The organism is Cyclobacterium salsum (assembly GCF_010119245.1).
GTDB classification, from domain to species: Bacteria; Bacteroidota; Bacteroidia; order Cytophagales; family Cyclobacteriaceae; genus Cyclobacterium; species Cyclobacterium salsum.
On the sequence record NZ_WNKG01000003.1, the window covers coordinates 288,357 to 346,027 of the forward strand.

At 43.0% G+C, this 57,671-nt stretch carries 40 protein-coding genes (2 of these 40 cut by a window edge); 31 read left to right on the forward strand and 9 right to left on the reverse strand.

The window, feature by feature from the left end:
• From GJS45_RS06660 to GJS45_RS06670, 3 genes are all read right to left on the reverse strand, one after another.
• Window positions 1-959, reverse strand: the 5' portion of a protein-coding gene (locus GJS45_RS06660) for a rubredoxin (protein WP_162340693.1). The gene continues 481 nt to the left of window position 1, outside the view; 959 of the gene's 1,440 nt are visible here — the first part of the coding sequence; the start codon lies at window positions 957-959; the stop codon falls past the left edge of the window.
• 162 nt (window positions 960-1,121) lie between these two features.
• Window positions 1,122-4,643 carry a nitrate reductase gene (locus GJS45_RS06665; RefSeq protein ID WP_162340694.1) on the reverse strand — a complete coding sequence of 1,174 codons (3,522 nt, stop codon included), beginning with the start codon at window positions 4,641-4,643 and terminating at the stop codon, window positions 1,122-1,124.
• A 26-nt stretch (window positions 4,644-4,669) separates the two neighbouring features.
• The gene (locus tag GJS45_RS06670) at window positions 4,670-6,028 is read right to left on the reverse strand and encodes a NarK family nitrate/nitrite MFS transporter (RefSeq protein WP_202928043.1); all 1,359 of its coding nucleotides are present in this window, start codon (window positions 6,026-6,028) and stop codon (window positions 4,670-4,672) included.
• Between the two features lie 533 nt (window positions 6,029-6,561).
• On the opposite strand from GJS45_RS06670, the gene GJS45_RS06675 reads away from it, so the two are divergent.
• From GJS45_RS06675 to GJS45_RS06710, 8 genes are all read left to right on the forward strand, one after another.
• A complete protein-coding gene (locus GJS45_RS06675) occupies window positions 6,562-7,323 on the forward strand; it encodes a DUF6503 family protein (protein ID WP_235954651.1) in 762 nt (253 codons plus the stop codon).
• 15 nt (window positions 7,324-7,338) lie between these two features.
• Window positions 7,339-8,262 (forward strand): patatin-like phospholipase family protein, encoded by a 924-nt coding sequence (locus GJS45_RS06680; RefSeq protein ID WP_162340695.1) that lies wholly within the window; start codon window positions 7,339-7,341, stop codon window positions 8,260-8,262.
• Between the two features lie 5 nt (window positions 8,263-8,267).
• Window positions 8,268-8,963, forward strand: coding sequence for an SGNH/GDSL hydrolase family protein (locus GJS45_RS06685; RefSeq protein WP_162340696.1), 696 nt, complete (start codon window positions 8,268-8,270; stop codon window positions 8,961-8,963).
• A 160-nt stretch (window positions 8,964-9,123) separates the two neighbouring features.
• The gene (locus GJS45_RS06690) at window positions 9,124-10,329 is read left to right on the forward strand and encodes a GAF domain-containing sensor histidine kinase (RefSeq protein ID WP_162340697.1); all 1,206 of its coding nucleotides are present in this window, start codon (window positions 9,124-9,126) and stop codon (window positions 10,327-10,329) included.
• Between the two features lie 69 nt (window positions 10,330-10,398).
• Entirely contained in the window at window positions 10,399-11,391 is a 993-nt protein-coding gene (locus GJS45_RS06695) for an aldo/keto reductase (protein ID WP_162340698.1), read from the forward strand.
• A gap of 172 nt (window positions 11,392-11,563) precedes the next feature.
• Window positions 11,564-11,962 (forward strand): thioredoxin domain-containing protein, encoded by a 399-nt coding sequence (locus tag GJS45_RS06700; protein ID WP_162340699.1) that lies wholly within the window; start codon window positions 11,564-11,566, stop codon window positions 11,960-11,962.
• A gap of 181 nt (window positions 11,963-12,143) precedes the next feature.
• The gene (locus GJS45_RS06705) at window positions 12,144-13,586 is read left to right on the forward strand and encodes a sulfatase (protein ID WP_162340700.1); all 1,443 of its coding nucleotides are present in this window, start codon (window positions 12,144-12,146) and stop codon (window positions 13,584-13,586) included.
• Window positions 13,587-13,736: 150 nt separating this feature from the next.
• On the forward strand, window positions 13,737-14,687 hold the full coding sequence (locus GJS45_RS06710; RefSeq protein ID WP_394366578.1) for a ThuA domain-containing protein: 951 nt from the start codon (window positions 13,737-13,739) through the stop codon (window positions 14,685-14,687).
• A gap of 21 nt (window positions 14,688-14,708) precedes the next feature.
• Here GJS45_RS06710 and GJS45_RS06715 read toward each other — a convergent pair whose 3' ends face one another.
• The 3 genes from GJS45_RS06715 to GJS45_RS06725 are packed head-to-tail and all read right to left on the reverse strand — an operon-like array spanning window position 14,709 to window position 15,815.
• Entirely contained in the window at window positions 14,709-15,173 is a 465-nt protein-coding gene (locus tag GJS45_RS06715; protein WP_162340702.1) for an aldo-keto reductase family protein, read from the reverse strand.
• Entirely contained in the window at window positions 15,122-15,298 is a 177-nt protein-coding gene (locus tag GJS45_RS06720) for a hypothetical protein (RefSeq protein WP_162340703.1), read from the reverse strand. Before GJS45_RS06720 ends, GJS45_RS06715 begins: the two co-directional genes overlap by 52 nt.
• Entirely contained in the window at window positions 15,267-15,815 is a 549-nt protein-coding gene (locus GJS45_RS06725; protein ID WP_162340704.1) for an aldo/keto reductase, read from the reverse strand. Before GJS45_RS06725 ends, GJS45_RS06720 begins: the two co-directional genes overlap by 32 nt.
• 306 nt (window positions 15,816-16,121) lie before the next feature.
• Here GJS45_RS06725 and GJS45_RS06730 point away from each other — a divergent pair, with 306 nt between their 5' ends.
• The 3 genes from GJS45_RS06730 (at window position 16,122) to GJS45_RS06740 (ending at window position 21,182) form a co-directional block, all read left to right on the forward strand.
• Window positions 16,122-18,119, forward strand: a complete 1,998-nt coding sequence (locus tag GJS45_RS06730; RefSeq protein WP_162340705.1) for a DUF5060 domain-containing protein — start codon at window positions 16,122-16,124, stop codon at window positions 18,117-18,119.
• Between the two features lie 69 nt (window positions 18,120-18,188).
• A complete protein-coding gene (locus GJS45_RS06735; protein ID WP_162340706.1) occupies window positions 18,189-19,754 on the forward strand; it encodes an arylsulfatase in 1,566 nt (521 codons plus the stop codon).
• 294 nt (window positions 19,755-20,048) lie between these two features.
• Window positions 20,049-21,182 carry a DEAD/DEAH box helicase gene (locus GJS45_RS06740; RefSeq protein ID WP_162340707.1) on the forward strand — a complete coding sequence of 378 codons (1,134 nt, stop codon included), beginning with the start codon at window positions 20,049-20,051 and terminating at the stop codon, window positions 21,180-21,182.
• A gap of 966 nt (window positions 21,183-22,148) precedes the next feature.
• Here GJS45_RS06740 and GJS45_RS06745 read toward each other — a convergent pair.
• A complete protein-coding gene (locus GJS45_RS06745) occupies window positions 22,149-23,468 on the reverse strand; it encodes a Gfo/Idh/MocA family protein (protein ID WP_162340817.1) in 1,320 nt (439 codons plus the stop codon).
• Between the two features lie 36 nt (window positions 23,469-23,504).
• Window positions 23,505-24,659, reverse strand: coding sequence for an amidohydrolase family protein (locus GJS45_RS06750; RefSeq protein ID WP_235954652.1), 1,155 nt, complete (start codon window positions 24,657-24,659; stop codon window positions 23,505-23,507).
• 395 nt (window positions 24,660-25,054) lie between these two features.
• Between GJS45_RS06750 and GJS45_RS06755 the strand changes: the two genes are divergently transcribed.
• The 10 genes from GJS45_RS06755 (at window position 25,055) to GJS45_RS06800 (ending at window position 43,195) form a co-directional block, all read left to right on the forward strand.
• Window positions 25,055-25,654 carry an RNA polymerase sigma factor gene (locus GJS45_RS06755; RefSeq protein ID WP_162340708.1) on the forward strand — a complete coding sequence of 200 codons (600 nt, stop codon included), beginning with the start codon at window positions 25,055-25,057 and terminating at the stop codon, window positions 25,652-25,654.
• Between the two features lie 586 nt (window positions 25,655-26,240).
• Entirely contained in the window at window positions 26,241-27,335 is a 1,095-nt protein-coding gene (locus tag GJS45_RS06760; RefSeq protein ID WP_162340709.1) for a FecR family protein, read from the forward strand.
• A gap of 122 nt (window positions 27,336-27,457) precedes the next feature.
• On the forward strand, window positions 27,458-30,901 hold the full coding sequence (locus tag GJS45_RS06765) for a SusC/RagA family TonB-linked outer membrane protein (RefSeq protein WP_162340710.1): 3,444 nt from the start codon (window positions 27,458-27,460) through the stop codon (window positions 30,899-30,901).
• 26 nt (window positions 30,902-30,927) lie between these two features.
• Window positions 30,928-32,454, forward strand: a complete 1,527-nt coding sequence (locus GJS45_RS06770; RefSeq protein ID WP_162340711.1) for a RagB/SusD family nutrient uptake outer membrane protein — start codon at window positions 30,928-30,930, stop codon at window positions 32,452-32,454.
• A gap of 238 nt (window positions 32,455-32,692) precedes the next feature.
• Entirely contained in the window at window positions 32,693-34,144 is a 1,452-nt protein-coding gene (locus GJS45_RS06775; protein WP_162340712.1) for a sulfatase family protein, read from the forward strand.
• A gap of 237 nt (window positions 34,145-34,381) precedes the next feature.
• Window positions 34,382-35,773 (forward strand): sulfatase family protein, encoded by a 1,392-nt coding sequence (locus GJS45_RS06780; protein ID WP_162340713.1) that lies wholly within the window; start codon window positions 34,382-34,384, stop codon window positions 35,771-35,773.
• A gap of 315 nt (window positions 35,774-36,088) precedes the next feature.
• Window positions 36,089-36,397, forward strand: a complete 309-nt coding sequence (locus tag GJS45_RS06785) for a hypothetical protein (RefSeq protein ID WP_162340714.1) — start codon at window positions 36,089-36,091, stop codon at window positions 36,395-36,397.
• Window positions 36,398-36,673: 276 nt separating this feature from the next.
• Window positions 36,674-39,856 (forward strand): SusC/RagA family TonB-linked outer membrane protein, encoded by a 3,183-nt coding sequence (locus GJS45_RS06790; RefSeq protein WP_162340715.1) that lies wholly within the window; start codon window positions 36,674-36,676, stop codon window positions 39,854-39,856.
• Window positions 39,857-39,979: 123 nt separating this feature from the next.
• Window positions 39,980-41,425, forward strand: coding sequence for a RagB/SusD family nutrient uptake outer membrane protein (locus tag GJS45_RS06795; RefSeq protein WP_162340716.1), 1,446 nt, complete (start codon window positions 39,980-39,982; stop codon window positions 41,423-41,425).
• Window positions 41,426-41,569: 144 nt separating this feature from the next.
• Window positions 41,570-43,195 (forward strand): sulfatase family protein, encoded by a 1,626-nt coding sequence (locus tag GJS45_RS06800; protein ID WP_162340717.1) that lies wholly within the window; start codon window positions 41,570-41,572, stop codon window positions 43,193-43,195.
• A gap of 354 nt (window positions 43,196-43,549) precedes the next feature.
• On the opposite strand, the gene GJS45_RS06805 is transcribed toward GJS45_RS06800, so the two are convergent.
• Window positions 43,550-43,867, reverse strand: coding sequence for a hypothetical protein (locus GJS45_RS06805; protein WP_162340718.1), 318 nt, complete (start codon window positions 43,865-43,867; stop codon window positions 43,550-43,552).
• A 266-nt stretch (window positions 43,868-44,133) separates the two neighbouring features.
• Here GJS45_RS06805 and GJS45_RS23985 point away from each other — a divergent pair, with 266 nt between their 5' ends.
• From GJS45_RS23985 to GJS45_RS06845, 10 genes are all read left to right on the forward strand, one after another.
• Window positions 44,134-44,259, forward strand: coding sequence for a hypothetical protein (locus GJS45_RS23985; protein ID WP_317165092.1), 126 nt, complete (start codon window positions 44,134-44,136; stop codon window positions 44,257-44,259).
• 60 nt (window positions 44,260-44,319) lie between these two features.
• Entirely contained in the window at window positions 44,320-44,538 is a 219-nt protein-coding gene (locus tag GJS45_RS23990; RefSeq protein WP_317165093.1) for a Uma2 family endonuclease, read from the forward strand.
• Entirely contained in the window at window positions 44,538-44,729 is a 192-nt protein-coding gene (locus tag GJS45_RS23995) for a hypothetical protein (protein ID WP_317165094.1), read from the forward strand. Before GJS45_RS23990 ends, GJS45_RS23995 begins: the two co-directional genes overlap by 1 nt.
• A gap of 442 nt (window positions 44,730-45,171) precedes the next feature.
• Window positions 45,172-48,327, forward strand: a complete 3,156-nt coding sequence (locus GJS45_RS06815; protein ID WP_162340719.1) for a SusC/RagA family TonB-linked outer membrane protein — start codon at window positions 45,172-45,174, stop codon at window positions 48,325-48,327.
• Between the two features lie 18 nt (window positions 48,328-48,345).
• Window positions 48,346-49,980 carry a RagB/SusD family nutrient uptake outer membrane protein gene (locus GJS45_RS06820; RefSeq protein ID WP_162340720.1) on the forward strand — a complete coding sequence of 545 codons (1,635 nt, stop codon included), beginning with the start codon at window positions 48,346-48,348 and terminating at the stop codon, window positions 49,978-49,980.
• Window positions 49,981-50,300: 320 nt separating this feature from the next.
• Window positions 50,301-51,653 carry a Gfo/Idh/MocA family protein gene (locus GJS45_RS06825; protein WP_162340721.1) on the forward strand — a complete coding sequence of 451 codons (1,353 nt, stop codon included), beginning with the start codon at window positions 50,301-50,303 and terminating at the stop codon, window positions 51,651-51,653.
• 676 nt (window positions 51,654-52,329) lie between these two features.
• Complete coding sequence (locus GJS45_RS06830; protein ID WP_235954653.1) at window positions 52,330-53,697, forward strand: sulfatase; 1,368 nt, start codon at window positions 52,330-52,332, stop codon at window positions 53,695-53,697.
• A gap of 412 nt (window positions 53,698-54,109) precedes the next feature.
• On the forward strand, window positions 54,110-54,742 hold the full coding sequence (locus GJS45_RS06835; RefSeq protein WP_162340723.1) for an RNA polymerase sigma factor: 633 nt from the start codon (window positions 54,110-54,112) through the stop codon (window positions 54,740-54,742).
• A 35-nt stretch (window positions 54,743-54,777) separates the two neighbouring features.
• Window positions 54,778-55,803: a FecR family protein gene (locus tag GJS45_RS06840; protein ID WP_162340724.1), complete on the forward strand. Its 1,026-nt coding sequence runs from the start codon at window positions 54,778-54,780 to the stop codon at window positions 55,801-55,803.
• 147 nt (window positions 55,804-55,950) lie between these two features.
• Window positions 55,951-57,671: the 5' portion of a SusC/RagA family TonB-linked outer membrane protein gene (locus GJS45_RS06845; protein WP_235954655.1), read on the forward strand. 1,594 nt of this gene lie beyond the right edge of the window; only the first 1,721 of its 3,315 coding nucleotides appear in the window; it begins with the start codon at window positions 55,951-55,953; the stop codon falls past the right edge of the window.

The window sequence follows — 57,671 nt, forward strand, 5'->3', positions numbered from 1 at the left end:
AGTGCCCGCACGAGGTAGTTCTTTATTTCAAGGGCTTCCTCATCCAGTACCGGCAGGTGCCAGTTCAGTTCAAGTGAACTGTGCCGAATATTGATGCCAAATTTTCCAAGTAATTTTTCCCAGCTAAGCCGGTCCTTTTCCGCAATCCCTTTTACAATAATGGATTTCCAGGGACTGAGACATATTTTTCCGATGGAGGTGTCCAGGCATAGCTGACAAAGTGCTTTTAAAAAGTTGATGGTAAATTTATTATTGCGCCAGTAGAGGCCCAGCCAATATTTCCCGCCTACAATGCGGTTCATGCCTTCATAATAGGGAGTGGTGGCTTCCGGATAGTCCAGTTCCTGTATTACTTTTTGATGGTTCGGTGAAAGCGCTTCCTTCACTTCCTGGTAGAGTTCTTCGTACTTCCTTTTATTTTTAACGGGATGGATGTCTTCGATGGCTTTGGCGATTTTGGCAAGGTCATAGCCATAAATAAGGTCAGGAGCACACCAGGGCTTTGGATCAATTTCTGAAAACCGTAAATACAGGTACCAGTAGTTATCACTGGAAGAGGCAACAAAATTTATATTGCCCGTAAATAGCGGTACAAGGTTTTGAACCGGATCGGTGATGTTGATTTTAAGTTTGGGTCGGTAGTCAAAGGTATCCAGGATGTAATGATAGGTATGCGAGGCCAGCCAATGGGTGGTGGGCATTACGTCCAGGGCAGGGTAGGAGGAAACTATGTTTTGAAACTCCTCCCCATCCGTATCGTATTCCGTATCGATGGCCTGAAAGGTATTGGCCAAGGTATCCAGGTTTTTGTCTTTTAGGGGGAATAATACATCCTGCCGGGAACCCAGGTGAATGTAACTGGCACCCAATTCGTTGGCCGTTTGTATCATTTTCAGAAAATCACCGGGTGAAATGATTCCTCCTTTAACGAATACCCTGACTAAATCGGCTTTCTGCATGATCTTTTTGAGTTAGAGCGATAGTTTTGAGAAAATAGCCTTGGATAAATGACCCGTTGCGATATCAGCTCTGAATGAGTAAATGTATTTGGTTTTTTGGTGATAATAAAGCTTTCCGGGTTTTAGCAGTAGAAACGGATCATTCTCATCCGGATCCTGTGCTTACACCCCAGCCGACACCTTGGACAAAAGTTCCTCCTCCAGTATCCCCTTCACTTCAGGTTTGCAGCTCCCACAGCCCAGGCCCGCACCGGTTTGTTGACAGAGTTGGCGGAATTCACAGCATCCTGATCGGATGGCTTTGGTAAGATTCCCTTTACCGACGTTTCCGCAGGTACAAACCAGTTCTCCGATCAATTCTTCTGCGGAAGCTTTGCCTCTAAGTAATTCCTGTCGCTTGCTGGAGAGTTCGGTCCGTTCCTCAATGAGGGTTTTAAATTCGGCAAACTCTGACTTGTCTCCCATTAGAATGGCTCCCACCAATCGGTCCTGGTAAACGATGCATTTTTTATAGTAGGTCTGGGCGGTGTCGATCAGTAAAATCTCCTCGTATCCCTCTGCATTCGCAGGCACTTCCGGAAGGCCTATGGAGCAGAGGTCCAGGTCCGCAAATTTCAATATATTCATCGGTACATTCCCTTGGTAAAGGCTGAGCAAATCGCCGGCAATAAACCGGGCGGCGCAATCTGCCTGATTTTCGGCTGCAGCCGTGATCCCATTGAGTTTTCCCTGGAATTCGGCGATTTCACCCATTGCAAAAATGTCCAGGTCACTCGTCTGAAGGTAGTTGTTGACCTTGATTCCCAGGCCACAGGTCAAACCGGCAGATTTGCCCAATTCGATGTTGGGACGGGTGCCGATAGCGTAAACGACCGCATTGCAAGGGATGGTTTGACCACTTTTTAAACTGGCAATAATGTGTTTTTCCTCTCCGAAGGATTGCAGATGGGCCAATTGATTATTCATAAATAGCTGAACCCCCATGTCCTCTAGCCGGTCGCGCAGCAGGGAGCTGGCCATCGGATCCAGTTGCCTTTCCATCAAACGGGAGCCTAGCTGAACAATGGTGACCTTCAGGTCGATTTCCCGCAGAGCGGCGGCCAGCTCCAGCCCCAGCAATCCTCCCCCGACGATCAACACATGTCCCTTCTTTTCGAGATATTGTTTCAAATCATCTGCATTTTCCCGGTTTCTCATGGTAAATACGCCGGGCAAATGCATGGGCGCATCTCCGGGAACAAAGGCTCTACTTCCCGTGGCGAGAATAAGGGTGTTATAATAGTGCACCCGACCCTTTTCATCGGTTACCGTTTTGTTGGAGCGGTCGATCGATTCGATGCCATTTTCCACATGCAGACTGACGTTCAAATTGTCCAAATCGGAATCTGACTTGAACTTTAGTAAGTCCTCCCAGACCTTATGCTGGTTTACATAATCCGGAAGCAAGACCCGGTTGTAAAAGGGGTGTTTTTCTTTAGAGAAGACATGTATTTCATCCTCCTGATTACATTCCCGGTAAGAATTAATAAACCGGTAGGCAGCCGCACCCGCCCCTACAATCACGATTTTTTGCTTCGGCTTTTGATAGAGGCTTACCTGTACGACCGAATATTTGAAATCCGGTTGTTTGGAAACCGGGTCAAGGGCATTACCTGTGAGGTTATTGGCTCGGGCAAAGTCATTCTGTAAGATTTTTCCCCAATGCATGGGCAGGAAAACCACGCCTTTTTTAATGGTATCAGTGATCCTGGCGTACACCCGTACTTCTCCCCTGACTCCTATAACCTGTACGGTACTCCCCTCGGTTATTCCCCGTTCCATGGCATCTTCCGGATTGATTTCCAAAAAGGGCCTGGGAAGGTGTTTCTTAAGCTTGTTCACTTTCCCGGTGCGGGTCATGGTATGCCATTGATCCCGTATCCGCCCGGTCGTCAGAATAAGCGGAAATTCAACCGAGGGTATTTCATAATCGTTTTTTGGGCCGGAAAGTTGAATTTGCGCGCGACCGTTTGGGGTAGGAAACTTCCTGTCCGTAAAAAGACGTTTGGTTCCTCCCTGAGTCTTGCTCCGAAACGGCCACTGTACCGAACCTTGATTTTTTAAATAATCATAATCCAAACCGGAAATATCGATGTTTGAGCCTTTGGTCATTCGACAATATTCCGAATACACTTCTTCCATATGGCCGAAGTCGAATCCCGAGAACCCCATTTTTCGGGCAAAGCGAATGAGTATTTCGGCATCCGGAAGGGCCTCTCCTGGGGCATCCGTGAATTTGCTAAGGTGGCTGATACGCCGTTCCGAATTGGTCATCGTCCCTTCTTTTTCCCCCCAGCCCGCCGCTGGCAAAACCAGATCGGCATAGGGAATGGCTTCGGATTTGCTGGAAATGTCCTGTACCACCACAAACCTGGCTTTTTTCAGTGCGGCCTCTACCTTTCGGGCATCCGGCATGCTCACCATCGGATTGGTGCAGATGATCCATAGGGCTTTTATGGAGCCATCTTCAATCCCTTCAAATACCTGGGTAGCCGTTTTTCCAGGTGTTGCTGAAAGGTTATCCACCCCCCAGAAATGAGCCACTTCCTCCCGGTGTTCGGGTAGGGCGAGATTGCGATGACAGGCAAGTAAGGTAGCCATGCCTCCGACTTCACGTCCTCCCATGGCATTGGGTTGTCCGGTCAGGCTAAATGGACCGGAACCAGGTTTGCCTATGTGTCCGGTTATCAGGTTCAGGTCAATGAGGGCCAGGTTTTTATTCACCCCGTCGGCACTTTGATTGAGGCCCATGGTCCAGAGGGAAAGAAAGCCCCTGGCGTTACCAATGTGGCAAGCAGTGGATTTGATTTCCGCTTCAGTGATCCCGCAAATGCTGGCCGCTTCTCTAAGGGGCGTTTTCATCACCATTGCCTTATAGGCTTCAAACCCGTCCGTATGATTGGAAATGAATTCCAAATCCACGTCGCCCTGCTCAATCAGACACCTTCCCAGGGCATGAAACAGCACCTCATCCGTCCCGGGGTTTAGTTGCAGGTGCACGTCGGCAATGGCGCAACTTTGGGTAACCCGGGGATCCATAACAATAATTTTTACATGGGGATTTTCTTCCTTATGTTTTTCGATTCTTCTCCAAAGAATGGGATGGCACCAGGCCGGGTTGGCCCCTGCCACTAAAAAGCAGTCTGCGAGTTCGATGTCCTCGTAGGCTATGGGCACGCTGTCTTCACCCAGCGTTTTGATGTAGCCCATCACGGCCGAACTCATGCACAGTCGGGAGTTGGTATCTACATTGTTGGTCTTCAGGTATCCTTTGGTCAGCTTATTGACCAGGTAATATTCTTCTGTCAGGCATTGGCCGGAAACATAGAAGGCAACCGAATCCGGTCCGTTTTTTTCAATAATAGCCGAAAATACCGCTGCAGCTCGTTCCAGGGCTGTATCCCAATCTACCTTTTCCAAGGGGTGGGATTTGCCCCAGCGCATTTGAGGGTGAAGTAGCCGGTCCGATTGGTCTTCCACCACGTAATGAAGGTTCATGCCTTTGGAGCACAGCATCCCCTTATTTACCGGATTGTCAGGATCTCCCTGTAAGGTAATTTTTCCTTTCGTATCTTTTTCAGCAAGGATGCCACATCCTACCCCACAATAAGAGCAAGTGCTCTTGTAACGTTCTGCCTTTACCATATCCTTTGTGAATTCAAATGAGAAATTTAACTATTGACCATTTCCGGCTGAAGGATAGCCTCTTGGGTCAATGATTCTTCCAGTTCCTCTTGGGCCACTTTTTCATCATACCTGGAAAAGCGGATTAACAAAGAGGAAATGCTGATAACAGAGACGGTAATTCCCAGAAAGAACAAGGCATCCGCATAGCTAAGGCCTTCTACTTTTAAAAGGAATCCAGCCAAAACGGCTCCCACATTTCCGCCTGCTCCCACGATACCTGAAATCATCCCGATGGCTTTTTTATTCACAAAGGGTACCACAGAGAAAGTAGCTCCTTCTGCCATTTGCACAAAGAGACTAAAAAGAATCATGGTACCGATGGCTAATGGCAGCAGGGTCATTTGAGAGAACAGCATCAGGGCAATCCCTTCGATGAGTACCACTGCTCCCAAAAAGCTAACCCTTCCTTTCAGCCCCCATTTGAGTCCTGCTTTGTCTCCGAAAAAGCCTCCAAGAGACCGGGCAAACAAGTTCATCAGTCCGAACAGACCTGCTATTAGGCCGGCTGTCTTTAGGTCCAACTGGAAATTATCATGGTAATAGATAGCTGCAATATTATTAATGGTAAGTTCTATACCGAAACAGGCAGCGTAAATCAGAAACAAGGCCCATACCCGGCGGTCGGACAAGGCTGCTTTCAGTGCCCCTTTGCCATCGGCTTTTTTCTTTCGTTTGTACTCCAGATCTTTTTTGTTGAGGTCTTTGATATTTCCTTCCGGAAAATCCGTGGTCCATTTGTAGTAGGCAATGGCAGTGAGCAGCATGGCAATCCCAGGTACCATCATGGCGTATCGCCAGGCATTGGAATCCAGAAACCCAAGAGAAACAAACAGCGCAAAAATGGCTGGCATGACCATTTGCGTGACACCGCCACCCATATTGCCCCAACCGGCCGAAGTAGCATTGGCGGTGCCCACCACATTGGGAGCAAACATCACCGAGGTGTGGTATTGGGTGATCACAAAGGATGCGCCGATCACTCCGATCGCCAACCTGAATAAAAGAAAACTTTCGTAACTATCGCTAAGGCCGATGAGAATGACGGGTACAGCTCCCAGGGCAAGCAGGTAGGTATACGTAATTCGCGGACCAATACGATCTACCAACCAGCCAATAAATAACCTTGCCAGCACCGTTACCGATACCGAGGCAATAATAATATTGCCAATTTGTGACTTGGTTAGATCTAATTCTTCCCGTACGATGGCCATCAAGGGCGCTATTCCAAACCACCCGAAAAAACAAAGAAAGAAGGCAAACCAGGAAAGGTGAAATGCACGCATCTGCGGGGATTTGAAATCCAACAGGTTAATGGCGGTGGCTTTTTTGGCTGAAAATTTCATTGATTATCTCGTTTAATATGCGAAAATAGGTTCGGTATCGATCAGGCTTATTGAAGGCTATTATTACGTATATATACGGGTGACTATCCCAATCCTCTGATAAAGCGAATTCCTCAATGTTTATTTCGGGTTCCTGTTTTTTGCTCATGAACCACTATAAAACCACGAATTTCATTCGTTATCCCCTATCAGTGAGCTTTGTTTTTTCTGATTGCTAATATACGGGATGTTTTATTAAATAAGTAAAAATACGTAAAAAAAATTACGTAAAATTTGAAATTTACGTAGTGATTAAGGAAGAAGGGGCATTTTGTAGGCTTCCCGGTTTTGAAAATAATCCAGCATGTATAAAATTGCCTCTAATTTTGGATGGTTTTTCTTATCTTTCCAAAAATGAGTGCTGTTGGCTTTAAACGGCAAGTATAGGATTGATTAGGGACATTATGCTCTTGGTTTTTCAGAACAGATTTGTTGATTGAAAACAATAATGATACCCCCTTAAAGATGAAATCGAATTTTAAGTGTAGGTCTATATGAGAAAGTTTTCGGTAGTTTTATTAAAAAACATGGGTTGCGCCTTGATTTTCCTGAGCGCATCCGTTGCTTGTTCGCTAGAGAGTGAAGCTGATAAAATCATTGATCAATCCATCGCAACCCATGGAGGCGAACGCTTTCAATCGGCCGAAATAAGCTTTGATTTCCGGGACAGGCAGTATGAAATATTCAAATCTCCGGAACGGTTTCGATATGTAAGGGCTTTTTCCGGCGAGGCTGGTCGGATAGTAGATGTACTTGACAACGAAGGATTTACCCGTAAAATAGACGGGGAGGAGGTGGATTTGCCCGATAAAGACAAAGATGCTTATGCTAATTCTGTAAATTCAGTGGCTTATTTTGCTTTTTTACCCTACGGTCTCAATGATCCGGCAGTGATCAAAACCCATCTGGGAGAAATCCAGCTAGATGGAAAAACGTACGAACTTATTAAAGTAACTTTTGAAAAAGAAGGGGGAGGGGAAGATTACGACGACGAATTCCTGTATTGGATCAATAAGGAAAATTTCCGGATGGATTTTATGGCCTATACCTACCACACCGATGGAGGAGGGGTCCGGTTTCGGAAGGCTAAAAATCAGCGAGAGGTTTCCGGAATTCTTTTTCAGGACTATGATAATTATAAGCCAGAAGATGAAACAGTATCCGTGGAGGAAATGCAACCGCTGTACGAGGAGGGAAAGCTGGAACTGCTGTCCGAAATACTTTTAGAAAATATTCAAGTGGAATTGATTCAATAAAAAACGGCAGCTACCATGCATGAGAAAAGAGGACTGGTCATTTCCGGAGGGGGAAGTAAAGGAGCATTTGGAGGTGGAATAGCCGAATACCTGATCCGCGATTGCGGTTTCAACTATGAAATATTTGTGGGAACTTCTACAGGAAGCCTGTTGGTGCCACTCCTATCCATAAACGAAATCGAAAAAATCAAGGCAATCTATACATCGGTTACCCAGGATTGCATTTTTAGCACCAATCCGTTCGTTATTTCCAAAATTAACGGAGTGTATAAAACCCGCATCAATCATTTTAGTACGATCAAAATGTTTTTGAAGGGCAAGAAGACTTTTGGCGAAAGCAAAAACCTGTTCAAACTCATCAAAGAAATCATCACTCCTGCAGATTTTGATCGGATGAAAGCCAATACGGCGGAAATTTACATCACCGTTTCCAATTTGAGTACGAATAATGTGGAATACAAACGGCTAAAGGATTGCGAGTACCACGATTTTTGTGAGTGGATTTGGGCGTCTTCCAATCTGGTCCCCTTTATGAGTTTGATGGAGAAGGATGGCTATGAGTACGCAGATGGGGGGTTTGCAGACTTGGTTCCGATTTCCGAAGCCATTTACAAAGGGGCAACCGAAATAGATGTGATCGTATTGAAGGCAAGGGCAGGGAGGGAGATGAAGCGACCGGTACGTAATGCCTTGGAACTAACGACAAGGGCCTTTGATTTTATGTTGGACCAGATTTCCAGCGATGACATTAAGATCGGCGAATTGCTTGGAAAAAGGCGCAGGGTGAACCTCAATTTTTATTACCCACCGGCAGTATTAACGGAAAATTCACTTATTTTTGATCCTTACCAAATGAAAAAATGGTGGCGGCAGGGAAAGCGATTTGCGAAGGAGCAAAATCCGGTTTGTAAGTGTATCGAAATAGGAGTTGACAAATAAATCATATGCGACCTTCTTGGAAAAAATTCATTTATCTTCCGGCTGTTTTTCTCACCATACTGTTGCTAACCGCTATGGACCGGCAGCCCTTGCCAGGGTTATTTGTCATTGGCGATAGCATTTCCATGCAGTACGGCCCTTTCCTTGAACAATACGTTCAGGGGAAGTGGATCTATGATCGCAAGAGGGACGATGGATCTAGTTCAGCTAATCTGGATCATCCTGCCGGGGCCAATGGAGGCGACTCGGGTATGGTGTTGACCTACCTTCAGAAAAAGGTACAAGATCCATCCTTCCGTCCGGATTTGATGCTGATCAATTGCGGCCTGCACGATATCAAAACCGACGTAAAAACAGGAAAGAAGCAGGTTTCCCTGGACGACTATCGCTCCCATCTGGAGCAAATGTATACCCTTTTGCAGGAAAAAGGAATCCGAATGGTCTGGATCCGAACCACCCCGGTAGACGATGAGACCCACAATTCAAATCAACAATCCTTTTACCGGTATGCGGCAGATCTGGAAATTTACAATGCGGTGGCGGATGTAGTTTTCGAGTCCAGAGGCGTTCCTGTGATTGATCTCCATGGTTTTACTGAGAACTTGGGTGCTGATTTGTTTATCGACCACGTTCATTTTGGCGAGGAAACACGCGCCAGGCAAGCCGCTTTTATTGCTGGGTTTTTGGATTACTATTTTTAGTAAGTTCTGGCCCCGGGAATAACCTCTTAGGGATGTTACAGCCCTACTACGATTTCGGGATTTTTTTTGCTCGATCGTCAGTCAGCGTTTTGTATTCATCAATTTTTAGGACAGGGTTTTATTACAGTTTACCTTTGCCGAAACACAATAACCTATTTTTATGGACCGGCCCATCCCCGAGAACGAATTTGACAGGCTTTTGCAATTATCTGATTATGACCTGGACCATATCAAACTGGAAGATCATGTGAAAGACCTTGCCAAACTGGCAGCAAAAGTGGCCGGAACCAATATTTCCCTGGTCAATTTGATTGATGCCTATACACAGTGGACAGTGGCGGGGGAGGGGATTCCTGCCATGCAGATGCCTAGAGAGGATTCAGTCTGCCAATATACCATCATGGGTGATAAACCTTTTGAAATCAAGGATCTTACCAAAGACGAGCGCTTTAATAAAAAATTGTATGTGACAGATGATCCCAACCTGAAATATTACTGGGGGGTACCCTTGAAAAGTGAATCGGGTTTAAATCTGGGAGCTTTGTGTGTGGTGGACACGGAATCCAAGTACATCAGCCCGGAGAAAGTGGCCTTATTGGAGATCATTGCCAATGAGATTGTCAATCGCTTGAAATTGATGAAAACCGTAACCTTTTTACAATCTGAAGTTCAAAATGCCAGAGAAAAACAAGAGCAGGTAGCCCATGATATCAGAGGACCTATTGGAGGAATCATTGGCCTGGCGCAAATCATCAAAGAAAAAGGGGATAAAAATCAGTTGGAGGATGTGTTGGAGTTTATTGAGGTAATTCAAAATAGCAGCAAATCTTTATTAGAGTTAGCCGATGAAATACTTTCATCCAAGGAGGACGAAGGGAAAAAGAAGCCTGCACTAAACCCGGATAGTGAATACAACTTATTGACCTTAAAGGAAAAATTAAAAGACCTTTACGAGGTGCAAGGAGAGCAGAAAAAAGTAGAACTAAGCGTAGAGGTGAAAGGTGAAAATCAAGAAAATCCCTTTCCCAAAACGAAACTCCTTCAAATATTGGGAAACCTGATTTCCAACGCCATCAAATTTACACCATCGGGAGGTAGCGTAACCGTAAGCTTGGCACTTGCTGAAACCGCTGGCAAAAAGGAATTATTGGTAGAAGTGAAAGACACCGGGGCTGGAATGACGGAGGAACAAATCGAAGCTATTCTGAACGGTAAAGGGAATACGACAAAAGGAACCTCCGGGGAAAAAGGATATGGTTTTGGTCTTCCCCTGGTAAAGCATCTGATCGATGGTATGGGCGGTACCCTAAAAATTGATTCCCGGCCAGGTGCCTATTCCCGGTTTGAAGTAGCGCTCCCGGTTTAATTTTCTGCCTGTTTTGGTTTGATTTGGAGTCCGAAATCGTTTTTTTTGATAAACCTTTATTTGTTTAGCATGGAAAAATACGCACTTCCTAATTCTGATTTAGAGATTTCAAGATTAATTTTTGGTTGCTGGGCCATCGTAGGTGGTTTTAACTGGGGGCCACAGGATGAAAGGGATTCCCTGGCAGCTATCAAAATGGCCTACGATCAGGGAATTACCACTTTTGATACCGCAGAAGCCTACGGCGGGGGGGCTTCGGAGAATTTGTTAGCCAAAGCCCTGGGAGAAAAACGCAAAGACATCATTATTGCTTCCAAAGCGGGTCCGGCCGATTTTGCAGCGGAGGATATTAGAAAAGCGTGCGAAAGAGGGCTGAAAAATTTGAAAACCGATTACATCGACCTATACCAGTTGCACTGGCCCAATCCGGAAATTCCGTTGGAGGAAACCTTGGGTGCGCTTCAGGAACTTCGCGAGGAGGGTAAAATCCGGGCCTTCGGCGTGTCCAATTTCGGGAACGAAAGCCTGGCTACCTGCAAAAACTCCGGATTCAAGATCAGTAGCAATCAAATGGCCTATAATTTACTTTTTCGGGCCATTGAGTATTCGATCCTTCCCCAATGTGTTTCGGATGAGGTACCGGTACTTTGCTATTCTCCCATTATGCAGGGCTTGCTGACAGGGAAGTTTTCCTCGGAAGCGGAGGTACCCGATGACCGGGCGAGAACCCGGCATTTCACAAAGGAACGGTCTCAATCCCGGCATCAGGAGGAGGGCTGTGAAGAACTGACTTTTCAAACCATTAGTCAGATCCGGGAACTTTCCAAAGAAGCGAATATTCCCATGGGAAATTTAAGTTTGGCATGGTTGCTTTACCAAAAGGGCGTAGCGGCAGCCATCGTCGGCGGAAGAAATGCGGCGCAGGTTAGAAAAAATGCAGCGAGCGCTCAGGTGACACTGACCCCCTCCCTGGTATCCAGCCTTAATGAAATTACCCGTCCGCTCAAAGAGGCCTTGGGCCCCAACGCGGACCTATGGCAAACGGACGGTAGGGTGGTATGATTTTTTAGGGGACGGAGGTCTTTCCCATTCTTTTATGAAAAAATATATTTGAGCGATATGGGGATAAATGATTTGACAACCACCTAAAAGATGACCATAAATACTGGCATCATTTATGGTAGAATTTGGTGTAATTGATTCCATTTTTTAGATTTCTAAAAATATTAAAATCATGTTTGAATTGGAGAAAAACGAAATCAAATTTCTTTATAACGGTAAAAAGTTGGAAGACAGGGAAGCCTATGCCTATGTTTTGACGCTACATAAGCATGTAATCAATGAGTTGGATGTATCGAAAAATGAAATGACCCCAACCCAGGTTTTAGAGTTGGCAAAAAAACTAAACAAAAGTGTAATCGATCTCTTCGACGAGAAATCTGATTATTTCAAAGCAAACATTCAAGGAAAAGAGATCGACGAAACCGATCTCTTGACCTTATTGATTAAGGAGAAATCTGCTTTGAAAACGCCTCTTTTGATTTCAGCTAATGGGGCAACGGTTTTAGAATATCCAAGGGATACCATTAAGATAGATATGGTATTCAATGAAATAAGCGGAAACGATTCATAAACGCTATATTCCAGGTAGTCTAGCGTAGAAACTAATCTTTCCCATCCTGTAATTCTCCTGTAATTCTGGTTTTTTTAAGTAAAATGAAATTTAATTTCTTCGTAAAAGGGAATTTTTCTTTGTTTTATAACTTTTGGATGAAATTTTTTTCTATTTTTTGCATTCATTTGACGAGTAAGAAATGAAAGCCCAAATTACCGGCATTGTAGCAGTAGTAGCTCTATTCTTGATTTTGTTGTCCCCAGGTGAGGCAACGGGTCAATTTGTTGGAGGAAAAAGTACACCGCCAAACATCGTACTCATCCTTGCCGACGACCTTGGCTGGATGGATGTGGGGTATAATGGGGCTGAGTTTTATGAAACGCCCAATATCGACCAACTCGCTTCAGAAGGAATGGTCTTCACCCGGTTTTACCCCTCGGCTGCCAACTGTGCCCCCACGCGGGCGAGTTTGTTAACCGGGATGTATTCGCCACGACATCAGGTGTATGTTCCGCAAGGGTTGTCAAGGGGTGGCGATGTTTCCAAAATGCGGTTCAAAGTACCCACTCAGGGCCAAAATTCCACTTTCAATACATTTCCAGTGAGCATCAATACGGTTTCACCGGAATTTGAATCACTTGCCGAAATGCTGAAAAAGTCGGACTATGTATCTGCCAGGCTTGGGAAATGGCATATAGGCGACGATAATCAGGGTTTCGATGTGTTATCCGCAGCCGGTGAGATTGGGAAAATCACCAATTATTGCGGAGAGGAGAAGCGGTACTATAACGATGATCATGTGGCGGAAAGGCTGACTGATGCAGCGATCCATTTTATTGAGGCAAATAAAGAGCACCCGTTTTTTCTTTATCTCAGTCATTGGGAGGTACACACTCCCCTGGCCGCAAGGGACAAAAGGATCGAATATTACAAAAGCAAGCTTAAAAACCGGCCCGGAAAAAATTACGATCCGGTGTATGCAGCCGAAGTGGAACAGGTCGATAGTAGTGTTGGCAGGGTTCTAGCCAAATTAAATGAACTGGGTTTGGAAGATAACACGGTTGTGATTGTTACCTCGGATAACGGCGGGCTTTCGTCCGTTACCGATAATGCTCCGTTAAGGGCTGGTAAAGGCACTTTTTACGAAGGGGGACTCCGGGTACCGTTTTGTATTAAATGGCCTGGCATAACCCAAGCCGGTTCGAAATCCGACATTCCGGTAACTGGTGTTGATTTTATGCCCACCTTTGCAGAAATCGCCTCGGCGGAGTTGCCGCAAAACCAGCCGGTGGACGGTGATTCCTTTGTACCAATTCTTAAAGGAGAGCCATTCGACCGGGATCGTTCGCTTTTTTTCCATTTCCCGCTTTACCTGGGGGGTAGCGTGGAGGTATTGCCATCTTTCGATGGAACGGAAAATTACTGGCGTGCGGTACCCTCTTCGGTAATCATGGCCGGGGATTGGAAATTGATTTATTATTATGAATACGATCGTTATGAACTGTTTAATTTGCGAACCGATATTTCAGAGCAAGACGACCTTTCTGGCAGCGAAACCGGAATAGCAATAAAACTGTTGGAAAAACTTAGAAATTGGGTATTAGAGGTAAATGCTCCTGTGCCCAGTGTTTTAAATAGATAACATTGACCCGATAAACACCCAAGTGGAAACGCTTTAATTAAGATTTCATTATTCCAAAAATTCAACATTTATCATATGAAATTCCTCCTGTATCTTGTATTATACTTGCTTTCATTAGATTTAAGTGCCCATTCCGGCAGGCTGGATAAGATGGACACGAGCAAGCATCATCATGAACCGAAACGAAAAGCCCCTTTGAAAGCGTTAATCGTTGACGGACAAAACAACCATGCGGTATGGCCGAAGGCGACCCTAATGATGAAGCAGTACCTGGAAGAAACGGGGCTTTTTCAGGTAGCTATTTACAGAACCAGGTTTACCTGGGGCGCAGAAAGGGAAAAGGAGTACTTGCCCTTAGCGGGAGTGGGTGCCACCACCGATCTGGAAAACCCGCAACATGATCCGGATTTCGCCCCCATGTTCAAGAATTATGATGTCGTGATTTCCAACTTTGGCTGGAAAGCAGCGGATTGGCCGGAGGACACCCAAAAAGCATTCGAAGAATACATGTCCTCCGGCGGAGGCTTTGTCTCCTTTCACGCTGCAAACAATTCTTTTCCAGACTGGCTGGAATACAATAAAATGATTGGCCTGGGAGGCTGGGGTGACCGTACTGAAAAAGATGGACCTTATGTGTATTATACTAATGAAGGCGAGCTGGTACGAGATCCTTCACCGGGGAAAGGCGGTGCCCATGGACCTAGCCATATTTTTCCCATCACCATTCGTGAGAAAGATCATCCCATCACCAGGGGAATGCCGAAAGTATGGCTAACCACCAAGGATGAATGCTATTCTCAATTGCGTGGACCGGCCGAGAACATGACCGTACTGGCTACCGGTAAGGATGTTTCAGGCAAAGCTCCTACTGACCGGCACGAACCCATGCTGATGGTGTTGGACTACGGCAAAGGGCGGGTATTTCATACCACGCTGGGGCACGATGATTTTTCAATTGAAAGCGTTGGTTTTATCACTTCATTTTTAAGAGGAGCGGAATGGGCGGCAACAGGAAAGGTTACTCAACCCATACCAGATGATTTTCCTACGGCAGAAAATTCCACCAGCCGGGATTTTAAGTGGAAAATTGATGGCCAATAAAATCAATAGAGTTGGATACGATCAACCCGGTTGCAATCGCAATTTTTTACCTGCTACCGAAAGGTTATCGTTCAGATTTTGTTCATCCCAAAGATTGGAAATCACCGCTGATAGGTTTGGGTTCTGCAAGGCCCATAGGTAGGCTTTAACTGGAGCTTTCATATTCCCCGGTAATTCTTTGCATTTTTTGGATGCGCCACTTTCTTTGGCCAGCTCAATTTCTCTTTCCATGTATCCACCATTGATAACGTTAAAAGCTACCATGGCTACCTCATAATGGCCGGTTTCTCTGGCAGCCCTTAAAACGCCGGCCGGGTCATTGTGGGAAGACACGCCAAGAAAACGGACTTTCCCGGCCTTTTTTAGCTGTTCAAAGGTGGTAAACGTTTCTTTTAATTGTACTTCTTCGGAGAAACCTGCTCCGTGGGGACACATCAGAATATCAAAGAAAACGATGTATTCCCTGAACTTTGGACTTCCTTCCACTTGTGGGCATAATTAGCGGCCATGGCATTGCTCAGGTAGGTGCCTTCAAAGGAGCCTTGCTGTCCGGGCCAGTAGGTGATAAAATAGCCGGGCTTACCCACATTGTGGGCAGAACGCATTTCCATGGCTTTTTTTTTGGTAATGTTCCTGTTTGTTACCATGCAGGCCGTCATAAAATTCCCGGTACAGGTTATTTCTTAGATCGGTATATCCACTTACCTTTGTGGTCATAAACATTTTTTCCCGTTTGGCGCTGTTGTCGATGATCTTGGCATAACATTCTTCACATTCGCCATTACCGTAGGAAGGTACCCTATCCAGGTAGTTCAATCCACGTTCCATGGCAATTTCGGTCATCCGCAGGTTACCTAGACGGGCGGGATCACCGCCATTGACCACTTCAGAGATCACTATGCCGGTATTTCCCAACCGGCGATAGGCCATACCTGTTTTTTTGTTGCGCCATTCCGGTTTGATACCAGGTTGCAGGTTAGTAAGAGCCGAGGGTCTAGTTGCTTTGGCTTTTCCCAGCAAAGGAATGCCCAAACCTAATTTAGCAGGTATCAGTACAACAAAGCCGGTGATGAGCAATGAAGCTGCGCTGGATTTTGAGGGATTTATTCCTACTGGGAAATATGACATGACCGCCATTTTACGGGATGACGAAGAGCGGATGAATCCTTCCTATTATGTTTACATTGAAAAAATCAATGACCAAGAGTTGAAATGAATGGTATTCGTATCGATAGCAGCAAGCTTCTTTCCCAAACCAGTTGTCTTTCAGAGGGATTACGTGGATGTAAACCGGAACCGGTTTTGGTTTTATTTATATGGTTTTTATCTAAATCTTTGATATTTTAACGATTAGTTTTTATTTTAATTTCGTATTGACATTTCCCACCTATATAAATGAGAGCTTATCAAAAATAAAGGATTAAAAACACTCCTATGAAAATCAAACCCAGCCAGATAACCTCCCTATTACTTTTTCTTTTTGTAAATTACACCGCCCTTAATGCCCAAGAACAATCGCAGGAGCCGGAAAAGAATTACCAATCTGTTACCCCCTATGCATTCCCCTTACTTTCATTCACGGATCCCAACCAACGGAAAGCCGATGGGAATGGGGAAGTGGATGTCTCAGGGGAACTGAAGGAATGGCATAAGGTTACCCTGACCATGGATGGCCCCTTTGCACATGAATTGGACAAGGAACCCAATCCATTTACGGATTACCGCATGTCGGTGCGGTTTGTCCATGAATCCGGGGAGCCGGAATATGTCGTGCCCGGATATTTTGCGGCTGATGGTAATGCGGCAGAATCAGGGGCCGATAATGGAATCAAGTGGCGGGCGCACCTGTCTCCCGATAAATCAGGTGAATGGCATTATGAAGTTTCGTTTTTGAAAGGGGAGTTGGCGGCCGTATCGGATCAACCCTGGTCCAAACCCCTGGCACCATATGATGGGGCAGAAGGCGATTTCACCATCAGTCCGACAGATAAGGAAGGCAAGGATTTTAGGGCCAAGGGAAGGCTGGAATATGTGGGAGAACATTTCCTTAGATTTAAAGGCAACAATGAATATTTTTTAAAAGTGGGCCCGGATGCTCCGGAGACCTTACTCGCCTATGCGGATTTTGACGGCACCTATAATGTGCACACCCAAATATGGAAAACGACGGTACCCATCAAACATTTCAGGGATCATTTAGGGGACTGGAAGGAAGGTGATCCCACCTGGCAGAAAGATAAGGGAAAAGGGTTGATAGGGGCGGTCAATTATTTGGCATCAAAAGAGATGAATACCTTTTCCTTCCTGACTTATAATGCAGGCGGTGATGGAGAAAATGTATGGCCATTTATTGAAAGAAATGAAAAGTACAGATACGATTGCTCCAAGCTCGACCAATGGCAAATGGTATTTGACCATGCCCAGACCAAGGGCCTAAATTTGCACTTTAAAACCCAGGAAACGGAGATGGATGACAACAACTATCCGGCTACCAATAAAGCCAGGGAATCTTCTGTGATCATTGAATCCCTTGACGGAGGGGATTTGGGGCCGCAAAGGCGGTTGTATTATAGGGAATTGATTGCCCGGTTTGGATACAGCCTGGCTTTGAATTGGAACCTGGGAGAGGAAAATTCGCAGACTACGGAGCAGCTAAAGGAAATAACAAAATTCTTTTATGAAAACGATCCTTATAGGCACAATGTGGTGGTGCATACCTACCCGCAACAGCAGGATGATGTGTATACGCCCTTATTAGGATATAATTCCCATTTATCCGGGGTATCTTTGCAAAATTCATGGGATGCCGTTCACCAAAGGACCCTCCAATGGGTAAGGGCATCAAATACAGCCGGCAAACCCTGGGTAGTGGCCAATGATGAGCAAAATCCTGCCGGAACAGGTGTACCTCCTGATCCGGATTTTGGCAATTATGAACCCCTGGATTATGACATCCACGATATAAGAAAAAGGACCTTGTGGGGAAATATCATGGCAGGCGGTGCCGGGGTGGAATATTATTTTGGCAACCGGCATCCGGATAGCGATATGCAAAGTGAAAATTACCGCAGCCGGGATCAATCCTGGGAATATTGCAGGATTGCCCATGCGTTTTTTATGGAACATGAAATCCCTTTTTGGAAAATGACCAACCGGAATGCCCTGATTTTTAACGAGGATGATGGAAATGAAAAGTATTGTTTGGCGCTGGATGGGGAGCAATACCTGGTTTATCTGGCTGATGCTCAAACTTCAAAATTGGACCTTAGAGATATAGAAGGTTCATTTGTTGTGAAATGGTTTAACCCACGGGAAGGAGGAACACTTATGGATGGCAATATTACCGAGATTGAAGGTGGGGATGTCATTGAACTGGGTTTGCCACCGGAAGAACTGGAGGAGGATTGGTTGGTTTATATTATGGTTGAATAATTTCAGGATTTAGATAAGACCTTTAGGTTTTAAAATACTAACTTCAATTATTTTCCTAAACGAAAAAACATGATACATGTATTTTATTTGATCCCATATATTTCCCTGCTTTTCAATTTGGTATTGGTTCCAAAAACGGAGTCCGGCCCTGTCCCACCTACACCAAACATCATCCTTATCATGGCGGATGATATTGGGTTTTCGGACATTTCAAGTTATGGGGGAGAGATTCCCACCCCTAACATCGATCGGCTGGCAGCGGAAGGGCTACGTTTTAGGCAGTTTTACAATATGGCAAAATGTGAGGTATCCAGGTCCGTCATGCTTACGGGCCTGTATGATAAAAACCCTGCTGCTCAAAGCATGGTGAGTCTGATCCGCAATGAAGGATACCAAACCTACCAATTTGGTAAGGAACACTTCCAGGAATGGGTGCCTGAAAGGTGTTATGCCAAAAATAACATGGACCAATCCTTAACCTTTTGGGCCACCACGGAATACTTTGTTCCACCTGATGGTAAGTTTTCACGACCATTTTATTTAAATGGTGAACGGGTAGAAGTTAAAGATTTGGAATTTGAGCAAAAACCATTTTATAAAACGGATGTATTTACAGATTATGCCGTGAAATACATCAAGAAAGCCAGTAAGGACAAAGAACCCTTTTTTTTATTTATGCCCTACCATGCCCCACATTACCCGCTTCAGGCAAGACCGGAGGATATAGCCCGCTTTAGAGGGAAATATAAAATCGGATGGGACGTACTTCGGCAGCAAAGGTATGAAAGGATGATTGAGATGGGCGTACTGGACAAAAATCATGAACTAAGCAACCCCACCTCCAACATCAATCAATTTCGCGGACACCCAAAAGGAGACGAGGAAATCAGGGCTTTGATCCCAAAATACAGGCCCTGGTCCGACCTTACTGAAGAAGAAAAGGACGCCCTAGATTTGGAAATGTCCGTTTATGCAGCGATGATCCACCGCTTGGACCTCAACATAGGAAGACTATTGGATACCTTGGATGAAGAAAACCTGACCGAAAATACATTGGTCATCTACCTTTCTGATAATGGGGCCTGTCCCTATGACAGCAATCGGGACTTTGATAGTCCTCCTGGAGGGGCTCATTCCTACCGGACGCAAACTGCTGCCTGGTCTAACCTAAGCAATACACCTTTTAGGTATTTCAAGCAATTTGGTCACGAAGGTGGCACACATACCCATTTTATCGCCCGATGGCCAAATGTGATCAAAAATGCAGGGGGCTTTATCAGCCAGCCTGGCCATCTGGTGGATATATTTCCAACCCTATTGGAAGTAACCGGGGGAGAATATCCGGAATGGGAAGAGGAAACCAAGGTCCCCCCGTTGGATGGTAGCTCACTTTTGCCATTGTTTGAAGGAAAAGAACGAAAGGAACCAGAATTTTTTATTTCTGGATTCGGTGAAAATTTCCGGATGTTCAGAAAGGGGGATTGGAAAATTGTCAGGAAAAATGGTGAGCCGTGGGAACTCTATAATATGGCAGATGATATGACAGAAACAACCAATCTGATGGACGAAAAGGAAGGTATCGGCAATTCCTTGATTGAAGAATATACACAACGATCAAAAACAACTGATAAATGATGGGAGATGGTGGGTTGGGCTAATTCTCTTGAGCAAACCATCAGAATTTTGTAAACAAATTGAGTACCCGACCATCAGTGGCCCAATTGATCCAAACCCCGAATATCGATCGCACTGGCAATGGGGAGGTGCTCTCTACCCAATGCAATTGAGTTTAGGGTTGGACTTCTGTTATCTTGAAAGTATTTTTTTGATTTTCGGTTTTCCTTAATAAGGAACTGGATACCGTTGCTCGGATCCAGCAACCCACTGGTTAATGATGAAAAAAACCTACCTTTGGCCAAAAATGTACCCATGAGCTTTACCAATCTCGGTCTTTCAATACCACTACTGGAAGCAATAAGCAAAGCAAAATACGAAAATCCCTTTCCTGTTCAGATCCAGGCAATACCTGCCATTCTAAGAAAGAAAGACGTTTGGGGCCTGGCTCCAACGGGATCTGGTAAAACAGCCGCTTATGTATTGCCGGTTTTGGAAATGTTTCAGGGGAAAACCGCTGTAAAGAGTAGGGCAGTCGCTGTCCTGGTGCTGGTCCCTACCCGGGAACTGGCCATTCAGGTCGATCAAACGGTAAAAACCTTTACGAACGGCTTGCCAAGGAACGTAAAATCCATGGCGGTGTATGGTGGGGTGTCCATCAATCCCCAAATGATACACCTGTACGGCACCGACATCCTGATCGGGACTCCCGGGCGCTTGCTGGATTTGCTTTCAAAAAAGGCTGTGGACTTATCCGCATTGGAAATACTGGTTTTGGACGAGGCTGACAAAATGCTGAACCTGGGATTTAAGGAGGAAGTAGATGAAATCTTGTCCGGATTGCCTAAAAAACGGCAGAACATCCTTTTTTCTGCGACGACGGAGGAGTCGGTAGCCGGCTTATCGGCCAACCTGCTTCACCAACCGGTCCGGATAGAAATCGGGCAAGATACCGTTTCACCCGCCCAAATCAAGCAATCGGCCTATTTGGTAACACCCGAAAACAAGGGGCCTTTATTGAGGTTTCTGATCAGTGAGGGAAACTGGACCCAGGTGTTGGTTTTTGCCAGTTCCAAACGGGCGGCAGATAACCTCGCCGCCAAATTAAAAAAACACGGAATACAAGCCCAGTCCTTTCATGGGGATAAAAGTCAGGCTGCCCGGACGGAATCGCTTCGGAATTTTAAACAAGGAAACCTACGGGTTTTGGTGGCCACCGACCTCGCCTCCCGGGGCATCGATATCCAGTTTCTACCCCATGTGGTCAATTACGAACTGCCCCGTTCCCCAAAGGATTACATTCACCGCATCGGTCGGACAGGCAGGGCGGGTTCAGAGGGAGAGGCTATTTCCCTGATATCGGAGGAAGACACGCATCATTTTAAGGTCATTCAGAAAAAAATGAAACGAATGGTCGAACTGATTGATTCAAAAAACCTGGGTTTTTGATAAGTCAAAACGCATGGCCCGAATTCAAAAAAACCAGGTCGGGTAAAAGTATCTTAGCATACCGGCAAAATGATGCTGTTCAAAAATAGGGTATCAATCGGGTCACGAAAAGATGTAAACCTTGAATAAGGTAGATGGAATTTTATTAAATAGAATCTGTAGATGGCCATTACAAAGTGCCATTTTATAGTTACTTTTTTTATAGAATATTTACGGTCAATATGAGGGTGAAGTGAGATACTATTCCCTGGATAGGGAATAAATGTAAAAATTGTTTCTATTCAGTTTAAATAGGTTTTGATAGTCGAATCTTCGCACATTGTATCCAATAGCTACAAAGAGTTAGTTGGAACTTGGTTAACCTAATTGAAAGGTGAAATTCTAATCTTGCCCGGCAAAGGTACTTTTAGCCTCTTCATTTCTTTTTCTTAGATAAAAAGAAACGAAGCAAAGAAAAATCAAGCCAGCAGAAATCTCCTCCCCGCAGTGCCGGTCGCCGCCTCGTTCTCTGGCAGGCCACCGCACTTCTAGCAATAGCGATAATTAAAGAATGCCATTATTGGAAATTTTGGACTTTTCTATTTTTTCTATACCCGATGGTGTTTTGATTGATGGATAGGGTTTTTGACAAGTCAAACTAATTATACCGGATTGGAATATGACTGGTTGGACCGAAGTATCGATAAAACACCGCCAAAATGATGCTGTTCAAAAATAGGTATTCTTCAGGTCACGAAAAGATGTAAACCTCGAAGATGGTAGATGTAATTATTAAATGGAATTCGTAGATGGCCATTACAAATGGCCTTTTCAACGTTATCGTTTCTTTAGTTTATTTACGTTAAAAAGAAAGGTGTAGTGGATACTACACCCGGATCGGCCATCCTATTTTTGCCCCTTCGGTTATAAGAACAAGTCAGGTTCCCGCTATTTTTAAAATCAATCTATTGTTAGAAGGAATCTTTTTCAGGAATAAAGTGGTGGTCTTGTTTCCCACTTTCCTCTCGTAAAATCGGGAAAATCCACCGGTCTGCTTTTGTCAGCTACGGAGGTTCCGGTGAGCGGGATAATGGCAGCACTTGTTACCGAATCGTACACATCCCAGTCCGGCTGTTTATTTTCCTGCAAGGCAAGTACCAGTCGGTGCCAGTTGATCGGCGTTTGGGTCATGCCTCCACTGCCATGTCCACGGATGGCTCCTCCTTTGCGTTCGGGAGGGGCGTAATTTTTCATAATTTCATGCGCATATTCGGCTAAATAGTGCGCTGCAGGTTCCCATTGATGTTCCTTTGGGCTTCTACCTTCAATATATATTCGTTGGGCATCCCTTTCCTTTAAATAAATTCCTTTGGTACCCTGAAGTCGGAAACTTTCCCTGGGGTGGGGGGTATGCGTGTCGTGGTTAAGGGTGACCATTTTTCCTTTTACGGTTCGGATAAGCGACGCGTTGTAATCCCCAAGCGCCATCTCTTTTGTCGCATACGGATGTTTTTCCCCGTACTGGGCTTTGGCATATTCATTGAGCATGCCCGATTTCGTACTCATGGAGACCAGGTAGTCAAACCTGTCCCCATGGTTGATGTCCAGTACAGGCATCATGTTTCTCATGGGATGGTCGGGGTAGAGGTTCCCGTTTTTATCTATGGCAGGTTGTAATCTCCACGGTTCTTCTTCCGGATTAAACTTCACCATTCTCAAATCATGTATATAGCCACTTTCTACATGGAGGATATCCCCTAATAATCCTTTTCGCACCATATTCAACATGGTCAGGTCTCCAAAACCACCCAATACGATACTTGCCCACTTACCGGTGCTTTCAAAGGTTTCTACCAATTCCCATGCTTCTTCAAGTGTCTGGGCAATGGGCACTTCGCAAGCCGCATGTTTTCCATTTCTCATGGCCGCCAGACATACCGGAGCATGGGTGTCCCAGGGGGTGGCACATATCACGGCATCCAGCTCTTCCTCCTCGCATAACCTAATAAAATCTGTTGGCCCCTTATCATAAAGCCTGGGGCTCGGTTGACCGGATTCCTCAATCCACCTTTTGGCCTGGTAAAGGTTTTTGGGATCGATGTCACAAATGGCAGGGACTTCTACCCCGGTAATTCCTAGTGCAGTGTCCAGGTGGTAAGAGCCTCTACCCCCAATACCCACAAACCCCAGTCTCAGATTCCGTTTGAGGCCCAAAGCCATCGATTGATTGGATAGTAAGCCTGTTGTAATACCTCCCAGGGCTAGCGTTGAAAGCTTAAGGAAATTTCTGCGGTCAAGATTATTCATCGTAATTTTTATTTGAAATGTAACACGTCGTGAAGTCTACTGGAGGATTCCTGGATACCATTTTTCGGCATTGGTCCGGTAAATTTTATCTACCACCGTCTTGGGCAATTTCAATCCCTTGAAGGTACCGGTGACTTTTGGTACCTGCATTTCTAGGTCCCCGGTAAAAAATTGCCAATGTCGTAACCAAACCTGATGGGCATGTTCCGAAATCTCTTCCGGTTCCGTTAATCCCTTCGCCTGTATGTCCGATGCACCGGCGCGCAAATCCGTTCCATAGAGGAGTCGGTCCTGGTAGGTAATGATGAAGTCGCGCACCCCTTCCCAATTGCTAACGGCCTGGTGTTGCAAATGGGAGATGCGTTCGGCCATATCCACGGCCATGTTGGGAAAGGAATCCAGTCTTTTTGCCAGTTCGTTTACATCGTATTCCAGGCTTCCCAAATGCGCGCCAACAAATCGCAGATCGGGATTATTGGCCAGCAGTTGATCCCGGGCAGCAATCTGCTCTTCATACGAGGGTAAATCCGGGAATTGATACATGTGGTACCGGGGGTTTTCCCGAAAATAATCCCGATCCCCCTGCACTGTCATTTCCTCCAGCGGCAACCAGGTATTTTTGGGCTCCCCAAGATGGCCCAACAGGGTAATGTCCTTTTCCATCAACAACTGCAGGATGGAATCAAAGGCAGGATCGGTAATCATTACCAGCTCATCCCTTTCATTTTTCAACTCCATGCCGATATTTTTCCACACCTTTACCGCTATAGCTCCCCTGCCAATGGATTTTTCCAAATAGTCCAGGGTTTTACTTTCCCAATCGTTGTTGGTAAATCCCTCCAGGGAAAAGGTCGTTCCATAGGAAACAATATCCGGAAATTCGCCGATGAGTTTCAACGAAAAATCTTCCTGTGCTTCCGGTGTCAGGTTTGGAGAGGTATACACACTTACGTTCAGCAGTCTAAACTTATCCCGGGCTGCCTGCCGTATAAATACGGTATCGAAATCCGTTCTCAGGTGTACATGGGCATCGATTTTTTCTATTTGGTCAAAATCTTCCAGGGAATAGTAGCTTTCTTCCATGATTTCAGGCGTTTCATTATTGCTTTTCGGTGATTGACAGCAAAAGGCGAGGGTGAAAAGACAGAAAGAAAAAACAAATGGTTTGCCTATTTTGGTGATTATTTTCATGGTTTTCGAAGGAATGTGGTAACGATTTTTTTCGGGTCCAGCTCCTTTCCTGTTGGATTGGACGAGGAGGTTTACCTCTGGTTTGGTATAATTTTAGAGAATTTTTAGGTTAAAAAAAAGGGTAGCACTTATTTATGAGGAGATTGCTGCGTTCGCCCTGCCGCAAGGTATGTTGTTTTCGGCACAAAATGAGGAAACAGGATCAGTTTGTCTAAAAATACCATTCTGTAAAAAACCGGAAGGGAAAGGATTTTTTCGATGGCAACATGACCATTCCTTCGTTTGATTGTAGGTCGGTTACTAAATAAAAGGGTTTTTCTTAACAAGATTTGCTAATTTTTAAATTTATACCGATAATTAGGAATTGAATTAAATATTTACCCAAAATAACCATCGTGAAATACCAGGAAAACCCTATTTCCTTTAGTGACCGCAATGAGCTTTGGCTTTCGTTACGAAATGGAGAACGAGAGGGTTTGGAAGGCTTGTACCGTCTATTTGCCCATGAACTTTTTAAGTATGGTCTGGCTTTGGTGAATGATGCCGATTTTGTGCAAGACTGTATTCAGGAAGTTTTTATTGATTTGTGGAAGTACCACCAAAATCTGCCGAAAGCAGATCATGTAAAAGTTTACCTTTTCAGGTCCCTCTCCCATAAAATATACCGGGAGAGCAAAAAGCGATCCAAATGGAAATGGGAAGAACTGGGGGAAGACGGCCCGCATCCATTATCCGTTGAATCCAAGGAGGGTGAACTCATTGGGATGCAGCAGGAAAAAAGCCTTCAAATCAAATTGGCGGCCGGGCTGGATAAATTACCCCTCCGGCAAAAGCAGGCGATCCAGTTGCTGTTTTTTGAGCAGTTTTCCTATGAGGAAGTTTCGAAAATGATGGGCATCAACCTTCGATCCGTATATACGCTTGCCTGGAAAGCCATCAGCAGCCTGAAAAAGTATGTGGTTTCAATGCTGGTAGGGTTATTCTTTTTTATTTGAAATGCCTTAAAAAATCCCCCAGCCCCTTTTGGTAAAGGGGGATTTGCTGAAAAGGAGATTTTTTGCTGAAATTGGGTAATGTGGTCGGGCTGAGGGTAGGCAAGGCGTTTGAAATACTGTAAATCCGATCGTGAACTAATCCCCCTTTCTAAGGGGGCGAAGGGGGATTTTTTCGTTCATTCCGTTTTTATACGCTGGCAATCGGGCTGAGGAAGGAAGCTTTTTGACGCCCCAAATCCGATCGCACACAAATCTCCCTTCACGGGGAAAGAGTCTTTCCCGACCAATGCCGGTAAGGGTTTCCTTAACTAAATACCAATAAAACAATATGTTATAAATTTACATGCCTGCAAAAATAATTTTTACTTTAGGAAAAGGCTGTCTTATTTAAGAGAGTTCCGCTGATGAGGTTTGGATGGATGCTTAGATGGATATTCTGTTTTAATCGTTTTACAGACGGTTAATACAGGCACTAAGGGCTTTTGATCCTTAGTTTATAGCTATTTTTAAAAAATATTTAAAATATTTTTCGTTTCTGAGGATAACTTTTTCATTCCCTTGTCTCCTTTGTATGAATACCAATTTTATGTGCAAGCGAGATTATACGACAGAAGATTTTGTATTGGACCCCGAATTCCAAAAGTGGGTCTTGTCCCCTGATAGTGCCTCCAAGAATTATTGGGAGGGGTATCTCAGAGAAAATCCCGTGAAGCAAAAGGACATGATGCAGGCCAGGAGACTGGTGCTGAATATGTCCAGACGGGCTAGGGAAGTAGAAGAAGGGCGCATAGAGGATACTTGGAATCACATTGACCAAGCCGTGGATAAACTGCAGTTGGAAATTCAGGACAAAAAAGTCATTCCACTCGATTCCTCAAGTACCCTAAGGCATTTTGAAAGCAGAAAGTCAACTGGTTACCAAAGGTCAATGCAATTTTACCGGCTGGTGGGCATATTGGTTGTTGCTTTTACACTGTCGTTCCTGGTTAATGTATTTTTCCCCCAGCCTGTCCCGAAGATCGTGGAAATTCCTGTGGTTTACGAGGAACACGTGGCCCCCCCGGGGGTAAAATCCAATTTGACCTTACAGGACGGTTCGAAGGTAGTCCTAAACTCGGGAAGTTCCCTCCGCTACATCAAAAATTTCGAAGCCCATCAGCGGGTATTGGAGCTGCAGGGAGAAGCTTTTTTTGAAGTGGCCAAAGACGTAAACCGGCCTTTTAGGGTGAAAACCGGTGCGGTCACCACGACGGCCCTGGGTACCTCCTTTAATATCAAAGCTTTTGACAAAGAACCCCTGGCTATTTCCCTGCTGACCGGTCGGGTGCTTGTACAGTGCGATTCGATACTTTCCCAGCCGGTTGATTTGCAAAAAGGTGAAGGGGTGGAAATTGATTTAAAAAAATTGGGGATGAAACGAGTAATTTTTGATCGGGACCGGGTCCTGGCATGGACCAAAAAAACCATTGTCTTTGACCACAGCCCCATGTGGGAGATAAAACGGGTGTTGGAAAACTGGTATGGTGTTTCCATTCGATTTTCTAATTCACCCCATCCGAATCTGGAAGTTTCGGGCCGGTTTCAGGACCAAACCCTGAAAAACGTTTTGGAAGGGCTGAGCTATTCGGCCCGTTTTGAGTTTACCATCGAGAAGGACCGGGTAACGCTGGTATTTAACTAAGTACTGCCTATGAAGAAAAAATAAGAGTCAAAAAGGAAAGGGACCTACCTGCGTCAACAAGTAAGTCCCTGATTTTAAGCGGAATGAGGGACGGCCATCCCTCATCCGACAACTGTTTATTTATGCAAAACAAACGCTGTAAAGATATGAAAAAATGCCTACTAAAGCATGTGATCTACATGACGAAATTATTTACACTCGCCTTCACCCTACAATGCCTCAGCATGAGCTTATTGCTTGCCTGGAACGGCAATGCACAGGTGAAAAGCATCGAAGATGTACCGGTACACCTTTCCTTAAATGAAGTAAAGGTGGAGAAAGCCTTTAAAGAGCTGGAAAGGATTACGGAATTCAATTTTGTATTTGCCAACAGGGAAGTCAGTGACAGCCCTTTGATAAGTGTGGATAGCCAAGGGGAAAGTTTGTATGACCTATTGGTATCCATTGCTTCGCAGTCCCATTTAAGTTTCAAGCAGGTAGACCAGAACATCCATGTGAAAAAATCCGAAAAGGAAAATTTGATCACCTTGGTGGAATTTGAGGACATCACGATTTCAGGTACGGTTACCGATGAAAATGGGGAGCCATTACCCGGGGCAACAATTTCCGTATTGGGCACTAGCATTGGTACTGTTTCAGACATAGACGGAAAGTATTCAATTACCGTTTCGGAAGAAGCTACTGTGGTATTTTCTTATATAGGGTATGAATCCAAATCAATAGTGGTGGGTACACAAAATATGATCAATGTCACATTGAGTGAAGACCAATCCTCATTGGATGAAGTAGTGGTTACGGGTTATGGAACCCAGGAAAGAGCTAAGGTTACCTCAGCTATTTCTGAAATAAATACCGCTGAGTTAAAAAGTTTACCAATAACTCAACCAGGACAACTTCTACAAGGAAGAGCTTCTGGAATAACCGTTAGAGACAATAATGGCGCTCCCGGATCAACACCAAGTATTCAAATTCGTGGCATTGGTTCTATCAATGCCGGTGTTTCGCCACTTGTTGTTATTGATGGCAACCCAGTGGGTGATATTCCATCCAGTTTAAGTGCTAACGATATTGAAAAAATCACTGTCCTAAAGGATGCAGCATCCACTTCAATCTATGGTGCTAGAGGTTCCAACGGTGTTGTTTTGATAGAAACCGTTAGAGGTAAGGAATCTCAGGGCCAGGTTGAATATACAGTAAGCGGGGGGTATAACTATCTACCCCAAAAGTGGAGACCAACTTTTTTAAATGCACAGCAGTATGCACAATATAACGTAGAGCGGGTTCAGGAATTGAATGCCCGAAATAATACATCTAATCCAGTCCCTCAAATCTACCTTGATGTTTTAGCCGATCCCAATTATGGACCAGGTACCAATTGGCAGGATGAAGTTTACCAGGAGGGTTCTGATGCGGGGTTTCAAAGTCATAATCTTACTTATAGGGGTGGTAATGAAAAGCTTAGAGGAGCTGTATCCGCTGGCTACTTAGATCAGGATGGATTATTGCCTAACACCGATTTCAAACGGTATTCACTACGAACCAATGTAGATGGCAAATTTAGTGAATGGTTGAGTGCGGGAGCCAATTTATCAGTTTCACATACAGAAAGTAATGAAACTCCTCAGTTGGGGTCCAGAGGAATTTCTATGACAGCGATGACTTTAAGCCCATTGAAATCACCTTATGATGCAAACGGGGACCTTGTTCCATATATTGATGGGGATTCTCCCGGATATTTTTCATTTGCAAATCCATTGTTTAAGTCAAAGGTATCTAAAGACCAGTCCATAACTCGGGACATTTATGCCGGAATGAATTTAGATATTAAAATCATGGAAGGTTTACATTTCAGACCCCGGGTTTATAGCAGGCTATTGACCTTTACGAATAATGTTTTTATCCCCACCACAGTGGGAAATCCTGCAATTGGCACTGGTGGAAGGCCGCCGCTAACCAATAGAGCTACCAATGTAAACTATGACATTTCAAACTGGGGAATTGATAATCTTTTAAGTTATGAAAAAATGATTGGCCAGCATTCATTTGGCGTTTTATTAGGGCAAACCGCACAGAAACAGTCTGGACAAACGTCTTCAATAAATGCATCCAATTTTCCCACCGACAATAATATCAATTATCTGGAAGCATCCCAGGTTTCTGCTTCGGTTACTGATCGCAGCAATTGGTCACTGTCTGCCCTTTTTGGAAGGTTGAATTACGACTTTAATGGTAGATATCTTGCCGAAGTGAATTTCAGGCGAGAAGGGTCTTCCAGATTTGGGGCCAATAATAAGTATGGAAATTTCCCTGCTGCGTCAGTCGGTTGGAGAGTTTCAGAGGAAGGTTTTTATCCCAAAGATTTTTTCATTAACGAGATGAAGATCCGGTCAAGTTTTGGAATTACTGGAAATAGTGCTATTGGTGATTTTGACCAGTATGGACAAATCTTATCTATTCCTAATTTGAATAACCTGAACAATAATTACAATTATGTATTAAACAACGCAATTGTTACAGGAAAAACACTTACAACACTTGGTTCAGAAAATTTGAAATGGGAGACCTCCAGACAGATTGATATTGGCATGTCTTTAGGGTTTTTTGATGACCAATTCGGGTTAAAAGTGGACTATTATGAAAAAATCACCGAGGACATGCTATTTAATGTTTCTGTGCCACAGGCTTCAGGTTTTTCATCTAATAGGATCAACATTGGTGAAATGGTTAACAAGGGTTGGGATTTTGAGGCTGTTGGAACCCATCAGATAAACAATTTTATGTGGAATGGTAACCTAAATGTTTCACTATTGCGGAATGTAGTCACATCGATGCCAGAGCAGATTGAAAGGATTACTATCGGTGACAATATTACAGAGGAAGGATTACCCGTGGGATCATTATGGGGTTATCAAATAGATGGTATTTTCAATACACAGGACCAACTGGATAATCCTGATCTATATGGATATCCGGGAGCAAAGGACTTTGGAGCATATATCTATAGAGATGTAAACGGTGATGGAATTATTAACGCTCAGGACAAGACGAATATTGGTAATCCACATCCCAGAACCGTTCTAGGTTTTAATAATCAATTTGTATATAAAGGCGTATCACTTTCTATATTAATGACAGGATCATTTGGCTATCAAATAGCCAATGCATTATACGAAGCATCTTATAATGAGGTAGGAAGATGGAATGTAGATGAGGCATTCCTGACAAGATGGAAATCTCCCGAAAATCCAGGTGCTGGGCGCATTCCAGCTATTTATTATCCGGGACAACATTTTGTGTCAAATATATATGTGGAGAACGGGGATCATCTTTGGATAAAGAATGTAACACTTGGCTACCAATTGCCTGCCTCATGGGTTGATAGATCTGAATCTGTATCTAATGTTCGGTTTACACTCAGTGCTCAGAACCTATTTAGGTTCACTAATTATACGGGTTATAATCCCGAAGTAAGTCAACACGGTGGTTCTCCTACTAGAATTGGTGTGGACGATTTTTCATACCCTGTTCCACGCATCATTACCATAGGAGCAAGTATCACACTTTGATCATTTATTAATAAAATTAATTAATCATGAAAAAATATACCATTACACTGAATATACAATTTAGATTTATTGTACTTGCCGTATTTCTTGGCTCTGGTTGTAGTGAAGATTTCTTAACCGTTACACCAAATCATTATATCACAGAGGCTGACTTCTTTCAGACTGATGATGATTTTATTCAGGCAACAAATGGAGTATATGGAGACCTTCAAACTTTTACTTTGAGTGCCCATATTTTACAGGAAGGTAGATCTGATAACACAACTTATGATAATGCTCTCGATCAGGGAGCATTGGGGGGTGCTGCGCAACTTGGATTTTTGGATCAATTTAATGAAACCTCCGATTCCAACTCCATTTCCGGTCCATGGAACCAAATATACAATGCGATAAAGGATTGTAATTTTCCCCTTAGTTATTTGGAAACAGCAACTATCGACCCAGATTTGGCACGGAGGATAGAAGGAGAATTACGATTTTTTAGGGCCTACTTTCATTTTATTGCAGTACAATACTGGGGAGATGTTCCACTGCTTTTAGAACCTATAACCACAGCAGAACAAGCATTTGCCATTGAAAGGACGCCTATTTCAGAAGTTTACCAAGCGATCATAGCGGATGTGCAATTTGCAATTTCCTCATTAGAACCCAGTTATACAGGAGGCAACAAGGGGCGTGTTACTAGTTATGCAGCCAAAATGTTGTTGGCTAAAGTATACATGACAAGTACAGATTATCGCGATTATGGTTTGGCTCAACAAGAATTGGAAGATATAGTGAATTCCGGTCTTTTTGAAATCATTCCAAGCTATGCTGATCTTTTTGATCCTGCTATGAAAAATAGTAAGGAGTCAATTTTTGAAGTGCAGTATTTAGATGGGACAGCCGGAGAGGCTAGTAATTTTATTTACCAATTTGCCCCATTCGGTTCTAGAGGGACTGTTTTTCTTGGACCAGGAAATGGTGGAGGAAGAAACATCCCGACTTTGGATATGATCAATACATATGAGGTCAATGATCTTAGAAAGGATGTTTCAATAGGATATTTTGATAGGGGTACACTTTCAGTACCTTATGCGAAGAAGTACGACAATGATGTTGACCCAGATTTTGCTACAACACCAGACAACTGGCCAATATATCGCTATGCAGATGTACTCCTGTTATTAGCTGAAGCCATCAACGAGCAGGCATATAATCCCGGATTGCCTTTTACCTATTTAAATGAAATCAGATCCAGGGCCAATTTGCCCGATCTGACCACTACTGATTTGCCAAATCAGGATGCTTTTCGAACGGCAATAGCTCATGAAAGAAGGGTTGAATTGGCATTTGAAAATCATCGCTGGTTTGATCTATTGAGAACTGGCAAGGCGATAGAAGTCATGTCAGCCTATGGACAGGTGGAATTGGCTAATCCTACAACTCCCCCACCAAATTTTCTGCCTTTTGATGAGAATAGCTGGGTGATAACACCTAACAAATTGTTGTATCAATTACCTAGTGAAGAACTGAATTTAGCACCGTTTATCCAGCAAAACCCAACTGATTAATAACATAAGGAGTTTGAAATGCAGACAATGCTTTAAGTCGTTACATTATCTGGATATTCTATAATAAGAAAATCTGCAGTTTGTGCCTGGCTTACATGATTAGTGCCTCAATTTCGGTGTTATTGAATAAAATAGAAAATGAGCTTGCTTGAATATTTAAAATACAGTAATGATGATCCCTCACTTCTTACCCAGAATGAAAAATCACCTTTTGATTTGTTGCCTATTAATGCTGAGTATGTGTACTCAAAATAATAAACCAGTTGCTAAAAAATCAACTAAACCTAATATCGTATACATTCTTGCAGACCAATTACGGGCACAAGCATTGGGGTACAGTGGAGACCCAAATGCCAATACCCCAAATCTGGACCAGCTGGCAGCCAAAGCAATTAATTTTAAAAATGCAGTTGCTGTAAGTCCGGTATGCACTCCATACCGGGCAGCACTTATGACTGGTAGGTATCCTCTGAGTACCGGAATGTTTATGAATGATTTGTATTTACCAAGTGAGGAGCTTTGCATGGCTGAAATCTATAAGGAGGCTGGGTATAAAACTGGATACATTGGAAAATGGCACCTGGATGGCCATGGAAGAGAAAGTTATATTCCTAAAGATCGTCGGCAGGGATTTCAGTATTGGAAAGTACTGGAATGTACCCACGATTACAACAATTCTTTTTATTATGCGAATGACGATACTACAAAACTGAAGTGGGAAGGTTATGATGCCTATGCTCAGACTAAAGATGCTCAGGACTACATCCGAAGGCATTCTTCGGATGAGGAACCATTTTTACTTATGATTTCCTATGGCATACCACATTTCCCACATCATACTGCTCCCCCCGAGCTAAAAGAAAAATATCCATTAGAATCCATAAAACTTCGTCCTAATGTGCCAGAGTGGAGACAAGAAGAAGCTCGCAAAGAGGCACAGGGATATTATGCACATCTCATGGCGCTAGATCATTGTATTGGCAATTTAATGAAGACACTGGAAGAAGAGGGAAAAGCAGATAATACAATACTGGTTTTTACCGCAGACCATGGCGAAATGCTCGGTTCACAAGGTGAGTCGCCCAAGGAGAAACAGCGTCCCTGGGATGAGTCCATTCGTGTTCCTTTTCTAATAAGGTATCCGGCAGTGTTCGGAAAAGAGGGATATGAGGTAAATGCACCAATTAATACACCCGATATCCTTCCTACCTTGTTATCCATGTCAGAAGTCTCCATTCCCAGTTCCATTGAAGGAGAAGACCTTACCGGTTTTATTTCCAATGACAAGGTAGAAGATGATCGGGCAGCCTTGATAATGAGCGTTTATCCATTTGCTGGCTACGACGGTGGAAGCCCTTTTAGAGGCATAAGAACCGCACGATATACATATGTTAGGAAGCAGGATCAAGCATGGCTATTGTATGATAATTTGGAAGATCCTTTTCAGATGGAGAATTTGCTGAATAATCCGATCTACCAGGAACTTCAAAAAGACCTTGATAATACCCTCCAGGCCAAGCTCAAGGAGAGGGGAGATTTGTTTCTGCCCAAAGAACAATATTTGACCATGTGGGGTTATGAAGTGAATACCGAAAGGGGTCATGAAATTCCCTATAAAGCCTACGAAACCAATGTTCAAAGTCCTAAATTCAAACCTAATACCCCTCTTGATATTAGCTCTGAAGAATGATCGATGGGTGCTGTTTTTAATACAAATTTTGATGAAAGCGCATTTGTTATTGTAAACCCCTTGCCAACCTCTTACCAGGAAGATTATTGGGCATGTCCCTTTAAACCTATTCAAAATAGTTTTAAAAAATAAACCATTAATATATCCTTAACGGAAGATGCAACATCCATGGATGAGGTGATGGGAATCCACCCAGGTGTAAAAGATTAATAATTGCTTAAGAAAAATTAATTTAAGATGACGAAAAAGTATTATATACCTTTAAAAAGCCTGCTAGGTTTATCTGTAATATTTACATTCATAATAGGATGTTCAAGTACGGAAAGTGAAAATGATGAAAATCCTCCAAATATCATTTTTATTCTTTCTGACGACCAATCCTGGACTGATTACAGCTTTATGGGTCATCCTCATATTGAGACGCCAAATATCGACCAGTTAGCCAGGGAGGGTTTGACCTTTACCCGTGGTTACCTGACCGCTCCGGTGTGCAGCCCTTCCTTGGCTTCTATTATTACTGGGCTTTATCCCCATCAGCATGGAATCACAGGTAATGATCCGAAATTTGTCAAAGCGGAGGAAGGTGACCGGGAGGACTGGTTGATCCAAAGGTTACCGTTAAATAAAGAATTTATCGATAACTTTAAAAGACATCCTACCCTTCCGACTTTGTTGAAAGAGAGGGGATATATGTCCTTTCAATCCGGTAAATGGTGGGAAGGAAGCTGGAAAGAGGGTGGATTTACTGGGGGGATGACCACTGGTGATCCGGCCCAAAATGGTAGGCATGGAGATGAAGGCCTAAAAATTGGTAGAGAAGGGCTGGAGCCAATATATGATTTCATGAATGAGGCTCAAGATAAGAAAGCTCCTTTTTTTCTTTGGTATGCGCCTTTTATGCCGCATACACCACATACACCGCCAGATTCCTTGCTACAAAAATACATGGATATAGCTCCTGGAAAAGCGATTGCGAAATATTGGGCCATGTGTGAGTGGTTTGATAATACTGTAGGAGAACTTCTACAGAACATTGACAACCGAGGCATGACAGATAATACTATTGTTGTATATGTGTCAGATAATGGGTGGATTCAGAACCCCGATGGAAACGGATTTAAATGGCCGTCAAAGCAATCCCCTTATGATATGGGAATCCGTACCCATATAACTTATAAGTGGCCTGGACAAATCACACCTGCAATTGATACTACGAATTTTGTGAGCAGTATCGATATAGTTCCAACGGTTCTGAGGGCATTAGGAATGCTGCCTACAACCGAGATGCAGGGTTTAGATGTTTTAAATCCTAGAGATCTTCAGGGTCGTGATGCTGTATTCAGCGAAGATTTTCACCATGATATGGTCGATGTGCACGCTCCTGAAAAAAGTCTGGAACACCGGATGGTTATGAATCCTCCATGGAAGCTGATTATGCCTGTAAAATCCGGAGAGCCTCAGACCATTACTTTAAGTGGGGGGGGCGAATTTATTTCTATTATTTCCAAACCGGAATTATACCACATTTTGAACGACCCGCATGAAAAAGAAAATGTGGCATCCCAATATCCGGAAATTGTTGAAAATTTGCAAGAAGAGCTGGATACTTGGTGGAACCCAGATTTGTAATGATTTATTGTTGAAAACAATTGGATGAAATGGCTGATATATGTACAATTTATTAATAAGCAGAACGCAAATGAATTGGACGTATTATTTATTAAAGTGTTAATATCAGTAGCTTGTATCTAAGCGCAATAATAATTTTTGAGTTCTTGATTTACAACGATAACAAAGAATTTATTCCTTAAAAAACTAGTAACAAAACCAGGCAATCCTGAACTATCGGATTTTTCCGTATTTTGGACCTAGACGGGAATGTAGTTTTTTACCTAAAAAAAGGAGCTTATTATATATCTTACTTTAAAATCGGTATGTTAAACTGTGGAATTTAGAAAACGCGATACAGTTAACGAACCGGATTTGGAATATACCAACTATTCCTACGCAGACTACCTGAACTGGCAGATGGAGGAAGTGGTCGAACTGATCAAAGGGCAGGTTTTTAAAAAAGCGGCCGCTGCGCCGGAAAGGCTTCACCAAAAGGTATCTGTCCAATTGTCTTTAAGATTAACGGGGTTCCTAAGGGTAAAAAATATCAAATTTATACCACACCCTTTGATGTACGGTTTCCTGAAAACTCCAACGAAGATGTTAAAATTCACGATATGGTACAGCCGGATAGTTGCGTGATTAAGTTTCAATACCAGGAAATTTCCTGAAGATCCGGCCCTCCTGGTTTTTACTTTATTGAGCACAGCAATAGAAGGGAGGACTCATTAAAAACAATTACACGTACAAATCGCCCAATTCAACCCCTTTAATTGTTTTAAATACTGATTTCATGGGTTAAAAATTTTAACTTTTTGTCATGCCTGGGCTAACATATTACACAGGATGGGTAAAATATTGGATACTAAAACTAAAATATCCTGGTAATTTTATTTACTAACATAAAACCCCACTGTAATGAAAATAAATACTTATTTCAGCAGGAATAAAATTGATTTTTGTTTCTATCTGAAAAAGATAAGTCTAAAAAGGATACCTGCTAGAAAGGTGATTTACGGATATTTTTTATCCCTGCTTTTTATTAGCCAACTTACCGCTGCCGGTTTTTCCGTAAACAATGGAGGAACGGACGTCCGCACCAACAAAATCAGTCCACATTACATAAACTCATCCGGTTTTGGAGAGGCTCCGATGGCCTTAAATGTAGACATTGAAATCTCCGGAACGGTAACCGATGAAAACGGAGAACCTCTACCAGGAGCTTCGATTACCGTGCTTGGCACCACCTCGGGTACCGTCACCGATATAGATGGTAACTATTCCATTACTGTCCCGGATGAAGCAAGCCTGGTGTTTTCTTACATTGGCTATGAATCAAAAACCGTTGCAGTAAGCGCGCAAACAACCATTAATATCAGCTTGTCTCAGGATGAGGCCTCCTTGGATGAAGTGGTGGTCGTGGGATATGGAACAGTCAAAAAAAGTGACCTTACGGGTTCCGTCAGTTCCATTCAGGCGGATAAATTGAATACGGATTCCCAGGGATCGGTAGAGCAGATCATTCAGGGAAGGCTTCCGGGGGTTCAGGTGACACAGGCGAGCGCCCGGCCAGGCGGAAATTTTTCTATTAGAATAAGAGGGTCTAATTCCATAACTGCAGGAAATGAACCGCTATATGTAATTGACGGACTTCCCGGAGCCAACCCGGAAAATTCCTTAAATCCTTCTGATATAAAATCCATAGAAGTGTTAAAGGATGCCTCGGCTACCTCAATATATGGAGCAAGAGGGTCAAACGGAGTGGTACTGATAACCACCAAAAATGGAAAGCAAAATAGTCCTTTAACGATAAGTTATAATGCCACGACCAGCATTCAATCTGCTACGAAAACATTAGATATGATGAATGCCCAACAATACATGTCATTTTACAATGACGTGTACAGCGATAGGGGCCTTGAACCGATTTTTAGTCAAAATGACTTTACCTCCATAGGGGCAGGGACCAATTGGCAAGGTGAGATTTTCCGTTCCGCACCCATTCAGGAACATCGGCTTTCTTTTTCGGGAGGGTCTGAAGATACCCAGTATTACTTGTCCTTAAATGCATTTGATCAAGATGGCATCGTAATAAGTTCAGGTTTTAAACGATTTTCCGGCCGCATAAATTTAACTCATTCTGTGGGTGATAAGTTAAAGGTAGGGATCAATTTCAATAATAGCTATGTCAAAGAGGATCAAGTGCCACTTGGTCTTGGCGTAAACGCAACCGCCGGGGTGATTGCGGCGGCATTGCAATTACCACCAACAGAACCGATATTCAATAGCGATGGAACCTACTCAACCAGCTTGCAGGATTTAAGCAATCCGGTGGCCCAGGCACGAACGATGGATCGATTTGAAAGAAGAACCCGACTGTTTGGGAATGGATTTTTGGAATATGAGGTCATCAGTGATCTCAAGGCAAAACTAAATTTTGGTTTGGATCAGGGCATTGCGAGAAGTGATAGTTTCGATGATGTCGTGACTCAAATTGGACTTTTGAGGCAAGGTCAGGCAACGCAAAACTTGAGAGAAAACAATAGTTATGTTTATGAATTCACATTGGATTACAATAAGATATTTAATGGTCAGCACAAATTAAATTTGCTTGGTGGTTATTCCTATCAGGAATTCATGAATTTAGGGTTTAATGCAAGTGCCATGGATTTTCCAACCACCTCCTTTGGGCCCAATAATTTAGGTTCCGGAGATCCATTACTGTATGAAGTAGGGTCATTTAAAGGGAAAAACAATATTGTTTCAGGTTTTGGCAGGGTGAACTATTCTTATGATGAACGTTTTTTGATGACGGCATCCTTTAGGGCGGATGGGTCTTCCAGATTTGGTGCGAACAACAAATTCGCCTACTTCCCATCAGGAGCCCTTGCGTGGAATATATCCAATGAGGCTTTTTTCCCAGAGGACGGTTTTGTTTCCGATTTTAAATTAAGGACTAGTTTTGGGGTGAGCGGAAACCAGGAAATTGATAATGGAAGATCGCTTGTTCTTTTGGGGTCCGGACCAATCTCCGTTTTTAATGGGGATGAATTTCAATCTATTGCGCCTACCCAATTGGCAAATCCCGATCTAAAATGGGAAACAACGGAATCCTTTAACCTGGGAGTCGATTTTGGTATGCTTTCCGGAAGAATATCCGGTTCTGTGGAATACTTTCAGAACAATACCAGGGACCTGTTATTGCTCTTACCCATTCCTACTACTACCGGTTTTGGTAATTCTCTGCAAAATGTTGGGGATACCAGAAATAGTGGTTTTGAACTTTCATTATCGTCAAGGAACTTCGTCGGTAATTTTTCGTGGATTACGGATTTAAATATGGCCACAGTAAAGAATGAGGTTACTAATCTTGGTCAGCTGCCCAGGATTCTTCAGGGCGGTACCCGGTTCATGCAAGATTATACGATATTGGAAGTGGGACAGCCTGTCAATGCTTATTATGGTCATGTGTTCGATGGGGTTATCCAGTCTGCAGAGGAGTTGGCCAATTCACCTGCTCAGACAAATGGTGCCGTGGGCAGTAGAAAATTCAGGGATTTAAACGGTGATAATGTAATAAATGATCAGGATAGAACCATAATAGGAGACCCGTTTCCTGATTTTACCTTAGGGCTAAACAACACCTTATCCTATAAAGGCTTCTCGCTGGATTTATTCTTAGAAGGTAAATTTGGTTTTCAATTGGCAAACTTCACCAAAATTGATTCTGAAAACCCAATCGACGATTTAAGGAACAGACAAACCTATGTATTGGATAGGTGGACTCCTGATAACCCAACGAATGAACAACCCTCTTTTGTTAACCCATCCCGTACCTATGATTTCAATAGCAGGGTAGTAGAAGAAGCTTCTTTTGTAAGGTTAAGAAGCGCCAGGATAGCCTACGGATTTCCAAACTTAACTATTAAGGGCATTTCATCCTTAGTATTATTCGCCTCAGGGCAAAACTTGGTCACTTGGACCAATTATAGTGGTTACAATCCAGATATCAACTCCTTGGGAACTTCGAATTTAAGGATTGATTATAGTGCCTACCCACTTGCCAGAACATATGCAATCGGAATTAATGTAAATTTTTGAAAAAATGAAATCGACACGATTAAAATCATCATTAAACACACAGGGCAATGATTATTTTAATCGTCAAAGATTCCCTGTCTGCCGACAGGCAGGCATCTGACCAATAAAAAAAAATATAAACAGATGAAAAAGATAAAATTACTTATTTGCTTGGCAATGATCGGCTCAGTGCTCATTTCATGCGAAGACCTATTGGAAGAAGAAACCTTTACCGTCTTAAGTCCCAATGATTTTTTCAACACAGGAGATGATCTTGATGTCGTTCTTAATTCGGTGTATGGTGAAATAAGGTATAGCGATATAAAGCGAGACGGGATAACACTGCAGGAAGTAAACACCGATATTGCCTTGGAACGTGGCGGTGGGATATTTACCTTCAACGAACCCATTGAAGAGTTCACCTGGACAAGCTCGCACCAATGGATCAGAAATATGTGGGAACGCCGTTACCGTACGATCTTCAGGACAAACGTTGTCCTGGATAATGCGGATGCTATTGAAATGAATGAAGATAGAAAAAGGGAAACCATTGCGGAGGCCAGGTTTTTGAGGGCATTCAACTATTATCTCTTGTATGATTTATTTGGGCCTGTTCCCCTTATTACGGATAGCCAAACAACGGTAACGGATCGTCCGGCAAGGGCTTCTGAAGAAGAAATAACGTCATTCATTACAAATGAATTCATAGCTGCGGCGGATGCATTGCCTGTGGAACCAAGGAATGCTGAATACGGGCGTGCCACTAAAGGGGCTGCGCTTGGAGCCTTGACCAAGTTTTATATGATGACAAAAAATTGGACGGAAGCGGCATCTGCTGCTAAAGCGGTAATGGACCTTGGGGAATATGATTTGTTTACCCAAGGGGATAGAACGGAGTTGTTCAGTCCTGAAAACCAAAGAGACAACGAATTCATCTTTGTGGCCGTTATGTCAGATAATCCGGATGATAATACCGGTGATGGCTGGCTAAGCCATGTTGTTCCCAGAGGCTATCAATGGCAATATCCTCCACGTGCCATATTTGCTGCCGAGTATAAGATATGGTCGGCTTTTCTAGAACTTTTTGAACCTGAGGATGAAAGGTTAAATGCCTTTTTATTGGAGTTTGTCAACGCCCAAGGTGAGACAATTGTTTTAGGCAACGATAATGCACGGAGCATGAAATTTCCTGAATATCCGAGTCAGGGGATAAGCCGTTCGTCTGATGATTTTCCATTTATCAGGTATGCAGATATCCTTCTTTCCAGGTCGGAGGCTTTGAACGAAGTCAATGGTCCGAATCAAGAATCCATAGATTTATTGAATAGGGTAAGGGAAGCTGCCGGGGTTTCCACTTTCACCCTAAACGATTTTCCAGACAAGGAAGGTTTAAGGAGTTTTATTTTAGATGAAAGAGGCAGGGAATTCCATACAGAGGCATTGCGGAGACAAGATCTGATACGCCACGGAAAATTTATCGAAATGGCAAATGAACGTGGTAAAGCCGCTATGGACCATCAGGTAAGGTACCCTATTCCACAAACTGAAATTGAACGAAATCCAAATTTAACTCAAAATGAAGGATATTAAATCATCATGGTTTATATTACCGGACGCTTTTACTTTCTGCTTTTTTGGAAATTAATTTTAGAAATGGATCCAATTCAAGGTTGGAAAGCCCTTGCATCTAGAGGTATAAATGCTGGAATCGATAATAAACCTAATTTAAAGTTAATGAAGAGGAATAGTATAATCGTTGGTGTTCTGTTAAGCACCCTACTGGCGACGGCTTGCAACACAGAGGAGAAGGATAAAACCTCCCCGCCCAATATTGTTTTTATCATGAGCGATGACCACGCTTATCAAGCCATCAGCGCCTATGGGCATGGTTTAAATGAAACGCCACAGATTGACCGGTTGGCGGAGGAAGGGGCGATTTTTACCCGGGCCACCGTCACCAATTCTATTTGCGCTCCTAGCCGTGCCGTAATTTTGACGGGAAAACACAGCTTTCTCAATGGGAAAGTGGACAATGTACAACCCTTTGACTGGGACCAGAATAACTTTGCCAAGATGCTTCAAAAGGCGGGGTACAGTACGGCCATGATCGGAAAGATCCACCTGGATGGCCTGCCCCAGGGATTTGACCACTCCATGGTATTGCCCGGGCAGGGTCATTATTATAATCCTGATTTTCTTGTTAATGGAGAACGCAAGCGGTTTGAAGGGTATGTTACGGAACTTACCACCCAATTTGCCCTGGATTGGTTAAAAGAAGGGCGAGATAAGGAAAAGCCCTTCCTTATGATTTATAACCAAAAGGCCCCTCATCGAAACTGGAAGCCTGCACCAAAATACCTGACTTTGTACGACGATAAAACGTTCACGCCACCGGCTACTTATTTTGATGACGAAACCAACTACGTGGGGAGGGGAACGGCCGCCAAGACCCAGGAAATGGAAATTGATGGACATGCCAGGTGGGGTCATGACTTTAAATTCGAGGTGGACCCGGAAGGAAACGAAACGGGTTTTTCCAAGGAACTGGAACGGTTTAATGAGGAACAACTGACCCAATGGAGGGAGGCTTACAACCCAAAAAACCAGGCTTTTATAGATGCCTATCCCCTGGCCGAAGGTGTTGCCTTTCAGGATAAAGAAAAGGAAAGGGAGATCGGAATCTGGAAATTCAACAGGTACATCAAGGATTACCTGAGAACCATTAAATCCGTGGACGATGGGGTGGGAGAGGTATTGGACTACCTGGAAGAAAATGGGCTGGCAGAGAACACCATTGTGATCTACACTTCCGACCAGGGATTTTACCTGGGAGAGCATGGCTGGTTTGACAAAAGGTTTATGTACGAGCAATCTTTCCGAACCCCTTTATTGGTCCGATACCCCAAAGAAATTAAGCCGGGGACTGAGATCGATAAACTGGTCCAAAACCTGGATTTTGCGCCTACCCTTCTGGACTATGCCGGGGTGGAGGTTGCTCCGGAAATGCAGGGTGAGTCTTTCAGAAGCCTGGTGAGCGGCCAATCCGATGAATGGCGGGAGGCAGTTTACTATACGTATTATGAATACCCCTCCGTCCACATGGTTAAGCGGCATTATGGTGTGGCCACGGAAAGGTATAAACTGATGCATTTTTATTATGACATTGATGAATGGGAAATGTATGATCTGAAAGAGGACCCAAATGAAATGAACAATATTTATGAGGATCCCTCCTATGCGGAAGTTAGGGAAGAATTGCACCAAAAATTGGAGGATCTACGAAAGGAGTATAGGGATTCTGATGAAATGAATCAAAAATACCTGGATGCTTATTTGGAATATAGGAACAACCGGCAATAAGCTAATTAAAAGGAAACTCCTGCCTTGGCCAAACACCCTTCTATGGCAGGGTTTTTTAGAGAACGGGGTTATTATACAGCCAGGGTTTCCAAGATTTTCCATACCAGAATGATCCGGAAGAACAAGTCAACTTGTTGGGAGACCCTTCAAAAAAGAAAGCATTGCAGGAGTTAAGGATCCAATTTGAAATGGTTAACGAAAAAGCACGAAATGGTATTTTTTTTTAGTGATTTCAGGGTTTAGCTTTTCCAGGAATTAAAGTTGTTATATCAATATAAAAACCCAATTTCAAATCAGACACTATTCAAGCTTGAATATTTACCGGGATTCATCCTTCCGGAACCCTGTAAGCGATCATCCCGGCTGCAATTCCACTTTTTTACCTGCTACGGAAAGGTTGTCGTTAACATGTTGTTCATCCCATAGATTGGAAATTACGGCGGATATGTTTTGGTTCTGCAAGGCCCACCTATATGCTTTTACCGGGGCTTTCATCTCCCCGGACACAATCCTTTGTCCTTTCTGAGTGCGCCATTCAGGCTGGATGCCCGGTTTCATCTTTGGAGCCCCTGTGTTACTTGGTTTGGTTTTTCCAAGAAAAGGAATACCCAAACTTAAGGCGGCACCTACTGAAATAAATTTTCTGCGATTGATATTGAAGTTATCCATCATAATTTCTGTCGTTTAAGTGTTGGTAATTAACTGTTTATAAAACAGAAAAAATGGTGGATGTTCTAGCATAAAAAGTTATTTTTAAGTTAGTTACAAATCAAATACAACTTCTTAAAGATACAAAAAGGCCTGGATAATTAGAAAAATATTGAAGGGGAATGGTAAATAGAGGCGTTGATATATGGGTGGAAACATTGTGACCCCCAACTATCCGAGGGGTAGTTAATAAACGTGTCAGTGTGTAGTTATTTTCAGTATAGTCAACCATGAATTTCAAAATAACCGATGCCGTCAACGAACCGGATTTGGAATGCACCCAGCATTCCTATGCCGACTACCTGACCTGGCAGGTGGAGGAAGTAGTGGAGCTGATCAGTGGGAAAATTTTTTAAAAACCGGCCGCTTCTCCGGGAAGGATTCGCCAGAAAATTTCGGGAGCACTTTTTCTCCGGTTGGGCAATTTTCTGAGAGGTAAAAAATGCCAGATTTATTCCGCACCCTTTGACGCTCGGTTTCCTGAAAAATCAAAAAAAAATTATCGCATTCGCGATGTGTTACAGCCGGACATTTGCGTGGTTGGCGATACCGAAAAACTGGACGAGCGGGGCTGCATCGGAGCCCCTGACTTAGTCGTAGAAATTCTTTCTCCCCTAATAGTAAAATTGAATTAATGCATAAGTTTAAATTGTACAAAGCAAACGGGGTCCGGGAATATTGGATCATTCCTACAGAAACCCAGGATTTGCTGATCTATACCTTTACCAGGGGAAAATGCGTCCCTACACGCCTGCTTACCTCGGGCGATGTAGTGGAAACAAACATGATCATGGACTTGGAGGAGTTCTTTGGGGATATTGAGTAATGAGGTAAACTTTCCCTCTTCCTCCGGGTAGAAATAGATTCGTTTGTAGGTTAACGGCTTTCAGGCGAGCAGTTACAGCAAACCTGTTATGCTTTAATTTGTGGCATTGTATGTATTATTTTTCAAAAAGCAGTCTGAAATCCTCCTGAAAAAGTTCAGGTACTATGCCATTCCTACTCCTGAAATTTCCCAAATACACCAACATCCATGCATTTACTTTTTGAGTACGCAAATAGGGGAGGACTATTAAATAGCAATTAAATGTATAAAACGCCGAACCCTTCCCTCCCAAAAAAAATTGTTTTAAGTACTGATTTCATAGGTAAAAATTTAAACTTTTTGTCATGCCTGGGCTAACATATTACACAGGATGGGTAAGATATTGGATTCTTAGCCTGATACATCCAGCTACTTTTGACTATTAACATTAAACTCCATCCTAATGAAAAGAAGAATTAATTGCAGCAGCAAAGAAATCGATTTTTGTTTCTACCTTAAAAAGATAAGGCAAAAAAGGATACCTGCTAGAAAGGTGATTTATGGATATTGTTTGTCCCTGCTTTTTATTGGCCAACTTACGGCTGCCGGTTTATCCATAAACAATGGAGGAACGAATGTCCCTACCAACAAAATCAGTCCACATTTCATAAACTCATCCGTTTCTGGCGAGGCCCCGATGGCCTTAAATGTAGACATTGAAATCTCCGGAACGGTAACCGATGAAAACGGAGAACCTTTACCGGGTGCTACCATTACAGTGCTTGGTACGAGCTCGGGTACGGTCACAGATATTGATGGTAACTATTCCATAACTGTCCCGGATGATGCAAGCTTGGTGTTTTCTTACATTGGTTATGAATCAAAAACAATAGAAGTAGGCGCACAAACCACCATTAACATCACACTATCGGAGGATACATCCTCACTTGAAGAAGTGGTGGTAGTGGGATATGGCACTCAAAAAAGATCAGATGTTACAGGTTCTGTAGCCAGGATGAATACCGAGAAGACTCAGGATTTAATGAATACCAACATTCTTCAGTCTTTAAAAGGAAGTGTAGCGGGAATGACCATAGGCACACCCGATCGGCCTGGAGAGGAGCCCTCCCTGAGGGTTCGTGGTAGAAACTCTATTACCGCAGGTAACGAACCACTGATCGTAGTGGATGGAGTAATTTATAATGGATCCCTGAATAATATTAATCCCAATGATATTGAAACGGTAGATATATTGAAAGATGCAAGTGCTGCTGCTGTCTACGGTTCAAGGTCTGCTAACGGAGTGATCCTACTCACCACAAAAACGGGAAAAACAGGGAAACCTATTTTCAATTTTAGGGCAAATTATGGCATCTCTAATCCTGTGAAATTAATTGACGTCCTTGACGGGCCGGATTACATCCAAAAAGTACTTGATTTCAGGGAAGCAAGTGGGCAGGAAGCCATAATGGAAAATGTGACCAATTATTTAAACCCAATCGAGGCAGAAAATTATCAGGCAGGAAGAACGGTGGACTGGTACGGTGAACTGGTAAATCAGGCTACCACTGAAAACTACAACCTAAGTATTTCCGGAGGAAATGAGGTGACGGATTACTTTATTTCGGGAACACTTTTTAATGAAAACGGTATTGTCGAGAATGATAATTTTGATCGAAAAACGATTCGGGTTAACCTATCAAATAAAATCACTAATTGGTTTAAGGTAAGTATAAGTTCGTCTTTTACATCCCTGGATTATTCGGGGGTTCCTGTGGACTTACTTTATGGACTCAGCCCTTACAGTAGTTTGAGAAATGAAGATGGTAGCCTTCGTCAATTTCCAATGGATGATCCATTTTTTGAGAATCCTTATTATCCAACTCTTATTGACGATTCAGATCTAAGAAATGATTTATGGGGATTGGTTTCCAGTGAGCTTGATGTTCCGTTCCTTCCCGGTCTTCGATGGACCATGAATTATTCCTTAAATAAAGGAGATAGACAGGCTAACCGTTTTCAGAATAACACGCTTGCTCAGCAAAGTAACGGAGTTGCATCTCAACATTCATTTAGTGATTTCTACAGGATATTCGATAATATACTGAATTACAGGAAGGTAATTAACAATAAGCATGCAATTGATGGAACTTTTCTATACAGTAGGGAATACCGCAAAGCGTCTAATTTCAGGGCCTTATCTTCAGACTTCTTCAACCAAAGCCTGGGGTATTACAGTTTACAATTAGGTGCTACGCAATCTGTTTCGAGCGGCTTTAGTGAGCAAAACAACCTTGGAATAATGGGTCGTCTGAATTATTCATTCAATGATAAGTTTTCCGTAACGGCCACCTTAAGGAGAGATGGTTCCTCTGTGTTTGCTGAGGGTAATAAATATGCAACTTTCAAAGCCCTTGGTTTAGGTTGGATTGTTTCTGATGAACCATTTATGAACAATGTTTCCTTCTTTGAAACTTTGAAATTGAGAGCTTCTTACGGTGAAAATGGCAACCAGGCCATTTCAAGATATCAAACGCTGGCCAGACTGGCGAGCCGGAATGCTGTATATGGTGATGGAAGCGGCGTCGCAAATGGCGTTTTCGTAAACTCTCTGGCTAACGCTGACTTAGGTTGGGAAACTACTGAAGTTTATAATTTCGGGGTAGAATTTGCACTTCCTGGAAGCAGGCTATCCGGTTCAATTGACTACTACACATCTACCACCAGCGATCTATTGCTTAACAGAGCTCTTCCTGAAACTACAGGTCAGTCATCCATATTGAGTAATATTGGTCAGGTTGGCAACAAAGGAGTTGAAATAGCCTTGAATTCGGTTAATATAAAAACACCCGATTTTTCCTGGGAAACCGGATTGATCTTTGACCGTCAGCGTAATGAAATTCAAAAGTTATACGGAAATGATGAAGATGGGGACGGGATAGAAGATGACGACATAGCGAACAGATGGTTTATCGGACATCCATTAGGAACCATATTTGGATATGGGATTGATGGGATCCATCAGGTAGGTGAAACGGATCTCCCCTCCGGATACGGACCTGGTGATTTTAGAATAATTGACCATGACGGTGATGGTGTTCTGAGTGGTGATGACCGCCATATTTTAGGTTCAAATAATGCCAATTACTCGTTAAGTATATCAAACACGCTGAGATATAAAAGATTTTCTCTTTATGTGATGGTCAATTCCATTCAGGGTGGAGGCAATGAAAATTTTTATTTAGGAAACAACATATTCATGCATAATCCAAATGCACAATTTTCTACATGGACAGAGAGGTTTAATGTCGTAGACATTGATTATTGGACACCAAATAACCCATCTAATTCAGTGGCAAGCATAAACTATATTCCTGTACGAAGTCATCCCTACCTGGAAGACAGAAGTTTTGTCAGAATACAGGATGTTAACCTGGGTTATTCATTAGGCAATGAAATATTAAGCAAAATAGGTTTCACTAACCTAAGGTTATATACGAGCATTAAAAACCTCTACACATTTACTAACTGGACCGGATATGATCCGGAAAATGCGACATCCATTCAGAATGTACCGTTGATGCGGACAGTTACATTTGGTATTGATGCTTCTTTTTAACAAAAAATAATAATTGAAATGATAACATTAAAATACATATACCGCAGGCTGATATTTGCGCTAAGCATTTCGGCAGTATTATTGGCATTATCATGTCAGGATGATATTTTGGAAGAAATTCCGAGGAGTTTTTTGAGCCCTGAAACTACTTTCATTAATACGGATGGTTTCAGGGCTGGATTAATAGGCGTTTATAGTATGACAAGGGCATTGTTCGTACCTGATGCACCGGGAACAGCCTGGTCTGATAGGGACGATCTAATGAGCCTTAATTATGGGACAGATATTGGATGGTACTGGGATAAAAAGAATTTTTTCGGAGACTATTCGATTATTAATCCCTCGACAAATTATCCCTCGCGTTTGTGGAACCTGCTTTATATTATTATTAAGGATGCAAACGTTATTATTACCCGTGCTGAGAATGAAGATGTCGACTGGAGCGCACCGACCGATAAAGATGAAGTTATTGCAGAAGCCAGGTTTTACAGGGCCTTTGCCTATCGGTATTTGGTCTATCACTTTGGAGGAGTCCCCATCATTGAAGGTGAAATTACCGGGGTAAAACTCGATTTTGTGAGAGCTTCCAGGGAGCAGGTCCTCGATTTCATGGTTGGAGATTTAGAATTCGCCTCTCAAAATTTACCCGTTGAAAACCCAAATAACGGGCGTGTGGTGAAAGCAGCAGCTGATCACTTATTGGCAGAAACCTATATCTCAACCGGAGACTATGATTTGGCCATCCAGGCAGCCTCAGCCGTAATAGATGACGGTCAATATGAGTTGATGAGAGATAGGTTCGGGACTTTCTCAGGTGAGCCGGGTGATGTGTTTTTTGATCTTTTTAGAAACGGTAATCAAAACGATCCATCAAATACGGAGGTTATTTGGACCGCACAAATAGAGTTTAATCTACCGGGTGGAGCAGGGAGTTTCAATCGCACTGAACGAGCCTGGGGTCCATTTATGGATCCGGTAAGGACTCCCGATGGTATGCAGGCCATCTTAAAAGATGAGTTTTGGGGTCGCCCGGTGGGTTTCATTCGACCATCGGTTTATCTGGACACTACGGTATGGGAATCAGATTTTAACAATGACATCCGTAATTCTCCTTATAACATGCAAAGGGAATTTGTCATCAACAATCCGGCATCTGCCCATTTTGGAGAGGTGATTGTTCCTACAGAAGCCCAAAAAGTCAGGAATGTCTTTGTTTATATTAAAAAGGCTTCCATGCCTTTTGGTCATCCACAGGGATATGATCCGGGCGGAAGGATCTATAATGACGTATACATATTCAGACTTGCTGAGACTTATCTGTTAAGGGCTGAAGCACACCTAAAAAACGGAGATAATGTCAGTGCTGCCAATGATATTAATGTGGTCAGGGAACGGGCAAATGCCGCACCGGTTGTACCGGGAGACGTGGATATGCACTATTTGCTTGATGAGAGGGCACGGGAACTGATAGTGGAAGAACCCCGCCAACTTACCTTGAGAAGGGTTGGCCTTTTAGGGGAACGAATCCAAATGTATAACCCTGTCTCAGGACCTACATTTACTGTTGGCCGTGATGAGTTACTGCCCATCCCTCAATCAGAAATCGATGCGAATACGGAAGTTGAACTCACCCAGAATCCTAATTATTTTTAACAGGTATTTAAAGTTCTTATACCCTATTATCGTTTGAGTAAAAAAGTATCCGGATACTTCCGGGTGCTTTTTTTCATTTACTGGTTTGTTGGTAAGGTTTAGGCGAACTATTTTTTGATTTGAAAGGGACTGAAGCCTTCTCTAAAGAACCAAAAAGTATGATTTCCGGACAATAAAATAAAGTATTTTGACTGAAGTTAATCAGATTCGTTACGAATAAATTGCTTTCGTCTTGATGTCGGTGCAAAAATCGGCTCAAAAATTACTAATTTGGATTTTTAAATTAGATAGTCAAGTTATACCCAAATCAAAAGAATATAATGAAATCAACAAGAAGAACGTTTCTAAAATCAGCTTCAACAGCCAGTTTAGGAGCATTATTTATTCCTAATTTTATCGAACGTCCACCAAGTACCAAATTGCGTTTTGCAATGATTGGTGTAGGAGCCAGAGGTCGTGCCAGTTGGAGTCAGGTTGCTGTAGAGGATATTGTGGCCATGTGCGATGTTGACGACAGAATGACTGAAAATGCCTACAAAACGGTGCCTAAGGCTAAAAAGTACAAAGATTTCAGGCGGATGTTCGACGAAATGGCCAACGAAATTGATGCCGTTATGATTGCTATGCCTGACCACACCCATTTCCCAGCGGCAATGGCTGCCATGCAACTTGGGAAACATGTGTTGGTTGAAAAACCGCTAGTGCATAATATTTGGCAATGTCGCACCATGAAAAAAGCAGCGAAGCATTATGGTATCGTATCGCAAATGGCAAATCAGGGACATACAACCCATGGAATTAGATTGGTAAAAGAATGGTATGATGCAGGTGTTCTTGGGGATGTAAAAGAAGTAATTAGATGGGGAGGCCCGACAACATTTAGTCCGGATGGATATTTCTCGAAGCCTGAAGATTTTCCATTTCCTGTACATGAAGTACCTAAGGGATTAGATTGGGATTTATGGAAAGGTCCCGCAGCTGATCGTCCTTTTAATAATGAATATGCACCTAAATCATGGAGAACTTTTTACGATTTTGGTAGCGGAGCAATGGCCGACTGGTGTTGTCATAGTTTGGATGCTCCTTTCTGGTCATTGGATCTTGGAATGCCACATACCGTAGATGCGGTGGTACCAAACCCTGAAGTTCCTGATCATAGTATGATTGCACAGGAATCAACGATAACCTGGCAATTTGGAGCTCGCGGTAATAAACCACCTGTTACGATGAAATGGATTGAAGGCATGGGCAAACCCGAATTAAAGGAGGAGTATGGGCTCGAAGAAATGCCGGATAATGGGATGATTATGATTGGTTCTAAGAAGACACTTTACCATGGTGGTCGTCCAAACAATCCTCGATTACTTGTTCCTGAAGAAGAATGGATAGATTTCCAAAAGAATAAACCAGCAGAAACCATTCCAAGAGTGGAAGAAGAAAAACCAGTACAAGAATGGGTGGCTGCCATTAAAAACGACACCTTGCCGGGCTCAAACTTCGATTATGGTGCAGACTTAACCGAAATGGGACTTGTTGGTGTACTCGCTCAACGTTTTGGCGGAACCATTAAATACGATGAAAAAAACATGAAGGCCCTTGGTCGTCCAGAGTTAGACGCATACATTAAGGAACCTGTTCGCGAAGGATGGTCTTACGGAGAAGACCTTTGGTAGAATAGACCACAGTATATTGAAAATACATTGGTGAAAGGTTTGAAATGAAATAAATAACAATTCCCTTATCATCCCAACGGACCCTATAGACCTGCTTCCGCTACCACCCCAGAACACTTATTGAAGTGTATGGATGGAGCAGGGGTCAGGTACGCGGTTGTCGTCCATCCGGAACCGTACTAGGACGATCATCGCTATCATGAAAAGGACGATACTCCCTATGATCCAACCTGGCATCGAAATCATAAGATTATTCCAGGATTTGAAAATGGTACGCATGTTACGGATCTTACCGAAGAAAAAGCCGTTGGTTTAATAAAAAAGGAAAGAGGTTCACCGTTTTTTCTTCGGATAATGGTCCCTGGCAAAATAATTCAGGAGGTGGGTATCCCGATAATTTTCCACTCACTGATTACAACCAGCCCGATGATAAAAGAGGTAAAAAACTCGACGTTTGGGAAGGAGGAATCCATGTTGCTGATTTCCTAATTTCTCATAAGTGGGAAAAAACCAAAATCTTTATTTAAACTAGGCCTGAATAACGTTTCAAAACCTCGATCCAAGCATCCCTTCAATGAAAAATTTACCCAAAATAATTGCCGTATTTGTTGTTATAATAATTTGGAGCTGCACCCCCGGCAAAGAGGAATCAACAATCAAATCTCCCAATGTATTGATGATTAGTATTGACGACCTGAATGACTGGCTGGGATGTTTAGGTGGGCACCCTAATGCGAAGACCCCAAATATCGATCGTCTGGCAGCAAAAGGCGTTCTGTTCAGCAATGCCCATTGCCAGGCAACAAATTGTGGGCCTTCCCGGGCATCCATAATGACCGGCTTACGGCCTTCCACTTCCGGGATATACGGTCAAATCGATGATAATAAAATTCGAAGTGATAACCAGATGACAGAAGATATTATATTTCTTCCGGAATATTTTAAGCAGAATGGTTATCACACGATGGGAATTGGTAAAATTTTTCATAAAAATGCCCCTGATGGTGTTTTCGATGAATTGGTGGGAAGATTAGGAGGATTCGGTCCCTGGCCTGCCAAGCGTTTTGTTTGGTCAGGAGAAACCGAAAAGAAGGGATATACCAGGACAGTTACTGATTGGGGCGCTTATCCTGAAACAGATTCGTTAATGCCCGATGTTAAATATACCAAGTGGGCTATTGACAAACTAAATCAAGACTATGACAAACCTTTTTTCCTTACCATTGGCTTCAATCGCCCGCATGTGCCCTGGTATGTGCCTCAAAAATGGTTTGACATGCATCCCCTTGACAGTATCAACACGCCACCTTATCTGCCAAATGATTTGGAGGACGTACCGGAAATTGCCCTTCAAATAACTGATTTGCCTTTTATGCCCAGTACAGAATGGGCTATAGAAAAGGGTGAATGGCCCAAAATTATTCAGGCTTATCTGGCTAGCATATCATTTGTTGATTTTTATGTGGGAGAAATATTATATGCTTTAGAGAACAGTAAATATGCTGACAACACTATTGTTGTATTATGGAGTGACCATGGTTACCACCTGGGAGAAAAGGGTACTTTTGCCAAGCACTCTTTGTGGAAAGAATCAACCAATGCTCCTTTAATTTTTTCAGGCCCGGGCATTCAACAGGGTAAAACGGTTAATTCTCCTGCCGAAATGTTATCGATTTACCCAACCCTTCTCGATTTATCTGGTCTTGAACCCTACTACAGAAATGAAGGAATCAACCTGGCTCCGCTGCTAAAAGGAGAAAATGAGAAGGGCGGAAAATTTGCATTAACCACCTTTGGATGGGGAAATCATTCCATTAAAACGGATCGTTTCAGGTATATACGTTACCGTGATGGGTCGGAAGAGTTATACGACGGTACGAAAGACCCTCATGAGTGGTACAATATTGCATCAAATCAGGATTCAAAAGACAAAATCGATAGGTTGAAAAAATATTTACCCAAAATAAATAATCCATACGCAAAAAATTCTTCCAATTCATTTAACCCCTATTTTAGAAAAGATAAGAAAACCTATTCACAATAAGGCAAAGAATGCTTTAAACGATAAGCCCGGAAGACTTTTAGGTCCTGATATATGGGAGGGAGTGGATAAAGAATCAGATACATTCGAATGGAAAAGACTGAAATTCGGTAAAGGATTTAAATAGGCTGCAAGGGAAAAGATAAAATTTCCTGAATATCCGGGCATCCGGACTTTTATTTTTTTGACCACAGCCATGGGGGGGGAACACAAAAAGGCGAGTTGATTTCAATTTAATCTCCCCCGTATCAAAATCTATGCGTCCAACTGCGATATCAATCGGTAGGAAATTCTATTAATTGTGAAAATAACCCTTATAATTCTCTAATTATATTTAAATTTTTACAATATTATGGGGTCATTTTATGTGTAATGTTACTCTTTAAAATAGCGTGTCAATTACTGATTAAACCCAATGAAACCCGAAAAGAAGGAAAATCTATCCCCAACCAATTTGGTTTTGACCCAAAACCAAAAAGAATCCTTACTCAAATTTGAGAATAAAACAGATGAAGAGGTATGGACTGCCTTTGACAGGGGAAATGAATTGGCTTTTAACTATATCTACAGAATTCATGTGAAAAGCATGTTCCGGTACGGCTCCCAGATCACCTGCGATACCGGTTTGATTCAGGATTGTGTACAAAATATTTTTATCCAATTGCGAGACAAAAGGGGCGGCCTGAACACCGTCCATCATATAAAGGGGTATTTGTTCAAATCCCTGCAGCGGGAAATTATCCGAAAACTGAAAAAGGATTCGAAATTAGGTAAGGATGGCTTGGATCAAAACGAAACCTACTTTCCGGTCACCTTATCCCATGAGACCGTTTTGATACATCAGGAAAAAGATGAAGAATTCAGACAAAAAGTTAAGACCGCATTAAATGAGCTGACAGCCAGGCAAAGGCAGGCCATTTTATTACTTTATGAGGAGGGAATGAGTTACAGGGAAATTGCTGAGGCCATGGAATTTAGTGAAGTGAAATCAGCAAGAAAAATCATTTACCGTGCCCTGGCTACATTAAAATGCATCTTAAAAAAATAATTCATCAAATCTATTTTTAAGGTTTTAGAAGTAAAATGAAATACACCGAATACGATACGATAGATTTTCTTTCGGATGAATTTTTTATCCAATGGGTGAAGAATCCGGATAAAAACACCCGGCATTTTTGGGAAAAGTGGGTGCAGCAACATCCTGAAAAAAGAGATATGGTTTTAGAAGCAGCATCCATCATAAGATCTGTAAGATATGCCAATTCTCCTGAACTTTCAGATGAAATGTATGTGGATGTTTTTGAAACCATTGTCAAGGCAGGAAATCAAAGTTGTAGGAAAGAATCAAAATCTTGGTTTACCTTCTATCCCCTTAAAAATATTGCCGCTATTTTCCTTTTCGGATTTTGCGGCTGGATGGTCCATTTCCATATGATTGTGGGAGTACAACCGGTAATTCCCGCGGAAACGGAAGAAATCACTGTGTTGAGAACGGTTCCTCCGGGAAAAAGATCTATCATTACCCTGGCAGACAGCAGCAGGGTATTCCTCAATTCCGGCAGTGAAATGGAGTATCCAAAAGCCTTTAGTCAGGGAGATCGATGGGTTCGATTGAAAGGAGAAGCTTTTTTTGAAGTCAAAAAGAATGGTTTTTCCTTCAGCGTTTTTGCCAAAAACACAGAGATTAAAGTTCTTGGTACCTCTTTCAATGTAAAAGAAGAAAACGAAGACCTCTCCATAGCATTGGTAAGTGGCAAAGTGCAGGTAAATGACCAGAAGGGCAATCAGGTTCGGTTAAACCCTGCAGAAATGCTGGCCATCAAAGAAGATGGGAAATTTTCCAAAACAAGCTTTGATTCATTGGAAGTGACCGGATGGAAAGACAGAATTTTGGTTTTCAGGTCAGCTTCATTTCGGGAGGTGAAGCGAAAAATTGAAAATTGGTACGGCGTAGAAGTAAGCTCAAATGGGAAAGTGTCCAGGGAATGGAAGTATTCCGGTATTTACAAAGAGGAAACCCTTGAAAATGTATTAAGGGGGATATTTATCACTTCTGGAATGCAATACCATATAGAAAACAGAAAAGTAACATTGTACGACCCAAAATAACAAAAACATGAAAAAATTGGATACTGGATAAAACAAGGGCAGGACCCTTTCTGGGGAGATAGGTGTCCTGCCTGAACTTGCCTTCATATGTTTTCAGGAAATAAAGGCAAGCGTTCAAGTTATCAATCACTTAAACTATTCAATATTATGAAAAAAAATATACGGAGACAACTTATTATGCTGTCCAGGCGAATGTTACATGGTTTCTTGATTCAGTTGCTTTTTTGTACGGTGCTGCTGGCCAATACAGGAAATGCGCAACGAAAAAATATTGAGCAGGTAAAGGTATCCATTCATCTGGAAGATGCTCCTTTAACCAGCTTCTTTGCTGCTGTTGAATCCAAAACGGATTTTAAATTTACCTACAACCATGATATGCTGGATTTGAAAAAGCGTATCAATATTGATGAACGCAGGATCTCCCTGTATAAACTACTCAGCACCATTGGAGGGCAGGCTTCGCTGAGTTTCACCCAGGTAAATGAAAATATTCATGTCGGAATACTTGAGAACGGAAATACTTCAGTTACCGTTGATGTTGGAGATCTTGCGGTTGATATATCCGGAAGGGTAACCGATGAAAACGGAGAGCCCTTGCCGGGTGCTACGATTACCGTGCTTGGTACTACCACGGGCACCGTCACAGATATTGATGGTAACTATTCCATAACCGTCCCGGATGAAGCGACTCTGGTATTTTCTTACATTGGCTATGAATCAAAAACAGTTGCAGTCGGCTCCCAAACCACCATTAACATTACCCTGTTACAGGATGCCTCCTCCCTGGAGGAAGTGGTGGTGATCGGATACGGTACCCAAAAGAAAAGAGATGTAACCGGTTCTGTCGTAAGAGCAGATATTGAAGCATTCCGGGAATCTCCCAATGTCAATATTGCCCAATCGCTCCAGGGTTCAGTACCCGGCCTAAATGTGGGACAGGTCAACCGGGCAGGACAGAATCCATCCATTTCCGTCAGGGGAAGAACGACCCTGAGCGGAAATCAGGACGTGTTGATCGTAGTCGATGGGATTATATTTACCGGAAGTATCAGTGATTTGAATCCCAATGACATTGAGTCGATCGATGTGTTGAAAGATGCCAGCAGTATGGCCATATTTGGAGCGCAAGCTGCAAACGGGGTGATCATGATTACGACCAAAAGTGGTAAGGAAGAACAAAAACCCATTTTCAATTATACCGGAACTTATACCACCCAAACCCCCACCAATAGACCTGAATTAATGGACAGGGAGGGGTTTCTTCAAAAAGTAAGGGATCAGGATTGGCAACAGTCTTTCCTCCCGCCTGATTATACGCAACCCAATCCGGATTATAACGTGGCAGCATTATTTGAGCCTGTCGTATTTGAAGGGTTTCAAAATGGGACGGATTTTGACTGGTGGGATGCCGCGACCCAAAGAGGCTTAATTAACAATCATAATTTAAGCGTTAGGGGAGCCACCGAAGCTACTTCTTATTTTCTTTCTGGAGGCTATACCAAACAGGAAGGCTTTATCATGAACGACCAATTCGAACGAATCACCGCAAGAATTAACCTGGATCATCAGATTTTAGACGGCTTTCGTTTTGGGGTGCAGACCTTTGGTTCCTTTGCAGACAATTCGGGTGAAATTCCGGCAATGGGAAATATCACTTCTTTTCCTCCCCTGGTTGTTCCCTTTGATGAAGATGGTAATGTGATACTCAATCCGGACGGTGCCATACGGGCCAACCCTTTCCTGAGTCCCCTATCCAATGACTTTGACAAAAGGAATAACTTATTCGCCAATGTATATATGGATCTTGAAGTTCCGTATATCGAAGGATTGAACTTCCGAATAAACTTTGGAAACAATTATACCTGGAG

Bases quoted from the DNA above. Each gene is read 5' to 3' on its own strand.
- GJS45_RS06665 (WP_162340694.1), bottom strand. From the start codon at position 4,643: ATGGTAAAGGCAGAACGTTACAAGAGCACTTGCTCTTATTGTGGGGTA.
- GJS45_RS06670 (WP_202928043.1), bottom strand. From the start codon at position 6,028: ATGAAATTTTCAGCCAAAAAAGCCACCGCCATTAACCTGTTGGATTTC.
- GJS45_RS06675 (WP_235954651.1), top strand. From the start codon at position 6,562: ATGAGAAAGTTTTCGGTAGTTTTATTAAAAAACATGGGTTGCGCCTTG.
- GJS45_RS06680 (WP_162340695.1), top strand. From the start codon at position 7,339: ATGCATGAGAAAAGAGGACTGGTCATTTCCGGAGGGGGAAGTAAAGGA.
- GJS45_RS06685 (WP_162340696.1), top strand. From the start codon at position 8,268: ATGCGACCTTCTTGGAAAAAATTCATTTATCTTCCGGCTGTTTTTCTC.
- GJS45_RS06690 (WP_162340697.1), top strand. From the start codon at position 9,124: ATGGACCGGCCCATCCCCGAGAACGAATTTGACAGGCTTTTGCAATTA.
- GJS45_RS06695 (WP_162340698.1), top strand. From the start codon at position 10,399: ATGGAAAAATACGCACTTCCTAATTCTGATTTAGAGATTTCAAGATTA.
- GJS45_RS06700 (WP_162340699.1), top strand. From the start codon at position 11,564: ATGTTTGAATTGGAGAAAAACGAAATCAAATTTCTTTATAACGGTAAA.
- GJS45_RS06705 (WP_162340700.1), top strand. From the start codon at position 12,144: ATGAAAGCCCAAATTACCGGCATTGTAGCAGTAGTAGCTCTATTCTTG.
- GJS45_RS06710 (WP_394366578.1), top strand. From the start codon at position 13,737: ATGGACACGAGCAAGCATCATCATGAACCGAAACGAAAAGCCCCTTTG.
- GJS45_RS06720 (WP_162340703.1), bottom strand. From the start codon at position 15,298: ATGGAAATGCGTTCTGCCCACAATGTGGGTAAGCCCGGCTATTTTATC.
- GJS45_RS06725 (WP_162340704.1), bottom strand. From the start codon at position 15,815: ATGTCATATTTCCCAGTAGGAATAAATCCCTCAAAATCCAGCGCAGCT.
- GJS45_RS06730 (WP_162340705.1), top strand. From the start codon at position 16,122: ATGAAAATCAAACCCAGCCAGATAACCTCCCTATTACTTTTTCTTTTT.
- GJS45_RS06735 (WP_162340706.1), top strand. From the start codon at position 18,189: ATGATACATGTATTTTATTTGATCCCATATATTTCCCTGCTTTTCAAT.
- GJS45_RS06740 (WP_162340707.1), top strand. From the start codon at position 20,049: ATGAGCTTTACCAATCTCGGTCTTTCAATACCACTACTGGAAGCAATA.
- GJS45_RS06745 (WP_162340817.1), bottom strand. From the start codon at position 23,468: ATGAATAATCTTGACCGCAGAAATTTCCTTAAGCTTTCAACGCTAGCC.
- GJS45_RS06750 (WP_235954652.1), bottom strand. From the start codon at position 24,659: ATGAAAATAATCACCAAAATAGGCAAACCATTTGTTTTTTCTTTCTGT.
- GJS45_RS06760 (WP_162340709.1), top strand. From the start codon at position 26,241: ATGTGCAAGCGAGATTATACGACAGAAGATTTTGTATTGGACCCCGAA.
- GJS45_RS06765 (WP_162340710.1), top strand. From the start codon at position 27,458: ATGCAAAACAAACGCTGTAAAGATATGAAAAAATGCCTACTAAAGCAT.
- GJS45_RS06770 (WP_162340711.1), top strand. From the start codon at position 30,928: ATGAAAAAATATACCATTACACTGAATATACAATTTAGATTTATTGTA.
- GJS45_RS06775 (WP_162340712.1), top strand. From the start codon at position 32,693: ATGTGTACTCAAAATAATAAACCAGTTGCTAAAAAATCAACTAAACCT.
- GJS45_RS06780 (WP_162340713.1), top strand. From the start codon at position 34,382: ATGACGAAAAAGTATTATATACCTTTAAAAAGCCTGCTAGGTTTATCT.
- GJS45_RS06790 (WP_162340715.1), top strand. From the start codon at position 36,674: ATGAAAATAAATACTTATTTCAGCAGGAATAAAATTGATTTTTGTTTC.
- GJS45_RS06795 (WP_162340716.1), top strand. From the start codon at position 39,980: ATGAAAAAGATAAAATTACTTATTTGCTTGGCAATGATCGGCTCAGTG.
- GJS45_RS06800 (WP_162340717.1), top strand. From the start codon at position 41,570: ATGAAGAGGAATAGTATAATCGTTGGTGTTCTGTTAAGCACCCTACTG.
- GJS45_RS06805 (WP_162340718.1), bottom strand. From the start codon at position 43,867: ATGATGGATAACTTCAATATCAATCGCAGAAAATTTATTTCAGTAGGT.
- GJS45_RS23985 (WP_317165092.1), top strand. From the start codon at position 44,134: ATGAATTTCAAAATAACCGATGCCGTCAACGAACCGGATTTGGAATGC.
- GJS45_RS23995 (WP_317165094.1), top strand. From the start codon at position 44,538: ATGCATAAGTTTAAATTGTACAAAGCAAACGGGGTCCGGGAATATTGG.
- GJS45_RS06815 (WP_162340719.1), top strand. From the start codon at position 45,172: ATGAAAAGAAGAATTAATTGCAGCAGCAAAGAAATCGATTTTTGTTTC.
- GJS45_RS06820 (WP_162340720.1), top strand. From the start codon at position 48,346: ATGATAACATTAAAATACATATACCGCAGGCTGATATTTGCGCTAAGC.
- GJS45_RS06825 (WP_162340721.1), top strand. From the start codon at position 50,301: ATGAAATCAACAAGAAGAACGTTTCTAAAATCAGCTTCAACAGCCAGT.
- GJS45_RS06830 (WP_235954653.1), top strand. From the start codon at position 52,330: ATGATTAGTATTGACGACCTGAATGACTGGCTGGGATGTTTAGGTGGG.
- GJS45_RS06835 (WP_162340723.1), top strand. From the start codon at position 54,110: ATGAAACCCGAAAAGAAGGAAAATCTATCCCCAACCAATTTGGTTTTG.
- GJS45_RS06840 (WP_162340724.1), top strand. From the start codon at position 54,778: ATGAAATACACCGAATACGATACGATAGATTTTCTTTCGGATGAATTT.